This is a genomic window from Stenotrophomonas sp. NPDC077421, from assembly GCF_049545505.1.
Classification (GTDB): domain Bacteria; phylum Pseudomonadota; class Gammaproteobacteria; order Xanthomonadales; family Xanthomonadaceae; genus Stenotrophomonas; species Stenotrophomonas nematodicola.
Window position 1 is genome coordinate 56,186 of record NZ_JBMWDP010000015.1, and the last position, 49,595, is coordinate 105,780.

A 49,595-nucleotide genomic window follows, 5' to 3' on the forward strand; every position below is an offset into this window, starting at 1 on the left:
CCCGTGGGGACGCCAGCTTCAACAAACAGCCCTGACTCCGGTCGGGGCTTTTTGTTGGCGCTTCTTTCTCTGCGTGGTCAGCCCACCACCTTGGCCATGCCCACCGACTTCGGCGCGGTCTGGGCAAAACCGAACTGCGCGTACAGCCGATGCGCCTGGCCATCGGCGATCAGACTCACGTAAGCACCGACCGCGTTCGCGCGCAGCCAGACATCCAGCGCGCCCATCACCGCCTTGCCCAGTCCCTGCCCCTGGCGGTCGGGAACCACCGCAATGTCCACCACCTGCAGGAAGCAGCCGCGGTCGCCGACCAGCCTGCCCATCGCCACCAACCGTTCGCCGTCGCGGATGCTCACCCCGAACACCGTGTTGGGCAGGCCCAGCGTGGCTGCCTCCAGTGATTTGGGGCTCAGGCCGGCGAGCACGCGCAGCTGGCGGTACTCCTCGACAGTGGGCGGCACGGGGTAGAGCTGCAGGCTGGCAGGCAGGGACATGGGGCTTTCTCGGAGTGAACGGGCCTGTAGCATGACGCAGGCCATGCGCACCCGGTGAGACCCACGCGTCCTATCCTGTTCCCCTGCCCGCCGCCCCTGCCGCCATGTGCTACTCCGCCCAGATCCGTGCCGATTACACCAGGCTTGTCCGTGAGTACGGCGCGGTCATGTCGCTGGAGGCGTTCGCGCAGCTCTATGCGCACGATCCTGGCAAGCCACGGCCCAAAACGCCCAAGGCGATGGATGACGGGTTCGCCGGCGCACGCACGCCGCAGGGGCAGGACATCGTGGCAAAGATCCAGCAGTGGCATGCCGAGGAAATGCGCGCACTCGACGAGGAGATCCGGCTGCAGTCCGCACGCCTGGCATCGGCTGAAAGCCAGCTCGCCGCACGCCCTTCGCAGAAGGCACGCAACGAACTACGTATCGCCGGCAACCGGATCGAGCGCGCGCAGGCGCGCCTGGACGACCTGCACCGCACCGGGCTGCTGCCGCGCGACAGCCGCATCTTTCCGGGCGTATACGCGCCGGTGATCGTTTCCGAGGGCGGCCAGCGCGTGATCAAGCCGATGCGCTACCAATGCCGGCTGCCGGATGTGCCGGCCCGCAATGACGTGCTCTACCCGGGCACCTACAATGCGCGCCGCGACAGCCTCGGTGGGTACTGGAAGCCCGCGTTCGGTCATCGACACGGCGTCGTGGTGGTGCAGTCGTTCTATGAGCACGTTCCGCGCCATGCACTCGAACACCGCGCGTTGGCACCTGGCGAGCGCGCGCAGAACGTGGTCCTGGAATTCCACCCGCAGCCCGCACGCGATCTGCTGGTGGCCTGCCTGTGGTCGGAATGGGACGGGCCGGAAGGCCGGCTGCTGTCGTTCGCGGCGATCACCGACGAACCGCCGGTGGCGGTAGCCGCAGCCGGGCATGACCGCTGCATCGTGCCGATCCGCCCGGAACACCTGGACGCGTGGCTCAATCCTGACCCGGCCGATCTGGCCGCGCAGTACCGCATTCTCGACGACCGCGAACCGGTTGATCTTGTCTGTCAGGAAGCGGCCTGACACGCCCTCTGTCGCGGCATCAGCCGGCGACTGAATCGCCTTGGCGGGCACGCTCGAGTGCGGCCGTCAGTTCCGCGGTGAGGTACGGCTTGCTGAGCACGACACCGCTGCGGAACGTCGCCGGCAGATGATCCGGCGCCATGCCGGTCGCCAGAACAAACGGAATGCCACGTGCGGAAAGTCCTTCGGCCACCGCCTCACTGGTTTCGTTGTTGGCCAGACGGTAATCGAGCAGCGCGACCTGCGGTGCGGTCTCGCCCAGGAGGTGCAATGCCTCGGACACCGAGGCCGCCAACCCCACGACGACCGCCCCGGACTGCACCAGCTGCATCTGCAGCAGGGCCGCACTCATCTCGTCGTTCTCCACCACCAGCACCCGTAGATCCTGCAGCGCGCTCATCCCCGGCTCCCTGTATGGTTCAGCGCGGTGATTATAGCGTCCCAACCCGATGAAGGCCGCCGTCACACTGAAGCGTTCAGGTCTCCCCACCGCCGCAGGTTTTGTATACACTACGCGGCCAGCCAGCCGAAGTGGCGGAATCGGTAGACGCAGCGGACTCAAAATCCGCCGCCCTTAAAAGCGTGTGGGTTCGAGTCCCACCTTCGGCACCAATGGAACGATACGCTCCGCAATCATCGGAGATGAAACCCCGCTTTGGCGGGGTTTTTCGTTTACGCCAGTCGACCCATGCAGCGGTGGCTGGGTGCACCCGGCAGCCCTGGACCCTGCTCTGGCGCGCACTTCGGCCGGCCCTGCGCCGGCACGATCTCACGCCAGGCGATGGCCAGCGCGCAGTCGTTCGGCCAGCGCCAGCATGGCCGCCCACATCCATCCCTGTTGCAACCGCGTACGCCCGTCCGTTGGATGCAGGCGTATCCCAGAGCCACGCGCAAGGGTGCAGCCGGTGCCGCCGCCCATCGCGCCTGCGCTCACACCAGGCGCAGTACCGGCTGGGCGCCCTGCATTGCCTGTCGCTGCGTCTGCGCCACTGCCGCATCCACTCGGAATCCGGCCACGGTCTGCAGCAACTGGGATGCCTGCTCCTCCATGCTGCGCGCCGCCGCCGACGCTTCCTCGACCAGCGCCGCATTCTGCTGGGTGCCTTCGTCGATATGCTCTACGGCACGGTTGATCTGCTGGATGCCCTCGCTCTGCTGCTGGGCGGCGGCGCTGATGTCGCTCATCAACGCGCTGACGCGCTTCACGTTGACCACGATGTCCGTCATCGTCCGTCCGGCGCTTTCGACCTGCGCGGTTCCCGCGCCGACCTTCTCCACCGAGTCGCCGATCAGTTGCTTGATCTCCTTGGCGGCGTCGGCCGAGCGCTGCGACAGCGAGCGGATCTCCGAGGCGACAACCGCGAAGCCACGGCCATGCTCGCCGGCACGCGCCGCCTCCACCGCTGCGTTGAGCGCCAGGATATTGGTCTGGAATGCGATGCCGTCGATGACTCCGATGATGTCGACGATGCGCCGCGAGGAGTCGTTGATCAGCGCCATCGTCGCCACCACGTCGTGCACCACGTGTCCGCCCTGGTCGGCGACATCGACCGCGCCGCTGGCAAGCGCGCTGGCCTGGCGGGCGTTGTCGGCGGTGCGCTGCACGGTCGCGGTGAGCCCCTTCATCGACACCGCGGTTTCCTCCAGCGACGCCGCCTGCTGCTCGGTGCGCACCGACAGGTCGCTGTTGCCTTCGGCGATCTCGCTGGCACCGACCGCGATGGTGTCGGCCGCGAACTTGATCTGCCCGATGATCGAGGCCATCGCCTCGACCAGCGCGTTGATGCCCTCGCAGAGCTCGGCGATCGGGCCGCGCTTGTCGGCGGTCGGAATGTGGCCGGTGAGGTCCCCTCCCTGGGCCGCCGCCACCACTTCACGGGTCTGCGCCACCGCCAGCTCCAGGGCAAGACTGGCTTGCACCTGCGCGGTCACATCGGTGGCGTACTTGACCACTTTGAACGGCCGACCGTTCATGTCGAAGATCGGGTTGTACGACGCCTGGATCCACACCTCACGCCCATCGCGCCCCAGTCGCTTGTATTGGCCGGCGTCGAACTCGCCCCGACCCAGCTTTTCCCAGAAGCGCTGGTACTCGGCACTCTGGCGGTAGGCGGGCTCGGCGAACATCGAATGGTGCTGGCCGCGCACCTCCTCCAGGCGATAGCCCATCACCGCCAGGAAGTTGTCGTTGGCGGCAAGGATGCGTCCGTCCATGCCAAACTCGATCACCGCCTGGGATTTGCTGATCGCCGCCAGTTGGCCGGCGAAATCGGCCGCCTGGAACTTCTGCGCGGTGATGTCGGTGGCAAATTTCACCACTTTGTAGGGCCGGCCATCGCTGTCGAACACGGGGTTGTAGGACGCCTGGATCCATATCTCCCGGCCGCCCTTGCCGACCCGGCGATACTGGCCGGCGTCGAACTCGCCGCGCCCCAGCTTGGCCCAGAACGCGCGGTACTCCTCGCTCTGCGCCTGCACCGGGTCGACGAACATCGCGTGGTGCCGCCCCTGGATCTCCGCCAGGGTGTAGCCCAGCGTCTGCAGAAAGTTGTCGTTGGCTTCCAGGATGGTGCCGTCAAGGTCGAACTCGATCACGGCCTGCACGCGGTGCAGGGCCGCGACCTGCGCTTCCAGCGCCGCCTGGTGGCGTGCGGCCGCCCCGGCCCCCGCCTCGCCGTGGCTGCGGCGGGCGCGGAACAGGCCGCGCAGGGCGCGCCAGGGTGAATCGACGGCAGTGACCGACAGCGGTGCACGCACCGGCGTATGCAAGCCTGAAGTAAACATCGTATGACCTCGTGTCCGATAAGCGATGGCGACGCCGAACGGGATGTCCGGCGCGGGTGATCAGCTGGTTTGGGACGCACGAACATCGTCAGTTGAAATGACGCGACTTCCAGAGGCAGTGCACGACCGGAGCACGGTCGGGTGGATCTATCGATCAGACAGGCCGCCAGGTCCCCCTGCCACGCAGGGGGCAACTCCGACCGATATAGCGGCCCCTGGCAGGCAACCTTTAGGGCGGCCGATCAATCGATATGCAGGGCCGGCAGCGGCTTGGGCGGGAACACCGGCCGATCCAGCCAGAGCCATCGCCAGGGCGGTCACGTCCCTCGCGATCCGGGGGGCGCATCCGGCTGTTCCTGTCCATTCGCGTGGCCGGCGAGTATCCCGGACCGCCGTGGCAGCGGCCAGCCTGCGGCACCGCTCAGCCCTCCCCTGCCTCGCTGGTATCGCCGCTGTCGAGCGGATCGAACGGGCCCTCGCCCGGCGCCTCCACCTGCACGTTGTCGCGGCCGGCGGCCTTGGCCCGATAGCATTGCGCATCGGCGGCGGCCACAGCGTCATCCACGCTCATGGCGCCGCCCAGGGCGGCAATGCCGATGCTGGCCCCCACTGCCAGCCGCTGCTGGTCCCACGGAATGGACAGCGCGCGCAGCGCGTCGAGCAGATCGCTGGCGATACGCCGCGCACGCTTGAGCGAGCAGCCGGCCAGGATCACCGCGAACTCGTCGCCGCCGAGTCGGGCGACGATATCCGAATCGCGCACCCCATGCCGCAGCAGACTGGCCACCGCCCACAGCACGGCATCGCCGGCGAGGTGACCGTGCGTATCGTTGACGGGCTTGAAGTGGTCCAGATCGATGTACATCAGCGACGCCTGCTGCCCGGTGCGGGCCACGCGGGTGATCGCCTGCTGCAGGTGCGCTTCGAACCCGCGGCGGTTGCTCAGTTCGGTCAACGGATCGACCTCGGCCAGATGGCGCGCTTCGCGCTGGCGCGCGCGCTGCTGGGTGACATCGCGGATCACCCACACCGCACCACTGATGACGCCGTCCTCGCCACGCAGCCAGGCGCGCGTGAGGTCCACCGGCACCCGCTGGGCGCCCACCGCCAACAGCAGGTCCGAATGCAGATCCACCGCATTGCTGTCCGGATCCAGAAGCACGGACAGGTCCAGCGGCGAACGGGGCGCATACTCGGTGGTCAGTTCCATCAGCTCGGCCAGCCGGCTGCCGGTGAGGCCGTCGGCGCCTGCCCCGGCCAACGCCCGGCTCGCGGCTGCGTTGGCGTACTGGACCGTGCCGTGCAGATCCAGAGTCACTACCATGTCGGCCACCGCATCCAGCGTAATCCGCGTGCGCTGTTCGGACTCGCGCAGCTGCTGCCCGCTCTGGCGCTGCGCGGTGACGTCCTGGATCTGCGACACGAAATGCAGCGGCTCGCCGTTGCCGGCGCGCACCAGCGACACCGACAGCCGCCCCCAGACAATGTTGCCGGCCTTGCCCAGGTAGCGCTTGTCCATGTGGTAATGATCACGGCGGCCAGCGAGCAGGTCGCCGACCAGGGTCAGATCGGCGTGCAGGTCTTCGGGATGGGTCAAGGTCTGGAAGTCGATCTGCAGCAGTTCCGCACGGGTGTAGCCAAGGATGCCGCAGAGGGCATCGTTGACATCCAGCCAGCGCCCTTCGAGCGACACCAGCGCCATGCCAAGCGCGGCCGAGGAAAACGCGCCGGCGAACTTCTCCGCCGCCACATACGCCTGCTCGCGGATCGCCAGCAGCGGGGTGATGTCCACCGCCATGCCGACGTAGCCGATCCGCGAGCCGCTGGCGCAATCCAGCGGGCTGATCGACAGGCGCACCTGGCGGCGCTCGCCATCCTTGCGCACGAAGGTCCACTGGTGCGACCAGGTGCCCCGCGCGGCGCGAGCGGTCAGCGCCTGGAAGATGCTGGGCAGCGGCACACCGTCACCGACATCCTGCTGCAGGTACGCGCGCATTTCCTCGGCATCATGGAAAAGGCCGGGGTTGACCCGCCCGATCACTTCGTCCGCACTGTAGCCGAGCAGCTTCTGCGCGCCGGTGTTGAACAGGTTGACCACGCCGTCGATGTCGGTGGCGATCACCGCCACTTCGTCGGACGCATCCACCACCGCCTGTAGGCGCTGGCGCATGTTGGCCGCATCCTGGCGGGCTGTCTGCAGGTCGGTGACATCGGCATGCGCACCGGCCATCCACACCGGCCGGCCCTGCGCATCCCATTCGTAGATGCGTCCGCGATCCTGTACCCAGATCCAGTGTCCGTCTTTGTGGCGCATCCGGCACAGGCTGTCGAACCGCAGCGAGCGTCCTTCCAGGTGCTCTTTCAGCAGTGCGTTGGAGCTCTCAAGATCGTCTGGATGCACCAGCCGGAAGAATGTCTCCGGGGTGATCGGAGCCAGTTCCTCGCGCGTGTAGCCGACAATGCCGGCCCAGCGCTCGTTGACCCGCATCTGGCCGGTCTGGATGTTCCACTCCCAGGTGCCGACGGCGATGCCATCGATGATTTTCTCCATGCGGCGAAGCTGGTCGGACAGATCGTCCGTCGGGGCGGGAATGCTGCCCGGCTCGCGGCTCATGACGGCCTCCGGCTGCCCGTCGCCGATGCGGCAGGCGCGTGCGCGGCCCGGGCGCATGCCCGGCCGAACGCCCTGTTCCTGGTGTCCGCCATGTCCCCTCCCCGCGACCGCGCGCCACGCCGTGCGGCCATTCAACGGGAAGTGTGCTTAAACCGGAGTCAAACCAGAAGTACCCCGGCCCACCGCCCCCCTCGCGGCATGGCGGTGCAACGGCCCGCCGCCGCCCCGGCGGCGGCGCGCAGCCCACGAAAACAGGCCTGTTCGCCGCCGGTACCCATGTCCCGTTGCGGCGAACGGCGGCGGTCGCACCGCGACCGCCGCCGGCTCCCAGGCCCTCAGCCGCCGCGTTTTGCGCGGGCGAAGGCGTCGGCCAGGGCATTGTTGGCCGGCGGGGCGCCACTGCCCGGGCGCGGACCAGACGGGCCACCCCGGCCGCCGGGACGCGGGCCCCCGCCGTCGCGGCGGCCACCGCCGGCCGGACGCGCGTCGCGCTCGCCCGGGGCCTTGGCCGGTGCCGGGGTGTCGTCCAGGCGACGGGTCAGCGCGATCCGCTTGCGGGCCACGTCGACCTCCAGCACCTTCACCTTGACGATGTCGCCGGCCTTGACCACGTCGCGCGGGTCCTTGACGTAGGTGTCCGACAGCGCCGAGATGTGGATGAGGCCGTCCTGATGCACGCCGATGTCCACGAACGCGCCGAACGCGGCCACGTTGCTGACCACGCCTTCGAGGATCATGCCGACCTTGAGGTCCTTCAGCTCTTCCACCCCGTCGGCGAAGCGCGCCGCCTTGAACTCGGGGCGCGGGTCGCGGCCGGGCTTCTCCAGCTCCTTGAGGATGTCGCGCACCGTCGGCACACCGAAGGTGGCATCGGTGAACTGCTCGGCCTTCAGACTGCGCAGGAAGCTGCCGTCGCCGATCAGCGCCTTGATCGGGCGCGCGGTGGCCGCCACGATGCGCTCGACCACCGGATAGGCTTCCGGGTGCACCGACGAGGCATCCAGCGGCTGGTCGCCGTCGGCGATGCGCAGGAAGCCGGCGCACTGTTCAAAGGTCTTGTCGCCCAGGCGCGGCACCTTGAGCAGGTCCTTGCGGCGCTTGAACGGACCGTTGTCGTCACGGTGGCGCACGATGTTCTCGGCCACGGTGGAGGACAAGCCGGATACCCGCGAGAGCAGTGCGGCCGAGGCCGTATTGACCTCCACGCCAACCGCGTTGACGCAGTCTTCCACCCGCGCATCCAGCGCGCGCGCGAGGCGGTACTGGTCCACGTCGTGCTGGTACTGACCCACGCCGATCGCCTTGGGCTCGATCTTCACCAGCTCGGCCAGCGGGTCCTGCAGACGCCGCGCGATCGACACCGCACCGCGGATCGACACGTCCAGATCGGGGAACTCCCTGGCCGCCAGTTCCGAGGCCGAGTACACCGATGCGCCGGCCTCGCTGACCACGATCTTCTGCAGCCGGGTGTCGCCCAGCGCCTTGATGACCTCGCCGGCCAGCTTGTCGGTCTCGCGGCTGGCGGTGCCGTTGCCGATCGCGATCAGCTCCACGTTGTGCGTGATGCACAGCTGCCGGATCGTGTGCAGCGACTGGTCCCACTGGCGACGCGGCTCGTGCGGGTAGATGGTGTCGGTGGCGACCAGCTTGCCGGTGGCATCGACCACGGCGATCTTGCACCCGGTACGGATGCCCGGGTCCAGGCCAAGCACGGTCTTCGGGCCCGCCGGGGCGGCCAGCAGCAGATCCTTGAGGTTGTCGCCGAACACCGCGATGGCGTCGGCTTCGGCCTTTTCGCGCGCCTGGTTGAACAGGTCCAGCAGCAGGTGCATGTGCAGCTTGGCGCGCCAGGTCAGCCGGCAGGCGTCAAGCAGCCAGCGGTCACCCGGGCGCCCGGCATCGCGGATGCCGGCGTTGTGCGCCACACGCCCCTCGGCATACTGGTGGCCGGCCTCGGCATCGCTGCCCGGGTCCAGCTCCAGGAACAGAATTTCCTCGCGGCGCGCGCGGAACAGCGCCAGCAGGCGGTGCGACGGAATCTTCGCCAGCGGCTCGGCGTGCTCGAAATAATCCCGGTACTTGGCACCCTGCTCTTCCTTGCCCTCGGCAACACGGGCGCGGATGACGCCGTGCTCGCCGAGCCAGTTGCGCAGCTCGCCGACCAGCGCCGCGTCCTCGCCCCAGCGCTCCATCAGGATCGCCCGGGCGCCTTCGAGGGCGGCCTTGACGTCGGCCACGCCCTTGTCGCCATCGACGAAAGTGGCGCCGAACACCTGCGGGTCCAGGCCAGGATCGGCCAGCAGGCCATCGGCCAGGGGTTCCAGCCCGGCCTCGCGCGCGATCTGGGCGCGGGTGCGGCGTTTGGGCTTGTAGGGTAGATACAGGTCTTCCAGGCGCGACTTGGTGTCCGCGGCCAGGATGTCCAGACGCAATTCGTCGCTGAGCTTGCCCTGTTCGTCGATGCTGGACAGCACCGCGGCGCGGCGGTCTTCCAGTTCACGCAGGTAGGTCAGGCGCGTCTCCAGGTTGCGCAGCTGGGTGTCGTCCAGGCCGCCGGTGACTTCCTTGCGGTAGCGGGCGATGAACGGAACGCTGGCGCCTTCGTCCAACAGGGCGATGGCGGCACGCGCCTGGGCAGCCTGGGCGCCGATTTCGTCGGCGATGGTCTGGGCGATCTGCTGGGCGAGCTTGATGTCAGGCATTGCTTCCGGCCGGAGCCACGTTACGGAAAACCCGATTGTGGCAACGCAGGGCGGCGGGGGAAACCCGTTGACAGCCGCCCTCCAACCTGTCGCCGATGGTCGGCGCTCAGCGGTAGTGCCGCGCCGCGCGGACCTTCACCGATTCATCCAGCAGGGATTCCAGGGCCATGACGCGCACCCGGCCCACGCCCTGCAGCTCCATGAACCGCTCGGTGTAGATCTCCGGCCCCTGGGCCGTCTCGGCGCGGGATTTGCTGAAGCCGTGGGGCACCAGGCCCTTGTCGCCATCCTTGCTACCACCGACATAAAGAACAATTGCCATGTGATGTACTCCTCCAAAAAGCATCGTGCATGTCCAACAGCGTGCAGCTTACCGCGCCCAACCTGACTGATGCGTCATTGAGGTTAATAACGTTTGTTTGCATGCAGATGACGTCGCGTTACCGACGTTTTGCTTACACGAAATTAACGCATCGCTAACACGTGGCCATTACGGCCACCAGCCGCGCCCGGTCATCGCATACACATCGGCCGCGCGCTCGAAGGGATTGCGCGCACTGACGCCGCCGCACAGCAGGTACACCGGCAGGTACAACGGGCCCAGCACCATGTACTGATAGACATGTGCGCGCTCATGGTCGTGCAGACCGATGACCGGCTCGGTGCAGTGGCCCGCCTGATGCGCGTACGTGCGGCACGGCACGTCCAGTACCGGGCCGGTGTGCAGAATCACGTTGCCCAGGGTGATCGCGCCGCCCGGCCCCCACGGCCAGTCACGGAACACGACCGCGCGGTCGCGTGCATTCCACGACGGACGCGCGCCCGCCACCATCCCCAGCAGGCCACCGAGCAGACCGATCAGGGTGTTGGGCGCGGTCCAAAGCGCGCCCAGCCCCTGCAGGACGCGCAGCGCCAATGGCGGCAGGATCAATCGGCCTCGTTGGGAATCAGCAGCCAGAGGATGAGGTACACCAGGATGCCGGGAAAGGCAGCCGACGCCAGGGAGACCACCACGAACACGATCCGCAGCAGCGTCGGGTTCCAGCCGAAGCGGTGCGCGATGCCGCCCATCACGCCGGCGATCATGCGGTCGTTGAGCGAGCGCGAGAGCGTGCGGGGTGTGGCGTTCATGGCAGGGTCCTCCAACGGTATGAGGGAAATGCTAGCGCGGACCGGTGTGTATGCGGCGCATGCGGCGCCAGGCGCTCAGCGTCCGCGCAAGGCCTTCAGGCGCGCACCGAACCACGCCGCCGCGGTCTGTTCGGGCTGGCCCGGGCAGGCGATCCGGTAGGGCTTGCCGCTCATGCTGCTCTGGCTGGCGGCCCGTTCGATGAACTGTTCGGCGGTATCCACCTTGTCCTTCCTGAGCAGGTAGTCGTACTTGCGCTGCAGGTGCGCGCGCGCTTCTGCGGCGTCGTGCCAGCTGCCGTTGCGCTGGAAGCGGCAGGACGAGCCGTCCAGTGCGCCGATCAGCGCGGCGATCTCGCGGCGCGCGGTGTCGCTGGGCGCGGCCGAGGCGCCACCGGCGGCCGCCAGCAGCGCCACGAGCAGCATCGTCATCACGCGGAGGTGGGTCATGTTCGTTCCTTCAGCCACTGTGAGAGGGTCGCAGGCACTTCGCGCTGGGCGCGGCCGGAGACATAGATGCCGATGTGGCCGCCACGGAAGCTGCTTTCGGTGTAATCACTGCTGCCAATCCGGCCGCGCATCGCGCGCGAGGCATCCGGCGGGACAAGATGGTCCTGTTCGGCGTAGATGTTGAGCACCGGCAGCGTCACCTGGCGCAGGTCGACATGTTCCTCGCCGATCCGCACGCCGTCGTGCATCAGGCCGTTGCCCTGGTAGAACTGCTTGATGAAGTCGCGAAAGGCTTCGCCGGCGAGATCGGGCGAATCGAAGATCCACTTTTCCATGCGCAGGAAGTCCTCCAGCGCGGCCTTGTCGTCCAGGATGTCGAGCAGACCGACGTACTTCTGCACGTTGAGCCGGAACGGTTTGAGCATCAGGTAACTGGCATTCATCAGGTCGGCCGGGATGTTGCCCAGCGTGTCCACCAGCAGGTCGACGTCGACATGCCGTGCCCAGTGCGAAAGCATGTTGTCGGCGGTGTGGAAATCCACCGGCGTGACCATCGTGACCAGGTTGGCCAGCTTGTGCTGGCGCAGGGCCGCGTAGCACAGCGCGAACACCCCGCCCTGGCAGATGCCGAGCATGTCGATCGGGCCGCCGGACTGCGCGCGCAGGTGGTCCACCGCGCCGTCGATGAACCGCAGCAGGTAATCCTCCAGCGTCTGGTAGCGCTCGGAGCGGTCCGGGTAGCCCCAGTCCAGCACGTACACGTCGTGTCCGAGTGCCAGCAGCTTCTGCACCAACGAACGGTCGGCCTGCAGATCAACCATGTACGGCCGGTTGACCAGCGCATACACGATCAGCAGCGGGGTCGAGTGCACCGGCGCTTCGGTGCCGATGAACCGATACAGCGCTACCTTGCCGTCCCGCCAGACCTCTTCGCGCGCGGTGACGCCGTAGTCCACGTCCTCCACCGACGGCAGCAGCGTCAGCCCGTCCATCAGCTTGCGCTGCATGGCCAGGGTTTCCTGCAGCAGGTCCTCTGCGTTGAATCCCAACGGGCCCTTCATCGGCTGCGCGTCCGCCGCGCGGGTGCGGCCGGGGCCGGCTTGGCAGGTTTAGCCGGCTTGGCGGGTTTCGCCGGCTTGGGGGTTCTGGTCGCCTTGGGGGACTTGGTCGCCTTGGGGGCCTTGGGGGCCTCAGCAGGGGTGGCGCGTGCTGTTGACCTGGCCGGCGCGGCCTTCGCCGGCGCCGCCTGCATCATCCGCCGCACCAGCCGCTCCAGTTCCGCGATGCGACGGTGTGCGGCATCCATCTCCGTGCGCGTGGGCAGACCCAGACTTTCGGTCACGCGCTCGATTTCATGCTGCGTGGCCGCGCGCAGGCGCATCTGCGCATTGCCCAGCGCCGCATACACCTGCTGGAACGGCTCGGACAGGGCGACCTTCGCATAGGCCTCTTCGGCCGCCTCGATCCACAGGTCGAACATCGCACGGGCACTGGTGAGCTGATTGCCCGGCTGCTCGTGCTCGGCAAGGCGCTGCTCGAACAGGGCGAATGCATCGTCCAGCGCCTGTTTGATCTGGTCCACATAGGCGCTTGAGTGCGTCTGGAACTCCTGCTGCGCGCGCAGCAGGGCCTGCCAGCGTGCCTGGTGTTCGCGGCCAGGGCCGAACGCCGGGCTCTGCATCCACGGCCCGAGATCGCGCTGCAGCGATTCCAGCAGTTTGAGCAGGTCCGGACCGTCGGCACGGGTGTGGCCTCGCGCGGCCTGCAGCATCCACTGCAGCAGACCGTCGCCCTGCCCTTCCACCGCCGCACGCCAGGCCTGTGCCACGTCGGCGCTGCTGGCGTCGCGGCCGGCAAACTGCGCGGCCACCTGCTGCATGGTCCCGTACCAGCCGCCGGCCTGCTCGCGGAAGCGGCGCACGGCGTCGTCGGCCGGACCGCTGCCCGCGTCGGGCATCAACTGCGACCACGCCTCGATCGCCTGCTGCCAACCACCCGCGCGACCGGGATCGTGGCTGTCGCCAGGCACCCCGGCGGCATGGCGCAGGGCATCACCCCAGGCACCGAAATACTGGCGGGCGAGCGCTTCGATATCGTCCGCGCCACCACCACGGCCGGCGGTGCTCATCGGCGGGCTCCAGCCAGCAGGCGGTTCGACAGGGGCACGATCGGGCTCACGGCTTGGGAATGCGCAGGGTCTTGCTGATCATCAGCGACCCGGACAGGGCGAACAGCAGCACCATCGGGTGCAGCTGCCACGGCCCCAACTGCCACTGACCCAGCCACAGGTCCGGTCCGATCGCCCCCATGCTGGCTGCGATCGCCAGTACCACCACCAGCGCCAGGCTGGTGGGAATCGGCGTGCCTTCGAAATACGGCACCTTGTCGCCCTCGCCGGCCAGCGATTCGGCGGTCACGTTATAGCGCGCCAAGCGGCTCACCCCGCAGCAGACGAAGTAGCTCAGCACCAGCCAGTCCCAACCGCCCTGCATGCCGCAGGCGTAGGCCAGCGCGGCCGGGGCGACACCGAAGGAGATGATGTCCGACAGCGAATCCAGCTCGCGGCCCAGCGTAGAACTGGACTTGCGCCAGCGCGCGATGCGTCCGTCCAGCGCATCGAAAATGAAGGCCAGCGGGATCAGGGCCATTCCGAACAGCAGATAGCGGTGCTCGCCGTCCTGCAGAAAACGCATCGCGGCAAACACCGCGCCGGTGCCGCAGAACGCATTGGCCAAGGTGAACCAGTCGGCCAGCTGGAATTCGCGCAGCATCGAGAAGTGACGTTTCATGGGGTATCGGTTGACGGCAGTGGCAAGAGAGTACCGCGAGCAGCCCGAACGGGGACAGAGCATCCGGGCCGGACCGGGCCTTCCCGCCCTGTTCACCGGCCCACGACGTGCGGTGAATTTTTGGCCACCCATCTTGACAGCCAACGTGGGCGGGGGCTGACGGCGCTTATCCACAAACTTGCGCACCAGTCATCCACACCCCCTGTGGACAAGTCGTTGTCAGCACGCCGCCCCGCGCGCGCGCTTGAGTTGACATGCGCCCACCGCCGCCGAGGCGCTATGCTGCCGGGTGGACTCGCCGCCGCCATGTCCTGCCCGCCCGCCGCGACAGGAGTCACGCGCTTGCTTTCCCCCGAACACCTGGCCGCGCAGCTGCGGCACCCGCATGGCGAGCACGCCCTGGCGATCGCCGAGTCAATGAACCGCAGCAACGGCGCGCTCAACCGGGCCGCGATCGCGCTGCTGGCGGTCGGCCCTGCCGAGCGGGTGCTGGAGATAGGCCCCGGCAACGCCGCCTTCGCCGGCGGCCTGCTGCAAGCCGCGGGCAGCCGCTACCTGGGCATCGAGGTGTCCAGCGACATGGTGGAGGCCGCGCAGGCCAGGCTGCACGCCGCCGGGCTGGAGGACCGCGCCGAGATACGCCTGGGCGATGCCCATGCCCTGGCGCTGCCCGAGGCGTGCATGGACGCGGCATTGGCGGTCAATACGCTGTACTTCTGGGAGGACCTGCGTACGCCGTTGGAGGAACTGGCGCGGGTACTGCGCCCCGGCGCACGGCTGTGCCTGGCCTTCGGCGACGCGGCGTTCATGCGCACCCTGCCCTTCGCCGCCCACGGCTTTCACCTGCACGCGCTGGCCGAGGTGGAGCTGGCCCTGCGCAGCGCCGGCCTGCGGGTCTGCGGGTGGCGCAGCCATCGCGAGACCGGCACCGGCAACGATGGCCGCCAGATCGACAAGCACTTCCATCTGCTGCTAGCACGACGCTAGCGCCGGCCGCCGGCCGGCAGTGGTATCGCGTCCTGCCCTTACAGGCGGGTGTACGACCAGGACAGCATCGCGCCGTCCCGATAGGGCATCACGCCGTGGAAGGGGCGCGGGTCCTGGTCGAACACCAGCGGCAGGAACCGGCGATCACCTTCCCACAGCGGCAGATCTTCGATCTTGTCCACGTCCACCCACTCCAGCGTGCCTTCCGGATTGGCGGTCAGGGGAGTGCCGGTGTAGTCCTCGATCACGAACACGAAGCCGAACCAGTCCTCACCCTGCTTGCCGAAACCGGGCCAGCTGATGGTGCCGCGCATGCGCATGGTGCCGCACTCGATGCCGGCTTCCTCGCGGATTTCGCGGCGCATGCCGGCGGCGACATCCTCGTCGCGTTCGACCTTGCCACCCAGGCCGTTGTACTTGCCCAGATGCTGATCGCCGGGACGGGCGTTGCGGTGGATCATCAGCGCTTGCTTGCCGTCCGCTGACAGCACGTAGCCCAGGGTGGCCACGATCGGGGTATAGGGCATCTCACACACGCTCGGGTTGCAGACCCCGATTATGCGGGATCGACCGCAACCGCGTCGCTTATGGCACCGCGCTGGCGCGTCGGGCGTCGCGCGCCGGGGCCGCGGCATCGCCGTCACGGCGCAGCGTGGCCACGCCATGCCCGCGCTCGGCCAGGTATTCCAGCCACTTGCCCAGGAAGGTGTTCATCCGCATGCGGTGGCTGATCAGCTCGGCCGGCGGCGGGTACATGCCCATGACGTCCTGCCAGCGGCGGCCGACATAGCAATGGGTGGTCTCGGCCTGGCGGGCGTCACGGTACAGGCGCACATAGGCCGACGGGTCCGGCTGGCCGGTGACGGGGTCGGCGAAGTCGTAGGTGAGCCGCAGTTCGACGGTGTAGCGGTGGCATTCGATGACATCCAGGCGCACGTCCAGCCCGTCGCCGATCGAGGACACATAGCTGCCGGGTGCCAGCTCCGCCGGTGCGAACAGGCGCACCAGATGCTGGTAGTTCTCCGCGTACAGGCCCATCAGCCAGCTCAGGCGGCTGAGCCGGGGGATGCGTTCCAGTCGGGGTGATGCCTGGGCCATGTCTCGATCCTACACGTTGATCCTCCAACGTGGGGGCGGCAGCGGCCCGGCCAAAGGGCCGGCCGGGCACCAGGCGTCAGTACATCTCCCGCTGCAGCCCCAGCGTGGCCAGCACCTTGCTTGAGATTTCCTCGATGGAGGTGTGGGTGGTGCTCAGGGTCGGGATGCGCTCCATGCGGAACATGGTCTCCGCAGCCGCCACTTCGCGGCGGCAGGTCTCCAAGTTGGCGTAGCGCGAATTCGGGCGGCGCTCCTGGCGGATCTGCTGCAGACGGTCCGGGTCGATCGTCAGGCCGAACAGCTTCTTGCGGTAGGGGCGCAGCCGCGGCGGCAGCCGGTCCTGTTCCAGGTCCTCGTCGGTCAGCGGGTAGTTCGCCGCGCGCACCCCGTAGTGCAGCGCCAGGTAGATGCAGGTGGGGGTCTTGCCGGCCCGCGACACGGCCACCAGGATCACGTCGGCATCGTCGTAATTGATGGCAATGCCATCGTCGTGGGTCAGCGCGAAGTTCATCGCGTTGATGCGCCGGTGATAGGTCTCGAAGTCCACCATGCCGTGGGCCTGGCCGACCCGGGAATGGCGGCTGACGGCCAGCTCGCGCTCCAGCGGCTCGATGAAGGGGGCGAACACGTCCAGCATCAACCCGCCGCTTTCCGCCAGGATCACGCTCAGCCCGCTGTCCACGCAGGAGCTGACCACGATCGGCCGGACCTGGTAGCGCTCGCCCGCCGCGCGGATCCGTTCACAGGCCTCCCGGGCCTTTTCGGGGTCATCGACAAAGGACATGCGGTCGGTAATGAAGCTGAACCCGGAGAACTGGGTCAGCAGGCTATGTCCAATGGTTTCAGCGGTGATACCGGTTCCATCGGACACGTAGAACACCGGACGGATCGTCGACATGCGCCTTTTACCCCCTCTGAAGCCTAAAAAGACCGTCGATACAAGCTTGTGCCGACGGCGGTCTGCCCGGCATCATATCGGCTTCTTCCTACGGACGTGGCCATTCCAGCCCGCCTCGGGCGATGGCCAAACGGAGCATCGCGCTTGAACGAGAATATCCTGTGGTTGCACGAACTGCGCCTGGCCGACCTGGCCCGCGTAGGCGGCAAGAATTCGTCGCTGGGCGAAATGATCGGCAATCTTGCCGGTCTGGGGGTTTCTGTCCCCGGCGGTTATGCAACCACCGCTGAAGCCTTCAAGGACTTCATCGCGCACAACGATCTGTCCAAGCGCATTTTCGACAGGCTGGCCACGCTGGACGTGGAAGATGTCGCCGCGCTCACCGCCGCCGGCAAGGAAATCCGCAGCTGGGTGATCGACGCGCCGCTGCAGCCGCAGCTGGACCAGGACATCCGCAGCGCCTACAGGCAGCTGTGCGATGAGAACGGCGGCGGCGACGTGGCCGTGGCCGTGCGCTCCTCGGCCACCGCCGAAGATCTGCCCGATGCCTCCTTCGCCGGCCAGCAGGAGACCTTCCTCAACGTGACCGGTGCCGACGACGTCGTGCACAAGGTCAAGGAAGTGTTCGCCTCGCTGTACAACGACCGCGCCATCGCCTATCGCGTCCACCACGGCTTCAAGCACGAAGACGTGTTCCTGTCCTCCGGCGTGCAGCTGATGGTGCGCTCGGGCGTCGGCTCGTCCGGCGTGCTGTTCACCCTGGATACCGAATCCGGTTTCCGCGACGTGGTGTTTGTCACCTCCAGCTTCGGTCTGGGCGAAATGGTCGTGCAGGGCGCGGTCAATCCCGACGAGTTCTACGTCTACAAGCCCACGCTCAACGCCGGCAAGCCGGCGATCCTGCGCCGTTCGCTCGGCAGCAAGGCGATCCGCATGGTGTATTCGGACGTCCCCGGTGAGCGCGTGCGCATCGAAGACACCCCGGTCGAGATCCGCAACACCTTCTCGATCAGCGACGAGGATGTGCAGGAACTGTCCAGGCAGGCACTGATCATCGAAAAGCACTACGGCCGCCCGATGGATATCGAGTGGGCCAAGGACGGCGTCAGCGGCAAGCTGTTCATCGTGCAGGCGCGTCCGGAAACGGTGAAGTCGCGTGGCCATGCCACCCAGATCGAACGGTTCACGCTGAACCAGAAGGACGGCAAGGTGCTGGCCGAAGGCCGCGCCGTGGGCGCCAAGATCGGTGCCGGCACCGCGCGCGTGGTCAAGTCGCTGGACGACATGGCGCGCGTGCAGCCCGGCGACGTGCTGATCGCCGACATGACCGACCCCGATTGGGAGCCGGTGATGAAGCGCGCCTCGGCCATCGTCACCAACCGTGGCGGCCGCACCTGCCACGCCGCGATCATCGCGCGTGAACTGGGCGTGCCGGCTGTGGTCGGCTCGGGCAACGCCACCCAGGTCATCGCCGATGGCCAGGAAGTCACCGTCAGCTGCGCTGAAGGCGATACCGGCTTCATCTACGAAGGCAAGCTCGACTTCGAGCGCACCACCACGGACCTGGGCAACATGCCGCCGGCGCCGCTGAAGATCATGATGAACGTGGCCAACCCGGAGCGTGCGTTCGACTTCGGCCAGCTGCCCAACGCCGGCATCGGCCTGGCCCGCCTGGAGATGATCATTGCCAGCCACATCGGCATCCATCCCAACGCGCTGCTGGAGTACGACCGCCAGGACGCGGCCACGAAGAAGAAGATCGACGAGAAGATCGCCGGTTATGCCGATCCGGTCAGCTTCTACGTCAACCGTCTGGCCGAAGGCATCGCCACCCTGACGGCATCGGTGGCACCGAATCCGGTGATCGTGCGTCTGTCGGACTTCAAGTCCAACGAGTACGCCAACCTGATCGGCGGCAGCAACTACGAGCCGCACGAAGAGAACCCGATGATCGGCTTCCGCGGCGCCAGCCGTTATGTCGACCCGAGCTTCTCGGCCGCCTTCGCCCTGGAATGCAAGGCCGTGCTGCGCGTGCGCAACGAGATGGGCCTGGACAACCTGTGGGTGATGATTCCGTTCGTGCGTACGCTGGAAGAAGGCCGCAAGGTCGTCCAGGTGCTGGAACAGAACGGCCTCAAGCAGGGCGAGAACGGCCTGAAGATCATCATGATGTGCGAAGTGCCGTCCAACGCACTGCTCGCCGATGAATTCCTGGACATCTTCGACGGCTTCTCGATCGGCTCCAACGACCTGACCCAGCTCACCCTGGGCCTGGATCGCGATTCCTCGATCGTCGCGCACCTGTTCGACGAGCGGAACCCGGCGGTGAAGAAGCTGCTGTCGATGGCGATCAAATCGGCACGCGCCAAGGGCAAGTACGTCGGCATCTGCGGCCAGGGCCCGTCGGATCATCCGGACCTGGCCGAATGGCTGATGCAGGAAGGCATCGAGTCGGTGTCGCTGAATCCGGACACCGTCGTCGACACCTGGCTGCGCCTGGCCAAGCTGAAGGCCAACGGCTGATCCAGCCGTTCCGGTAGACGACAGAACCCCGCGCAAGCGGGGTTCTGCTTTTATGGGCCGGGGGCACGCGATGCCGGACGTGAACGCAGCGCCGCTGACCCACGGTCGGCTCTACCGGTGAGGGGCCACGATCAGCCGACCGTTGGTCGGCTGCCACGCGCACGCGCAGCGAACCACCGGTGGTTACGAATTGTCGGCCTGACCGGCGAGCAACGCGTACGCGGCGCGGACCGTGTCGTACCCGTAGGTGCGCTCCAGCCGGCGCACGATGAAATGGCCGCGCGCCATGTCCTGGTAATAGTCGGTGAACATGGTGTTGAGCGTCGCCCCGGCCACGGCCCCGACGATCGGGACGGCCTGTGCGGCGAACTTCTCGGTCACCACCACACCGAAGCGCGCGGCAACCTTCTCCACGATCTTGGCCAGCCACTTGCCGGCTTCCTTCGGGGTCAGCCCGATCATCACCGGGGTGCCGCCCACGGCGCGGCCGGCCAGCTCGGCCGACAGGTGGCGCATCACTTCCGCGGTAAACCCGCGGGTGATGTAGTAACCGGTCTCGCTGGCGTCGTCCTTGCCGGAGTTTCCCCCGAGCGCAAACACCTCCAGGCAGGCATGGCGCGTGGCCATGTCACGCAGGTCGAACCCTTCGCTGCGGGCCACATCGGCCACCGAGCGCATCATGATCGTGGTCGACACCGGCAACTCAATGAACAGTGTGGTGAAGCCGAAGGCCCCGCCGACCGCACCGGAGGTCGCCGCCGCCAGCTTGTGCCAGCGCGTCGATGCGGCCTTGCCAGGCGTGTTGTCCATCGTCCACAGGGCGGCCTGCGCGGACTTGAACAGTGCCGCTTCGACCGCACCGTGGATGCGCCGGGACACCGACTGCGGCAGTTTCTTCACCGCGAACTCCAGCGGCGAGCCGATCAGGTTGGCCATCTTGGCGGTCAGCGTAGGCGACTCCAGCAGCGCGACGGCGCGCTGCAGGTCGGCCCAGTCCTGCGACGTGGGCAGGATCTGCGTTTCCAGCGGGGGTGGCGTGCTGCGGACGAGGTCGTTCATGCCGCGGATCATAGCGCCGCAGGCTTGAACGGCGCGTTCATCACGCCTGCCCGGGCAACCCCGCCAGCGCGCCCATGAACTGGCGGTAGTGGCGCAGTTCGGCGATCGAGTCGTGCACGTCGCTCAGCGCGGTGTGGCTGGACGTCTTGCCGACCCCCGCAGCAATTGCCGGGGCCCAGCGCCGGGCCAGTTCCTTCACCGTGGACACGTCCAGATTGCGGTAGTGGAAGTACTTTTCCAGGCGGGGCATCTCGCGGTGCAGGAAGCGACGGTCCTGGCAGATGGAATTGCCGCACATCGGCGAGGCGCCGGCCTTGATCCATTGCGCCAGGAAGTTCACCGTCTGCGCTTCCGCCTGGCCCAGCGTGACGGTGCTCTCGACCACCCGCTGCCACAGGCCGGAGCGACGGTGCTGGTTGCGGTTCCACTCGTCCATCGCTTCCAGCCGCTCCACCGGATGGTGGATGGCGAACTCGGGCCCTTCGGCCAGCACGTTCAACTGCGCGTCGGTCACGACCGTGGCGATCTCGATGATCGCATCGTTGTCGGTGTCCAGACCGGTCATTTCCAGGTCGATCCAGATCAGTCGTTCGCCTTCTGCGCCGTTGTCCGCCATGTCTACGCCTTGTGCTGGGGTCGTCGCGACAGCGCCGACCGGGGATGGAAAGGGCGCCATGATACCGCCATCGCGTCGACGCTCCGTCGCCGGCGCAGCCAGGAGGTCACTCCAGCAGCAGTGGCGGCTTGCCGCGCTTGGCGCGGAAGTAGTTGGTCAGGCGCGTGCTCGCCTCCTTGGCCAGCACGCCGCCGTGAACCTCCACGCGGTGGTTGTGCCGCGCGTCGCCGATGAGGTCGAACACGCTGCCGCAGGCACCGGTCTTCGGATCACTGGCGCCGTACACCAGCCGCGCCACGCGCGCATGCACAATCGCCATCGCGCACATCGCGCAGGGCTCCAGCGTGACGTACAACGTGCTGCCAAGCAGGCGATGGTTGCCGATCGCCCGGCCCGCGTGGCGCATCGCCACGATCTCGGCATGCGCACTGGGATCGTGGTCGGCGATGTTGAGATTCCAGCCCTCACCCAGCACCTCGCCTTGGGCACCCACCAGCACCGCGCCGACGGGAATCTCGTCGAACTCGCGCTCGGCGCGGCCCGCCAGGACCAGGGCGTGCTGCATCCAGTGTTCGTCGCGGTCGTGGACCGGAACGCCCAGCGGCGGTGGCGGCGGCAGGCGCTCAACCACGGCGTTCGGCCTTGCGCAGGAAGGCCTCGAAGGCAGCCAGCGTAGCCTCGCTGACGTGATGCTCGATGCCCTCGGCATCGCGCCGCGCCGAATCGGCATCCACCCCCAGCGCCAGCAGGAAGCGCTCCACCGTCTGGTGGCGCGCCCGCATTTCAACTGCGAGCTGCTCGCCGGCCGGGGTCAGGAACACCCCCCGGTACGGCCGCTGTATCGCCCAGCCCTCCTTGACCAGCCGCTTGAGCGCCTTGGCCACCGTGGGCTGGGCGACGCCCAGGCGCGTGGCGATGTCCACCTGCCGCGCTTCGCGACCATCGGCGATGAGATCGGCAATCAGCTCCACGTAGTCTTCCACCAGCTCCGACCGGCGCGCCTCGCGCACCTGCACGAACCCTTCCACGTGCATGTGGGCATCGATCAGCGGGGATGGCGGTTTGCGGGTGGTCGGGGTCATGCAGGCTCCTGCGGGCGGCCGCGGGCAGAAGACGCTGGCGGCTGGAGGCGCAGTTTACCGCAGCCGTTCCGCATCCCCCTCACGGCTGGCTGCGGTGGCGGTCCAGCGCGCCATAATGGACACCGCTCATCCACGCCCTCCGCCCATGTCCGACCTGCCTGCCCTGCCCACCCTGCCACTGGGCCATTACCGTCACTTCAAGGGCGGCAACTACGAGGTGCTCGGCATCGTCCGGCACAGCGAAACCCTCGAGCCGATGGTGCTGTACCGCCCCCTCGATGCCGACATCGGCGTCTGGGTCCGACCGTATGCGATGTTCATCGCCCAGGTCGACGTGGACGGACAGCCGCGCGCGCGATTCGCACGCGTCACGGACTGATTCCCGCGCGTTGCCCGCCGCGGCGCGCCTCAGGCGGCCACTGCAGGCAGCAGCGCACGCAGCCGCGCCAGCACCGTCTGCACGGCCGGGTCGGCGGAAGGCTCAAGCGCCTGCAACCGTGTGGCCAACGTACCCAGGACGTCGGCGACCGACGGCGCAGCCACGTTCGATGCGCCTTCGTCGAGATCCAGATGCGCGCCGATGGCCGCACCCATCACCTCGAAACAGGCGACCCCCGCCGCATCCAGGCGCGAGGGCAACGGATCCAGTGCGCACAGCGTGCCGAAGAAACTGCCGTCACGCCGTCGCACCGGTACCGAGATGTAACTCTCAAAGCCGTACATCGCCGGCGTGTGGTGCCGAGAGAATACAGGGTGCTCGCTGGCCTGGTTGAACTGCACCGTCATCTGGTGCTGCCGGATTTCATGGCAGATCGTGGTTTCGAGCACGAGATCCTGCCCCGGTGCGAGGCCGAAGCCCAGCAGGTCGTGCACCGCGCAGGTGGTCCAGCGGTCGCTGGTCACCCGCGCCACGGCAACGAAGCGCATCGCGGTGAGGTCGCTGGCCAGCGCCAGGATGCCCGGTACCGCCGGCATCGCCTGCAACTGCGCCACGTCGAGCATGCGCGGGTCGCTGGGCGGAGTGTCGTCGTTTCCTGCGCTCGGCCCCCAGTTGGACTCATCGACGAGGTTGTCCAGCACGGCGAGACGGCGATCAAGCACCTGCGCCGTCACCCGCTCGACCAGACCACGCACCGCCGCCGACAGACCGCGCGCATCGGTGATGGCGCCGACGAAGTGCAGCCCCTCGCCCACCAGACGAATCTGCTCGACGGCAAAGGTCTCGCGCAGGCCGCGGCCCGCCTCACGGTGGAAGGCAAGCATCCAATCGTCGGGCGGTACGCCGTCGAGGATCGCGGTGATGATGACCCGCGACCCGCCTGGCGCGTCCTGCTGGCCGGGCAGATCGAAACCGATCACTGTTGGAAAACGCGTGCCGGTAGTCATAGCCCCCCTGTCGGCGCGTCTGCGCGCCTGTCCACCATTGTCGCACGAATGCCGGAGATGCCCGTACCGTGCGGGCCCGGCGTCGGGTGTCGCCGCGTGAGGCGCAGGAAGCATCCATGCGCCGGTCGTTTCCGTGCCACACGCGATCGGTGACATCGGTGGGTCGGGGACGGAACGTCATGCGCTGCCCCGGCGCAGCCACGAACGGTTTCCCCGCGTGATACCTGCCGCACGGCCTGCGACCCCGGAACGGCAGTCCTTCCATCGGCATCGCCATCGCCGCGCCCTGTCCTGCAGGCGGAAAGCTGCGTCCCGTATCGGCGGAGGACCGCCGGCCGTTGCCGCCCCGTTGACCCACGAACGCGGCGATCGCGGCCTGCGCGGCACTTTTCCCGGCTGCCGGTCGATATGGCCCGGTGCTGAACCGGGCGCCGCCGTCGTTCCTGAGCGGGCTGGATGTTGCGGCGCAGCAGTACAATTACTGACCGTACCGCATTGCCTCCCGCTGCCCAATGAGCTCTCCCGCCCTTTCCCTCGCTGCGCGCCTGACCCCGCGCGAGCGCACCTTCATCCTGCTTGCGCTGTCGCTGGGCGGCTTTGCGATCGGTACCAGCGAGTTTGCGAGCATGGGCCTGATGCTGGAGATCAGCCGCGGCCTGTCGATCAGCGAAACGCAGGTCGGCCACCTGATCAGTGCGTACGCCATCGGCGTGGTGGTGGGCGCGCCGGTGCTGGCCTTCGCCGGTGCCGGATTTGCGCGACGCTCCCTGCTGCTGGCGCTGATGGGCTTCTATGCGGTGGGCAACCTGGCCAGCGCGCTGGCGCCCAACTACGGCACGATGCTGCTGGCGCGCTTTGTCGCCGGCCTGCCGCACGGCGCCTACTTCGGTGTGGCGATGCTGGTGGCAGCCGCGATCAGCCCGCCGTCCCAGCGTGGATCGGCGATGTCCAAGGTGCTGCTCGGCCTTTCCGTCGCGATCCTGGTGGGCAACCCGCTTACCACTTGGCTGGGCCAGATGCTCAGCTGGCGCACCGCGTTCGCGCTGGTCAGCGTGCTGGCCATCGCCACGGTGGCGATGATCGCCCGCTTCCTGCTGCCCGACCCTGACGAGCAGCGCACCTCGCCGATGCGCGAGCTGCGCGCCTTCAACCGCCCGCAGGTGTGGCTGGCGCTGGCGATCGGCTCCATCGGCTTTGCCGGCATGTTCTGCGTCTTCACCTACCTGGCGCCGACGCTGGTGCAGGTCACCGGCCTGGCCGAATCCTGGATGCCGGTCGCGGTGGGCATCTTCGGCATCGGCGCGATCATCGGCAACGTCGCCGGTGGCTGGCTCGTGGACCGGTTCCACTTCCGTGCAGCCGCCGTGGTGCTGGTGTGGTCGGTGATCGTGCTGCTGCTCTACCCGCTGGCGGCGCGCTCGGTGTGGAGCATCTTCCCGATGATCGTCGCGGTGGGCACGATGGGCGCGCTGGCAGCGGTGCTGCAGACCCGTCTGATGGACGTGGCCGGAGAAGCACAGACGCTGGCGGCCGCCTCCAACCATGCCGCCTTCAACACCGCCAACGCGCTGGGGCCGTGGTTTGGTGGCATGGCCATCGGTGCCGGCCTCAGTCCGGCCACCACCGGCTATGTCGGCGCTGCCACGGCGTTGGGCGGTCTGCTGCTGTGGGGCGTGGCAATGCTGGTCGAGCGCCAGTCACGCGCGCTCGCCGTGCCCTGCGAGCGCTGAGCGGCACGGCGATCAGGCGACCGGCCTGCTCCGCGCCTGATCGATCTGCGCCAGCAGTTGCCTGCGGTCCGTCACGCCCGGCATGACCCGCACCAGGTTCCGCAGCATGCGCAGGTCCTGCTGCCAGCCGAGCTGAGTGCTGAGCTGGTGCAGGGCCTTGGCTTCACCGCCTCCGCCGCGCACATGCGGCACCTTCAACAGGTGCGCATCCAGGTGGGGCATGGCTTCCACCTGCATGCGCAGGCGCCGCACTTTGCGCCGCCAGCGGTGCAGCCGTTCCGGCTCCGGATGTCGATGGGCCCGACGTTCCGCCTTGCGCACGCGGTTGGCACTGCGCGCAAGGCCGGCCCGTACCTGCGACAGGGTGATCGCGGCCCAGGGCTGGGCATCCAGCAGCGCGCCGACCCGCCGGACCCGATCACGCCGGCGACCGAATGCCGGATCGCCGGCCAGCGCGCGCCGCAACCAGGCATCGCGACGCGCCTGCAGGCGCCCGATCACATACGGCCACGGCGCAGTGGGTGCGCGGGCGGCGAGCAGCGCCGCCGTCTCCACGGCCACGTGCGCGTCACGCAGTCCGGAAAGGCCATCCCCCAGCCGGCGCAGCATGGCATCGGCGTCACCCAGCGCAAGGTCGGTACGTTCCAGCAGCGACAGCAACGCCCGCAGGCGCCGGATCGCCTTGCGTGCGGCGTGCACGGATTCATGCGCGTCCCCGCCCAGCGACAACGCCTGCTCGATATCGCGGCACGCCTGGCGGGCAAGCGCATGGGCAGCGCTTCCGGGAACAACCGACTGCATGGCACCCCACCGGAATCGTCACGGAACCGGCAGTGTAGCGGTCGATCCGCCCGCCGGATTCACGCCCGCCAGGCGGGGTGTGCCCCCGTGTCGGTACCGGGACCGCCCGGTACCGATCAGGCCGTCGCCGGGGGCGACCGGTACTTGACCTTCATCGTCACCGTCCCGGACTTGCCCATCGTCAATTTGATGGGTACCTCCGGATGCGCCGACTTGATGTGCAGCCCTGCTTCTTCGCTGAGCGTGATCTCCATTTCGTCCACGTTGTTCTCGGCGCCCGCCTTGATCAGGTCCGCTGCGGATTGCGCCTGTACCTCCACGCTGGGCTTGAAGAACTTCCGTGCCAGCGCGGCCGCTGCCACCAGCGGCCCCAGCGGTGTCAATACGCTCAGCGCCATGCCGGCGGCGGCAATACCCGCAGCCGTGGTCAGGTCATACGATGGAGCGGATGCGTTGTCGGCCATGTTTCCCCCTTGTAAGGGGGCACTATATGAGCGCCTTGCGCGCCCAACAAGGCACCTGTTAGCGCTACGTCGGCCGGTACCAGGACCACACGTGCGGCGGCACACGCCCCTCCAGATCAATCCCCAGCGCCACGTGGGCATCCAGGGCGTCGCGCAGCAGCACCTGCGCGCGTACGGACAAGGCATCGCGCGCGACCGGTTCCTCCGGCAGCACCGCAGCCGACCAGTCGAACAACCCGTCGGCGCGCGCCAGCATCGCGGCGGCGAGCCAGGCGCGCAGCGGGTGGATCCGGTGACCGCCCTCGGCCAGCGCCTGCACGGCGGGCCGCAGGAGATCGTTGGCACCCCGTACCCACTCGGTCCTGCCACCGGCCTTGTCCTGCACGGTGAGCGGTGCCGGCGCGCGATGCGCCTTCAGCGGGCGGCGCAGCGCCAGCTCGACATCGCGCGCGTCGCGCTGGGTCTCGGTTTCAATCAACACGCCGGCGTCGAGATCGAAGAACTCGAACCAGCGATGGTGGAGCGCGCCGATGCGCGCCAGCGGATCGCGCGAGAACCCGATCTTGCCGTAGTCCTCCCACGCGCACGGAAACACATAGGCGAAACAGCGCCCATCGAGCGCGATCGGGGCGTTCTGGTCCTGCATCGGTTTCATCATCGGTGGTTTGCTCCCGTTCTGGACCACCGCCAGATTGACGGGACATCGGCTCATGAGCTGCGAACGCAGCGCGAGCGCAACGTGACGACCGGCAGCTTGATCCCCTGTCGACGCTCCGACGCGCATGCTGCGACCCAGGCCACCGAGGAGACCCCCAATGCGGAATCGGACCGTCGCGCAGCGGGGGCCGCATGATTGAGTGGACACCCCTGCCCCGCGCGTTCTACCAGCGTCACCCCACCGAGGTGGCACCGGACCTGCTCAACACGATACTGCTGCGCGACGACGGACGTGCCGGGCGCATCGTGGAAGTGGAGGCCTACGCCGGCGACCAGGATCCGGCCGCGCATTCGTTCCGCGGCATGACCCCGCGTACGCGCACGATGTTCGGGGAGGCCGGGCATCTGTATGTCTACTTCACCTACGGCATGCACTGGGGCGCCAATGCGGTCTGCGGCGACATCGGCCAGGGTTGGGGCGTACTGCTGCGGGCGCTGGCGCCGCTGGCCGGGATCGATCGGATGCGCCAGGCCCGGGTCGCCGCCCGGCGCGATCGTGACCTGGCCAGTGGGCCGGGTCGCCTGTCGCAGGCGCTGGGCATCACCGGCGCACTGGACGGCACTGATCTGACCGACAGCGCCGGGCCCATCCGGATCGTCAGCGATGGCATGCCGCCGCCCTCGCAGCCTGGTGTCGGCCCGCGCATCGGCATCCGCCGCGCCACGACGTTCCCCTGGCGCTGGCATGTTCCCGGCAATGACCATGTGTCCGGCCGCCGGCGTCCGGTTTGACGACCGGTGCGACAGATTCACGCGCGTATTGCCGGGTCGCGCTACAGGACCGGGTAAACTGACGTCTTCTTTCACGGTGGATCACGATGGGCCCGTTCGACCGCACTGCCCGTCTTCGTTGGCAAGCCGCGTCGCTGCTCGCTGCAGCGCCCGTGGCCGCCTTCGCGACAGGCGGCTCGCCGGCCTCGCCGGCCGCGACAGCGTCCTTGGCCTCGCGCACGGCCTTGGTGCAGGCGCTGCACGCGCGGTTGCTGGCGGGACACAGCGCGACCAGCACGCTGGAGACCTGGTGCGCCGAACAGGGCCTCGCCGACACGGCGAAGGTACGGGCGGTGCGCGTTGAGGGTGTCGTGCGCGATGCACCGCCCGAAGTGCGCGAAGCGCTGCAGGTCGAAGCCGATGTGCCGCTGCGCTACCGCCGTGTGCGCCTGGTCTGCGGCACCCGCGTGCTGTCCGAAGCGGACAACTGGTATGTCCCCGACCTGCTCACGTCCGCCATGAATGCCACGCTGGATGGCAGCGACGAACCATTTGGACGCGTGGTGAAGCCGCTTGGCTTCCAGCGCCAGACGCTGGGTGATGCCACCTGCTGGCCCGACTGCGGCGAAGGCCCGCAGGCCACTGTGCTGGAGGTGCGCGCCGTGCTGCGCGACCACCGGCAGCGTCCTTTCAGTTACGTGATTGAACGCTACCTGCAGGGCGTGTTGCCCTGATGCCTTGTCCTCGATGGTAATCGCGATTGATTGCGACGCAGGACGAGCTTGATTGCGGCCGCCTTCGTGCAGAAACATGACACATTGAAGCCGCCCGACATGATGCCGGGCGGCATGATCACTACAGGAAGACGTATCCGAGCGTCCCATCATTGGTAACGGCGGGAACCCCCTCGCAGTTTGCTTGCAGCGAGTCGAAATGTCGCCATTGCGTTCCGTTCCACTTGAACACGCATCGGTAGAGTGGCGTCGTCCCCGGAAGCTGCACAGTTGATATGAAACCAACCGGGCCGTTGTCCGGGGTCCGGTACCCGCCTTCGCAGTTCGGATCGAGGTAGGAGAACATGTCCCAGTTGGTGATCCCCCAGCACCAGTAGATCGGTGCGCTGTTCTCAAACGGTGCTGCAGAGATAAAGCCCAACGAGCCTCCCATTTTCCATCCTATCTCCTCCCAATTCTGCGGCCAGAACCACAACGTGGCAAAGGTCTGGGAAGACGGGCGATGCAGCCGGAGAATCTCACGCAGCATCACGCCTGGCGGCAGGGACAACGTCGCTTCCATATGGACAGTCGTGGCTGGCGGACTTTCGGACTGCGCATCCTGTGCATGGACTTCGGACATGCCTGCCGAAGCCAGGAGGATCAATACACCATGTATATTAACTCGCACGTAAAGCTCCCTATTTTCTATCGCGAACCTCGTGTCCGCGAATCGATACTAGCGATGAAAACCAACAGAAAGTGCGACTTAATCCCAACTACGGCGCACTCCATCAGAAGAACATCCTGACCGAGCAACAAACGACACGCGCCGGCGCAGGGTCGCTTGCCTTTTCCTGCAAGCGGACTCAGTCCGCGCCAGCCTCCTACAGCCCTGCAGCCGGCATATCCTTCCCGCAGCCGGCATACCCTTGGGAAGGATGTGTTACATCCGTCGTCAGCGACCGCGTAACGCCACCGGACGCGTCAGAGCAGCGATCGTCCGCGCATGCGCATGAAGCGCTGCAGCCATCGCAGTTTTGATCGGAACGACGCCGGGTGGATAATCACCGTTGGAGGCGACGGACGCGCAACTGATGCTGCTTGCATGGTTCGACGGAAACGCGGCGGCCGCAGCCACCTAGTCAAGGCCGCACGATCGGCGCGGGCACCAGCACCGCCCCCGCCTCCCTCACTTCCCGCTCCAGCGCGTGCAGGAATCCACTGAACCCCTGCGGCGCTTTCGACACCCGGCGTGCGCTGGTGGCCACCACGGGCCGTGCCAGCCAGGCGATGGTCGCGCCGGTGTTGCCGAGCATGTGGATGAGCGCAACGTCCTCGCCGGTGCGCAGCGGCGCGAACCCGCCGGCTGCCGTGTAGGCGGTGGCGCGCATGCCCAGGTTGGCGCCGTGGATATGCGCGTGTCCGTCCCTGGCCAGCTCGCGGCAGGCGAAGGCCCTGCGCACGGCATCGGGATAGTCCAGCCAGTCCACCACGTCCACCACGCCGCAGAACACATCCGCGCCGCAGCGGGTCTGCTGCCAGAGCCAATCTGCAGGCACGACCGAATCGGCGTCGGTACTGGCGATCCAGCGCGCACCGTGGGAGAGCGCCACGGTCGCTGCCGCCGCCCGTGCCGCGCCGACGCAGCGCGCGTCCACCACCACCGTTGCACCCCCCTGGTCGGCGCAGATCGAGGCGGTGTCGTCGCTGCAGTCATCCAGTGCCACCACCGTGAGCACCGCCTCGCCGCGCAGGCCAGGGTGGGCGGCCGCAAGCCGGACCGAGGCCAGGCAACGTGCAATGACCGGCGCCTCGTTGTGTGCCGGTACGATCACGGCGATCACCGCAGCCCCTCCCACGCAGCAACGCTGGTGGCGCGTGCACTCCACCCCTGCAGCAGCAGATCGGCGTCCTGATAGGTAAACACTTCCACCAGGTGTTCCGAGAGCGCGCCGTGCACGTCTTCGGTGGTGCTGCGTGCCGCGTCGAACGGTGGCCGCCAGTGGCAGGCCAGCAACAGTCCATCGTCGGTGAGGCTGTGGCGCAGCTGCCGCGCCATCTGCTGCAGCGCCGATGACGGCAGGTAGTAGCCGACTTCGCTGACCACGATCAGGTCGAAGCGGCCGGAAGGCCAGTCCTGCGGATGGGTGGCCCGCTCCAGGCGCACCTGCGGCCATGCCCGCGTCGATACCGCCGCGTCGGCCAGCGCATCGGCACTGATGTCTGTCCCCAGCAGCGCGTCGCACCGCGCCGCCAGCGCTGCCGTAAGCACGCCGTTGGAGCAGCCCAGCTCCCACGCACAGGCGTATCGCCTTCGCGGCAGGCAGGCCAGCGTAAGCGCGCGCTTGCGGGCCTCGTACCACCGGCTGCGGTAGTGGAACGGGTCCGGCTGCTGGTACAACGCATCGAAATAGGCCGCCGTGCTCATCCGATCAACACCTCGAAAGGACGGCGGAAGCGCGCCGTGACGTGTTCGGGAAGAATGGGTGCACAGGCCAGTCCGTCTACGGCGCCGGTCTGGGTGGCGAACGCGTCCAACGCGCGCTGCTTGCGGCGCAGCAAGGTGGCGCTGAGCGGAATGCGGGCGGCTGCCGACCACGGCGCCGTCATCGCGTGCGGGTCGAGCCAGTGCCACGCCCAGACCGGGTACTGCAGCACGTTGACGGCACGGGATGCTGCTGCCGCCAGCGCGGCCCGTCCGGTCGCGTCATGGTCCGGATGTGCATCGTGGATCCACGGCGCCACCAGCAGATCGCCAGCCACAAGTTGCGCGGCCAGCGCCGCGGCCAGGTCCGCCTCATGTGTGGCAACAGCCCCGTCGGGTAGCGCCAGCGTGGTGACATGCGTGGCATCCGTGCCCAGCAGCCGCATGGCATCGGCCAGCTCACGCCGGCGTGCATCGCGGAGTCGCGCGGCGGGCCACAAGGGCTGGTCGGTATAGCAGGCCTCGCCATCGGTGACCGACACCACGTGCACATCGATGTCCTGGTCCAGCGCCGCCTGCATCAGGCCGCCGCAACCAAGCACTTCATCGTCCGGATGGGGCGACACCACCACCAGCCGGCGTATGTCGGCCAGGACCGCGCCGGCCTCCCTGTCGGGCAGCGCGCGCAGCCAGCCGCTGCGGTCCCAGTCGACCTCGCGGTTGCCCGGCCCGCTGATGGGCACGGTCACAGTGTCCACGGTCCCTCCTGGGCGTGGACGGCTCGCCCCAGTTCGGCCCAGTCACGATCGCCGTGGCTTTGTCGAATGAAGACCGTCAGGTCGCTCCAGCGCGCGGCGTGCCCGGCCTCCAGGCACATCGGTGCCGGTCCGAGCGCGCGGCCCACCGCATCCAGCACCTGTACGCAGGTACGCTCCACCACGCTGCGCACACGGATCACATCGGCCTGGTGCGGCTGGGAAGGCATGGCATCGATCCATGTCGCCAGCTCACGCAGCAGCGCCGCTGACGCCTGCAGGCCCATGTCGACCCGACCGAGCAGCGCGGCGATCTGCGCATCGCCGGTCACACGCGGCGAGCGCTGCAGCGGTGCAGCCAGCGCCACCGCCGCGCCGTACCAGCACGCCGCGATGCCCGCGCCACCGTGCCAGAAGCCCGGCCGGGACAGGTACGTGCCCGGTTTGCCGACCGGCTCGGCGGGGACGGCGGCGAACTGCACGGTACCGCTGGGAATGCCGCCCATGCCGGTTGCGTGCCAGGTCAGCGGTTGCGGGTGCATGCCTTTCGCATCGGCGCGCACGCGGACCAGCTGCGTGCCTTCTTGGCAGCGCGCCGTCACCAGCGCCTCATCCACCAGGCCGGCACCGGAGCACCACGGCTTGCTGCCACTGACGGTGCCCGTGGCTGGATCGAACGACAACGTCGCCTGCGGCCCTTCGGCAGCCCACACCGCCGCCAGCGTGCCTTCCGTCAACGGCGGCGCGTGCAGGTCGGCCAGAATCGCCTGCGCGTCGTAGTGGGCCTCCATCACCTTGGCCACGCACAGATCGCGCGCAGCAATGGCCCCCAGGGCGCGCCAGCGCTCCAGCGTGTGGCCGCGCCCGGGCAGCGGCAGCGACGGTTGCCGCGCGAGCACGTCGCGGGCATCAGCCTCCAGCGCGGGGGCTGCGTGTCCAGCGCGCCGATCCATGTCAAGAGGGGCAGTCGCGATGGCGGGGGCCTGCATGGTCGAACACCGTTGAGGATGGAGCGTCCATACATACCGGCGCGTGCGTGGCAGATCAGTGACCGGTATGTGCGCGTCGCGTGTTTGGCCCCTGGGGTGCCGTACGGTTCATGAACGCGGGCACACGGCCGGTCATTCCCGCAGTCCATCTATCGAAACAAGCGTGCACAGAAGGCCTGCTCTATCATGGAGCCCGATAGAGGCCCGCTCTGGGCCAGTACCCCACGCACGCAGGCAGTATCAAGGATGGCAATCGATTGGCGCCCCTCTGGTTGGGGCAGGCTTCTGACTCGATCCCCGCATTGGTGGCTTCGCCTGGACGGCGACCACGTCGAGCTCAGCATCGATGGGCAGCGTCACCGGGAGTTCCTCACGGATGCGCATCGGGTGCAGGTGATGCCAGGTGTGCTCTGGTCGCGCGTGGCCGTGGAGCGCGATGCGGGCCCCTGGCTGTCCGTCGATGGCCTGCCGAACGCCCACGGTGTCCAGCTCGCCTCGGCCATCGACGTAGTGCTTCACGAACGCCGCAGGCGTGAGCGCAAAGCGCTGTTCGACACGGTACTGGGCCAGATCCTCACCTGGTTGGGCGCTGCCCGCGCCCTGATCGACGCGGGCGACCGCGGCCGTCGGTGGATTACCCACGAAGAGCAGGCCGCCCTCCTTGACGCCCGGCCCGTCCTGCCCGTGGCCGCGCCGGATCTGGAACCGCTGTTCCTCGACGCGGAGATACACGGCGACCTGCAGTCCCCACCCCATCAGCGCGCCCTGTCTGCCCTGCACGACTGGACACTGGACTGGCCGGCGGTGATCGCCCACGCCAACGAGGGCATGACCACCCGCGAACTGGTCCTGGCCAAAGACCTCCTGGACAAGGTCGAAAGCCAGCCGCTCACCGAAGAGCAGGCTCGTGCGGTGATCTGCTTCGACAACCGGGTACAGGTCGTCGCATCGGCCGGCTCGGGAAAGACATCCACGATGGTCGCCAAGGCTGCCTATGCGATTGACCGCGGTTTCGTCGCGCCCGAACGGATCGTCATGCTGGCGTTCAACAAGGATGCCGCCAACGAACTGCAGGAACGTGCTCAGCGCTCCTTCGCCCGTCTGGGCATGGCCGACACCGTGGTCGAAGCCCGCACGTTCCATGCACTGGGCCTGGCCATCATTGCCAAGGCCACCGGTCGCAAGCCGGACATTCCCGCCTGGGCCGTCGACGCCGCGCAGGGCTTCCACAAGCTCACCGAACTGGTGGACGACCTCAAGGACCGCTCCACCCGTTTCCGCACCCAGTGGGACATGTTCCGGCTGGTGTTCGGCCGCGACCTTCCGCCGTTGGGCGAGGACATGCTGGCCGATGGCTACGACCGCGAAGGCAAGCCCTACATCCGCACGCTGCAGGGCGAGCGGGTCAAGAGCATGGAAGAGTGCGTCATTGCCGACTGGCTGTTCTACAACGGCGTGAGCTACGAGTACGAACGTCCGTACGAGTTCGATACCGCCACCGACGCCCACCGCCAGTACCGGCCGGACTTCTACTATCCCGACGCCGCCCTGTATCACGAGCATTTCGCGCTGGATGCCAATGGCCAACCGCCCCGGCACTTCGCCGGTTACATGGACGGCATGGTCTGGAAACGCGAGGAACATGCCCGGCGCGGTACCGCACTGGCCGAAACCACGTCCTTCGGGCTTCGCAGTGGCCATGCCCTGGACTACCTTACCGACCGGCTCAGCGCCTCCCGCGTGGCGCTTGACCCCAATCCGGATCGCGAGCTGCCCGACGACGGCGCCAAGCCGATGCCCGATTCGGATCTGATCGGCCTGATGCGCACGTTCATCGCCCATGCCAAGAGCAACTGCCTGTCGCTCGATGACATGGCCGCCCGCCTGCAGCAGATGCCCGAGGACCACTTCAAGGAACGCCACCGTCGCTTTCTTGAGATCGCCGGCCCGGTAATGCAGGCGTGGGACAACGCCCTGACCGACGAGAAGAGCATCGACTTCGAGGACATGCTGAACATGGCGGCCAGCCTGCTGGAGCAGGACCGGTATGCATCGCCCTACGACCTGGTGATGGCCGACGAGTTCCAGGACGCGTCCCGCGCACGTGCCCGCCTCTGCCGCGCGCTGGTGAAGCAGCCCGGCAGGTTCCTGTTTGCGGTCGGCGACGACTGGCAGTCGATCAACCGCTTCGCCGGCGCCGACGTCTCGGTCATGACCGGCTTCCGCGACTGGATGGGGCAAGGCCAGGTGCTCAAACTCGAGCAGACCTTCCGCTGCCCGCAAGCCCTGTGCGACATCTCAAGCCGCTTCATCGGCAGGAATCCTGCCCAGATCGACAAGGTCGTCCGCTCGGTTACCCCGGCGCACGGGCCGGTACTGCTGGCCTTCCAGCTCGCCAAGCGCGACGAGGTGCCTGACGGGGTGCGGCAGTACCTGGCGGCTCTGCACCAGCAGTTGCTCGCCGGCGAGATTCCCCGCGGTCGAAACGGCCGCGTCTCGGTGTTCGTGCTCGGCCGCTACCGGTCCGACCGCAGCGTCGTGCCTGCCGATTGGAAGAGCGCCTTCGGCAGCACGATGGACATCGAGTTTCTCACCGCCCATCGCTCCAAGGGCAGGGAAGCCGACTACGTGATCCTGCCGGGCATGGTCAACCGTGGCTTCCCCAGCCTGCGTTCGGACGATCCGGTGCTGTCGCTGGCGATGCCCACCGGCGACACCTACCCGCTTAGCGAAGAGCGTCGACTGTTCTATGTCGCCCTCACCCGCGCCCGGCGCACCGTTGCGCTGTTCACGCTGCTGGGAAAGAACTCACCCTTCCTGGACGAACTGGTCAAGGACGGCGCCGTCAAAATCACCGGCGTCACCGGCATTCCCGTCACGGAAGAGCGCTGCCCGGTATGCAAGGTCGGCGTATTCGTGGACCGGACCGGGCCGCACGGGCCGTTCAAGTCCTGCTCCAGTTATCCGGCGTGTCACAACAAGCCGACGTCAATGCGGCGGCGGTGATGAGCAAGGGATAAGCGCTACAAAGATCTTGGTCCCTCGCGGAAGAGACGCCCGCATCTTTCCCTCCATCACGCCCTTCTTAAGGTCAAACCAAGGATCCATGTAGCCGCCCGGCACCTTGAGCAGGTAGTGGTAGTCACGGTATCGAACCGGGCTGTGGATGCACACAATGCTCCCTTCGGGAGGCGGGCTTGGTGGATGCCAATCGGCGATCACCTTGACGCCCTGCTTGAACAGCGCATTGGCAATCTCGTCGATCTCAAAACCCCGGGGCCGAGCGCCCACCGGCTTACCCTTTTCCTTCTCGAGCCAGCGCTTGGCGCGCGCGTATGGAACGGCCATCAACGACGCCACACACGCTGCGGCGCAACCCCATGTGTGTTCCTGAGAAACTTCGCCATACTTCTGCATTGACGCTCCAAACGCACTCTTATGTGGCAGCCGTCGGAAAGGTCCACAGCACCGTCATCACACCGGGCTAGATCGGATCGAGAGAGCTCTGCGGGAACACTGACACGACACGCCAGCCTGTTGCGTAGAGTTGGGAGACGGTGACAGAGCCGGCTGCCTTGCAGCGGAATACCGTGGCGTCATCGAATGGTTTCATCACGCCCGCCGGCGTGGTCTGGGCTTCAGCCAAGCAGACTTCGCCCTGACCGGCCCACGCAGTACTGGAAGCTGCGAGCAGAGCACCGGCCAACCAGATACCGTTGAGATTCATGTGACGTTCCCTGTAAGCCACCATCCTGGCGGCCATCCAAATCTAGCGCATCCGTATCGGGGCCGCCAGCGTGTCGCCCGAAGGATTTGCACACCAACGTCTTGATCCCACGAACGCTATCCGTGATACCCAGAGATGGGATGGAAACGCCTACAGCAGGAGCTCGGATTCAAGGTCATCCAGAAGGCCGTGAACCTCTTTAATGGTCGGGCGCCCTTTCAATCGACTCTCGACGTCTCTCATGGCTTTATCATCATAGTCCAAATCACTTGCAATCCTCTTGATTCTTTCATCGAAATCAACGAGATGCGCGATCTCGACTACCCGCCCCGCGCCTTTCGCCTCCTCTTGGCTGCGAAGCGCCAAACATGCGTAGAGCGCTTCGACATAGTCGATGAACTTGGCGGGAAACAACGGCACGTGATCTGGCTTGTGACCATCAAGCAGATGGCCGAATGGAGCGTCGTACGCGACCTCTTTGGAGTCGACAATTTTTGTGTGTGCAAAGCTATCTGCAAACGCGTGAATCACCACGCCGATCTTCCAGTCCTCGATGCCATTCTTGAGCATCTGAGCAACATATCTCGCCAAACCAGCCCTTCGCTTTGCCACGTCCGATCCGTGCAGCGAATGAAGCACTCTCATGATCTGCCGCGGGCGGTCGCCGTTGAACCACTCAATTGCGTTGTGCGTTGCCTTCAGGTCGTCGAACTCATCAGGCAGCTGTGATCCCCATGCGAGTTCAAGCGCAGAGTTGACGCGCCAACCTGCCAAGCGGGCCACAACAAATGTCGTATATCTATGTCCGTCTTCGTTGTACTGAATCTGCATTACGGCCATGCGCTTTCTCCCTGTCGTGAGATACACACTGCCAAGTGGGCTGCCGGTTTCAGCAGCCCGCCCCGTCGTACTAATTGAGCGCGAACGTGACCGGCACGCTCACCCGTCCTGCCATGCCAACCCCGTTCTCCTGCGCCGGGTTGAACCGCCATTTCCGCGCGGCTTCCATTGCCGCCCTGTCCAGGTCACGGTTGCCCGACGTTTTTGCGATGGCCACGCTGGTGACCGCGCCGTCGGCGGAGACATCCACGGTCAGCGTCACTTGGCCTTCTATCCCGGCACGGAACGCGGCAGGCGGATACCGCGGGGGATTCATGCTCTTGGACGTCGCGTCCACCGTTGCTTCACTGCGGGACCGGGTCGGCTGGGATGCCTCCTCGGCGGAAGGAGAGGCCGATGCCGCCGGCGCGGAGGCCGTCGCAGGCGCCTGGGCCGGCTCGCCCCGGTCTCGCCGCATCTGCGCGCGGGCCTCGGCGACCACGTCCGACGGACACCCCTTCTGCGCCGCTTCTTTTGCCGCCTTGCCAAGGAACTCGCACGCGCTCTGGTCGCCCTTGCCGCCCATGCAGTAGTCGTTGGCCAGCAACGACGATTTGGCAAGCGACAGGCATTCCTCGTGAAGCGCCTCTGCCGGCGTCCTCGTGGTCACGGCACACCCTTCCATGACCTTGTTGGCCACCCAGCCGGCGATATCGCGGCAGGCAGCAAAGTTGCCCGACTTGCAGTTGGAACGCGCCTCTTCCTCGCCCTTCGCAATCACTTCGCACGTGCCACCGGCCGCGGCCGGCGCCTCCTGCGGCGGCTCGCCGGCCACCTCGGCAACATCTGCGGCCGCACTGGCGGCGATGCCGCTGGCAGGTGCCTCTTGCTCGAGCGGCGCACCGGATTCGATCATGTCCGCCAGAAGAATGTGATTGAGCCTGCCACCCACAGTGGCGATACCGAAGCCGCACACCGGCACGCCGCGCGTACCGAACATGGGCGACTCCCTGCCACCGGTCACCAGCTGACCCTCGGCGATGCGCCGGTTGATGACGGCGCTGCTGTTCGGCGACCACACCTCGTAGGCCGATGCGCCGACGTTGACCGTGCCCACCGAAAGGCTGTCGCCATTTACCCGGACGGTACGGCCAAACTGCGTTGCGACGCCGTCGAAGAACACCGCCTCGCCGGCCTTCAGCGGCCCGGGTTCGCTGGCGAGATCACGTCGGCCCGCCGATGCGTCCAGCGCACCGGAGGTGGTCGCGCTGACGAAGTGGATCTTCATCTCCAGGCAGGTCTTGCTGGCACCGTCGTTGGCGTTGGGATACGCCTCCAAGTACGCATCCAGATGCTGCTCGATCGCGGCGAGGTCCGGATTCTCTTCAAGCCCCTTCTTCTGCGCGCACCCGACAGCCAGCATTGCAACAGCGAAAACAACCACATTCCGCATGGACCGCATGAAACCCCCTGTTGTACTGATGACCAACGCTCATGTGCGCGCCAATCATCCACATCGCATTGCAGCGCAATGCTTCCTTTGAACCCTCCAACGCACGCATGTCCTCTGGGCTCGAGACGGCCCCACGGGTCCATGAATGCCCCTCCCGCACTACGTCGTCCTTACGGGCAGAGGATTCTACTTCGGAATGTTCACGTTGCTGACGGCCCCCTGTGCAACCGCCGACGTACGCCATCCCCGGCTGGCGGCGCTGGACATACGTCACCCGTCATGGCCACGCCACCCACGCCCCCGGCTGCACTGGCTGGACAGTCAGGGTACTCGTTCTGGCCTGCACGCCCAGCGTGCGCAGCGGCGCCTCCACTTCCTGGTACTCCGCAATGCCCGAGATGCCGTAGTGGATGGGCACGATGGACCGCGCGCCAAGGACGGTGGCGGCAGCAATGGCCTGTTCGGGGGTAAGCACGCCCGGCTGTCCGCTGACCGGTTTGCGCCAGCCGAACCGGGCACCGTTGATCGGCAGAAAGGCCATGTCGAAAGGACCCAACTGTCGCGCGATCTTCCACCAGTGCCCGTGCCACATCGTGTCACCGCCGTGGAAGATCCGTCGCCCGCCCGCCGACACCACCCACGACACCTGCGGGTCGCCGTAGCCGTCCGACGCGGGTACCGCCGTGGCGGTGAAGTCGCCCAGCAACTGCGGCTCCCACAGCGTTGCAGGACGCGCCCGGGCTTTCGGGGGGATCGGGAGCGGATGGGTTCCGGCGGGATGGATCACGCTGCCCCCCGCGTGCAGCGCCTGCGCCACGGCACCCGCATCAAAATGGTCCGAGTGCACATGGGTGAGCAGGACGCTGGTCTCCCCCACCGCATCCGCGACCGGGATCAACACGTCCGGCAGCGCCGCGCCCCACTCGGCGGCATTGGTCAACGGATCGATGAACAGGGTCGAGCCGGGGAGCTGGAGACGGATGCCTGCCCAGGCCAGCCGCTGGATGCGCAGGCCGCCCTGTGTCGGCACCTGCGCGGCAGCCAGCGATGCGGGCAGCAGCAGCGCCGTCGCTCCGGCCGCACAGCCGGACAGGAAGTCCCGTCGCCCCACCCGGACACCGCCCGATGCAGGCGCGCTCATGCGACCTCCGTCGGACGCGCCAGATAGGTATCCAGCTCGAAAATGCCCTGGGCGTCGATCGCCTCCAGATTGCGCTGGTGCCAGATCCGCTCGAAGTCGGTGGGTTCAACGCCCGGCGCGAGGCACGCGTCCATCGGGATGGCCGCAATCCTCTCTCCCAGCGGGCCTGCGTCTGCCTGCGCGCGCAGGGTTACCACGGTGCGCCGTAGGTGCTCCAGATAGTGCAGCGCGTTATCGAGCACCGTGGCATCGAACGCGCCGATGTGTCCGCCGACCACGGTGCCGCGCCCAAACTGCCTGGCCCGCCCAATCGCCGTCCGGATCTGTGCCGGGTCCGCCTTGGAGAGATAGACGATATTGCCCACGATGTTGTCGCCGACGCAGACCAGATCGGCGGTGGGGACATCCACGCTGAGGTGGTCCAGGGTCTTGCCCGGGTTATGCAGCAGGCGAAGCTCATGGCGACCCCAGCGGATGCGCATCGCGCTGTCGAACACCACCTGCGGCTCACGGTAGAACGCATCCACGCGGCGGTTCTGCGACAGGAAGGTGTGGCGATAGTTGCGATGCGCCACCGTCATCGCCTCGGGAAACACGGTGAGCCCGGCGATGTGATCGCTCATGAAATGGGTGAAGACCATCATGCGTACGGTCTTCCCCATCTGCCGGCACAGCAGATCGCGCAACCGCCGGGCATCCGTCGCACTGCCCAGGGCGTCGACCAGCAACACGTCGCTCCCGTTGAAGAACACGGTCGCGACGGACGCATGTTCGTCGCCTACGCATAGCGAGACGTCCGGACCCAATGGTGTCAGATGCACGGCGGCTTCCCTTGAGGTGGAGGCCGCCATGATTGCCAGCAGCCCCGAGGCTGACAAACGACATGATTTGACCTTCAGGTTAGAAAACCTAACCTGATAGGATCGATCATCGGTGGTGGTTGGAGCCCTGGATGAAACCGCGTCACGCCCCTCCTCTCAACGCCCTGCGCGCATTTGAAACCGCTGCACGTTGCCTGAGCTTCCAGAAGGCCGCAGCCCGGCTTTTTGTCACGCCGGCGGCCGTGAGCCATCAGGTCAAACGGCTCGAGGACCATCTGGGCATCGCGTTGTTCGAGCGCGGCCATCGGACCGTCACGCTGACCAGCGAAGGCGCCGCCCTCGCCACCTCGCTGAGCGATATCTTCGAGATGCTGGACCTTGCTCTGGACCGCGCTTCGCCTGCAGCCACCGCCGACCTGCGCGTCAGCACGATGGAGTCCTTTGCCGCCAAATGGCTGGCTCCGCGGCTGCCCCGCTTTCACGCCCGTCACCCTGATATCCAGGTGCGGATCGTCACCTCCGACCAGTTGGCGGACCTCGGTCGCGACGGTATCGATATCGCCCTCCGCTATGGTCCCGGAGCCGGTTACGGCAACCCGGCCGACCTGCTGATGGAGGCACCGGTGTTCCCCGTCTGCGCGCCAGGGACCCTGCGTGCCGACGGCCTGCCTCTGACCTCGCCCGCCGATCTCGCCCACGTCACCCTGATCCATGACCAGAGCGCGGAGGGCCGGCCGGGTGTGCCCGACTGGGCCGCGTGGCTGGCGTTCGCCGGCGTGCCGGCGGTGCGTGCGGATACCGGCCCGGTGTACCCCAGCATCTACCTGGCCCAGGAAGCGGCCCTCCACGGGCACGGCGTGGCATTGGGCGTGGGACCGCTGGTGGAGGAAGACCTCCGCGCAGGACGGTTGATCCGCCCCTTCGAAGCGCAGCTGCCCAACGCGTATGCCTTCTGGACGGTCTGTCCGGCTGCGGGGCGGAAGGTGGAAGCGACGGATGCGTTTCGACGGTGGTTGGAGGTGGAGAGCAGGGCGTCGCGCTCTCTTGATGATCGACCAACCTAGTATTTGCACGAGGCCATCAGTTGTTGCAGAAGCAGGCTACATGCCTGCCTATGAGGCCACAGTGTTGTTCTGCCCCGGTTGAATCGCCAAGCGTTGCAACTCGTTGCATGTCGCTCCTGTCCGTCAGCCCTATCTTTTCCCGTCAACTCCCGACGGTTCCCGGCCCAGAATGTCGTTGGATAGCCTCCGTGAGCTCACGGGCGCGCCCTGGTTGACTTCTGGCGGGAAGGGCTGGCTGTGCGGGATTCCGGAGGTATCGCAGGAACGCGACTCAGCCCCCTTCAGACGTGAGTTACAGATGATCGTGAGAAAGTACGATGACATTGACTGGCACACCGGCGGAGACTTTCCAGCCGACCTCGATGCTTCCCATGCCCGCACCCATATCGCCCTCTTCCTGGAGTGGGCCATCCGTCGCGGGCATGAAAGCGACACGCTTCGCTCCTTGCATCCTGATGCGCTGCATTCAATTCGCCAAGGAAAGCTGAGCGGAAAGGACCTGCTTGCCCAATGCTGCGATGACAAGCTTACGAGCGACGACTTGTCAGAAACGGGAAATGGCTTCGCGCAGGCGTACTACGAAGCATCCTGCCTGGAGGATTACCTGGATCTTTCTGACGATGATCTGCCGACCCTTTACCACGAACCCTACGACCAGAAAAAAACACGAGACATATGCGAGAAGCTCGATGCGCGATTTCACCAATGGTCGAAACAACTCGACCATGAATGACGTTTCGCTGGACGTGGTGGCGCTCACCCTCGTCCCGCCCTTATGTCAACGTCGAATTCCGCCACTGTTCCGCGCGAGAGTCGCGTCACGCGACCAGCCAGACTACGGCTGACATCTTCGAAGTAGTTGCATGGTCGACACAGGCGGTCTTTGCCAGGATTTCCGGTTTCATCCTGGCGTCGGGGCTGCACACGCCCGCCACGCCCGTCTCCCCCATCCGAGCACTACATGCCTATTTCCATCAAACACTTGCTGCGCTCAGCGCTGCTTCTTCTGCAGGCCACCGTTGCCCTTGGGTGCGCCAAGCCGCCCCACCCCGCGCAGCTTGTACCTGGAACGTCCGTCAGTCTGGCTCCCCCGTCGGGATTCTCGCCCGCCTCCACCTTCACTGGCTTCATGAGTGAGGATGGCCGGGCAAGCATTCTGGTCGCCGAGTTGCCCGCCCACGCCAGCGAGGCAGTGGCAACGCTGTTCGTCGATGAACAAACCGCCCGTCGTCAGTTCGCCACGCGCGGCGTCCTGGTCAAGCATCTGGAGTCGCTTGACGTCGAGGGGCGCGCGGTTCCCGTCGCGATCGGCACCCAGAACGCTCATGGGCAGACGTTCAACAAGTGGATTGCGCTGTTCCCCGGTTCTCCTACGGTAATGATCACGGTCCAGGCACCCACGGATCACGCAATGAAGCACAAGTCCGCAATGATGACCCTGACCTCCGTCAAGGTGAGCCCGCCGGCGTCCCTGGAGGAGCAACTTGCAGCCCTCCCCTTCACCGTGACGCCGGAACCGCCGTTCCGGATTGTCGATACGCTGGCAGGCGCCTCGGCCGTCCTGACCGCGGGCGAACTGGATACCGACCCGGAGGGTCGCCAACCTCTGCTGATCGTCGCGTCCCAACTGTCACTCCCCTTCGATTCGGATGACCTTGCAGACGTCTCCGATCAACTGATTGCCGGCACACGCGAGATCCAGCACGGTACGGTTGTGTCGAGGCACGATGTCATGTTCGCAGGCATCGCCGGACATCGCGTCAGCGGCCACATGCCTGATGGCGGCACGTTCCACCACTATCTGGCGCTCTGGCCGGGCCAGCGCTTCGTTCGCCTGGCCGCCATTCTGCCTGCGGGGAGCAGCCATGATGTGCAGGACGCTGTCACCGCTGTGGCCGCTTCGATCCGATTCCGGGAGTGAGTTCCGCCCGAACTGTCCGTGATATCGGGGTAGAACCCGTCATCGCAAACTCGGTTCTCCTCACTCATGGAGTCACCTCAGGCATAGGCCACATCCTGACCATCTCAGAGAAAAGCACTCCACCGCGCGCACGGACTTCATCTTCGCCCCAAGACTCGATCTTGTGGAAATACTGGGTAAGGTTGAGCTTCGAATACGTCAGCAGCTCCGGCTTCTTTTCGCCCCAGGCCTTGTGCTGGAGACCACTATTGAACTCGCCAGTGATGAGGGTCAGGTTGCCCAAGGTATGAATGAGCAGGTTGCGCCGCGCAGTGAACTTCATCCTCTCCACATCATCAGTCAATGAAGCAGGAAGCGGCCAGTGCTTCTCCCACGACTGAGGCATGACATGCTCAACCGTGAGATTTGTGGGCATGGTAAGCGCCTCGCTTTTGCCCGACCGGAAGCGGTCGTCCAATGCTTCTAAAACCGTCCTGGACTTGGTGACAGTGCGACTGGTGTAGAGCGGCTTCTCAAACACCGCCACACGTAGCTCATCGTCTGTGGGGAACTTGCTACTGTCACCGACACCACGGATCAGCTGCTCGCCTACGGACCTTGCTGTGAGCTCACCTGACTTTTCTACGGCTTTGATGAGGTCAACAAAGAACCGGTTGTAGTTTTTCGGCGTGAGATTGACGATCCAGCGACGCATCAGGAACGATTCGAGGACTACCAGGATCATGTGGAACTCAGCTCGGTTGTCCGGCATCAACCGTGCATAGCTGTAGAGCAGGAAGGGGTAGACAGTTGCGGTGTTGATGGCGCTCAAGCGACGCAGGAACAGGGCAAGCTCTGGATGATGATCTGGGCTGTAGAACTCCTGGAAGATTTCGCCAAACTTCGCCAGCTGGATGATGTGCTCAGACGGAGTCTTCGGCGTATCAATACCGACCACCGACACATTGGCCGAGTTCTCAAAGAATCGCTTGTATTCGTTGAACAAGTGCGTTGCTCGCACCTCTTCTCTGAGCATCATGCTCAGGTAGTGGTTGATGAAGAGATCGATTCGTGGCCGTTTCAACCGCCCCTGTGTCACCTCTTCGCGCCAATAATCTGAATCAATCCGACGCCAGTGCTTCTCGTGGAGCTTTTCAACGTCCCCCTCCTTGGCCCCAGGCTGCTGGATCGCCTTACGGAAAAGGAGGTTCTTGATCAGGTCGGCAGGAAGGAGCGGTTCCCCTCGATGGTTGAGCGTCTCAAAAATCAGCTGGCTCTCGTCCCCAGCGGTGAGATCGATGACAACTAGGAGCAACCCTTCGGTTACGACCTTCCAGATGCACTCGATGCGGTCTTCCGGCTTAGTCTTCGCAAATTCATCGGCGCGGTCCACATCCACATCATCGCCATTGACCCAAGCAGCTATGTTGGCCGCGAAGTAGAGATAGGCCTCTACCAGTCGGTTCTCAGCCAGGGCCCTATCAGCCTTGACCAGAGCTCTGACCTCATCGTCACACGAGCAGGCATGGATAGCCATGAACGCAGCTCGATCCGCATTTGTGGGGAGAAGCTTGTATTTCTCTACCTCTTCATCGATATCGAGCGCACCGTTCTCAACCAACGCGCCAAGTCTATGAGTCTGCTTCTCACTCCCCACCTTCCGGGAGAGGTTGCGTGCAGCCATCAAGAAGAGCTGCAACGTGGTGAAACGCTGCTGACCATCAATCACTAAGCGGGTTTGCACAGCGCCGGACTGGCTGGTTGCCAGCTCAAACACTGCTGCGCCCAAGAAGTGTGGATGGGCACTGCCCTGGTAGAGATGTCTGTCCAACAGCGCTTCGATGTCCTCCCAAAGCGGCATCCAGTTGTCATCTTGCTTCCAGACGTAAGGACGCTGAAAGAGCGGCACCTGATACTGAACCGAAGGTTCCAGGAGCTTTCTAAGATTTCTTGTTGTCGCTTCCATTATTTATGCTCAACTAGTTGGCGCGTTGCACTCTGTGCAGGCTGATCAGTGAAGAACGTAGAAATAGAACGCAGTGCCGCACACTGCTGTCGCAGCTCTTTCCTAGGTGGAGAAGGCTCTCCGACTACTCCTGTAACGCCCTAGCAATCTTGTCGAGCGCAGCGTAGATTTGGCGAACCGTTTGAATTTCAAATTCCTCACGATCCTCTTCGTCATGAGTGCCTTTATTGAAACGAGACCAGACAGACTGGCTGTTCGGGACGTTCAGAATTTCTTGGAATCCCGCACTGAGCTCTGTCATCGCCTGCCCCGTCAGCTGTCCTCGCTGTATTCCCTCGCTCAAAGCCTTGTTTAGAGCTTGGGTAAGCGCACCGAGCTCTGGCTTGAAAATTGGCGGCGCGATGGGAAGCTTCAATTGGGCGAGTTCCCTGGATTTACCGCTTATCTTCTTCCAAGTCTTGGCGGTCACGTTTTCGAGGGCTTGGCGACAGAAGGCTAGGCACTGTCTTTGATCACCTTCGTCGAGGAACTGCCGTGCACGCAGCAGGTAGTTCCTACTCGTGCCCCCTTGGACACGCGGTTGATGGTCGCCATCATGATGACTCAGCACATACAAATTAGACACATCGTTTCCAAGCTGATTCTGGATATCCTTGATGAACTCATTGCCGTGACAGGTGATGATGATCTGTTTGATGTTGAGCCGCTCGTCGCCAAACAGCGTCTTTCGTATGCCGGCTCGATGGTCGGAATCAATCGCGTTGACAGCATCGTCAAAGACGATCAGCGGCAGTTCCAGCTTGATGTTCTTAGCAAGAAGAATGGCTAGACCAAGGCACCTAAGGTGCCCCTCGCTGAGCACATGAAGCGCATCATGCATCCGGGCTGGATCTGCACCGAACGCAACCATAATTTTCTCTCCACCTTTGATGGGGAGCGATAGTGAGGTGAGCTTGTCCCTTTCGTGATCATCCTCATTGAACGCGTTGTAGAGGTCTAGTGTTAGATCATTGAGGTCCGCCAAGAACTTCCTGGGCAGACCATCAAGATAGGCTCTGATGGCAGCTCTGAATGCCGCATAGCCCGTCCGAATACGCGTTTCGAACGCGTAAGACTCAGCCTCGAGACGAGCGCTTTCAATGAGATCTGCGTTCGCCAGATCGAAGCCTTCGACCAGCGTCTTATCAGCCACCAAGCCAGCTTCGTGCTGAACTATCTTGGCATCAATGACCGCAAGACGTTGAGCGATGTCACTCAGCTTGTCCCTCTCCGAGATCACCTGTTGGCGAGACTCAGCACGCGTTCTCAGTTCCAGATCAGCCGCTTCCAAAGCAGCAAGCGCCTTAGAAACGTCACGCACATGGTGCGCCCTCAATCCGTCTATGTTCCAGTCAGCGCCTTGCCCACTTGCGGCCCAACGGACTACGGCGTTGTTTGCTAGAGCTTCGTATCCTGCTTGATCTTTAATTGGGGCGAGATACGCTCGGATCTGGCGCAATAGCTCGTTGCAGCCTTCTGTGAGCGCGCTTGCCTGATCTTCTAGCACTGCCAATTCTTGAAGATTCCGCAGCTCATGGTCTGCACGTTCAAACGGATTGGCGACTGCATGAGCCAGGGGCGTCAAGCAGGCTGGACACGCTTCACCAGCCTCAGCTCGGAGCTCCTGGATGGATTGAAAGAGCTTCTTGAACGAGACTTGCCCAGCCAAGTCGGCTAGTTGCCTTCTCACGTTATGCAGCTGTCGCTGGTTCCTCCTTAGTGCAAGAAAGGACGGTCGAACACCACTTGCTTTGAGACCAGACTGAGCGGGAATGATCTCATCTGCTGCGGTGATGAGCCCTTGGAGTCGGCTCTGGGGATCATCTGGGTCGATGAGTTCACGGACGTGTTCAATGTTGCATTCAAGCTCCGCAGCGAGTGCGCTTAGCTCGTCAACGAACGCTTTTGACGTTACATCTGCGTCTCGGAGACGCGCTTGAGCAGCGGCAAGGGCAGATCTCTTGCCCTCAAGGAGCAGCTTCTTTGGCGTTTCAAGCAACAATCCGATATCGATTTCAGAGGGAAATTGCTTGACGAACTCACTAAAATCCTCAAGGCCAAAGAGTGATGCAATGAGCTCGCTGGCCTGGGCCGGTGTGCGGGCAGCGATCCTAGCAAAGCTCTCGATCCGGTTCTTCTCGATGATTGCAAAGCGCAGCAGACCCGGAACAGGTGCAACCGGAACGCCCTCATCGTCGCCTTGGGAGAAGAGAACGGGTGCCGAGAATCGCCCTTCATGGATGTTGGTGAAATAGCTCCCCAAAGCTCCTGTTCGCTTGAGCGCAGCCTCTTCGACGCCACCAGTCAGCGCATACTCGATAGCCTCACAGAGGCTTGTTTTGCCACTTCCGTTAGGACCGTAGAAGAGAGTCACTCGCTTGCTTAGGTCGAAGATCTCCTCTCTTCTGAATCCACGAAACGGCCCAATTTTGAGTGCCTTCAAGTCAGACCAAGTGAGGGCATCCTGATCAGCGCGAGCTCCGAGCTCAGGCAGCTGTTCAACTCGGTGCAAGCTTCCCCGGAGCAATGCTGCAACGTTTTGTGACCTCCGGCCACCGGCACTTGGGGCGTCAGCGATGCGTTGGAGATGCACTTGGATGACATGCGCTACACGACGCACCTCGACGTCAGCATTCGACGCACCGAGATGCTCTAAAAAATTGAAATATTCTTCGTCCAATGAACTCACACTTCCCCCTGATGCATGGTTTCGCGGCTACTGTTCAATTGACCTGATGTGCATTCTCGTTGTCAATGCACACACATGCCCGAACATCCAACGACCTGGATCCAGGCCGTTGGTAATGTGACAAGGGCGTTCGGCAAGCTGTGCACTGCTCATTCTTGAATCTTTGCGAGAAGCTCTTTCATCATCGACTCAGTCGCTTCGACATGATTGAACGCCATGAGCGGCGCGAGATCGAGCGAAAGCGCCTGGTTCTTGTCCGCAATTTGGAAAATTATCCGCGTCACAGCATCGAAGTCAGCGTCGAGCTGCTCCCAACTAATCTTGGCTTCGTCAAAGAGCTCTCGATGCTGCTCGCGTTGGGTCGAATTATGAGAGAAGAGTTTGTTGCGAAAGACACGATATTTGTCGCAGATCTCCGCAGCTTCTGCTTCTAGCTCTGCCGGCACTTCTGTGCCATCCGCTCGGATCAAGCGAGCGAGCTCGGGGATCGAGGCACTCCCCTTGCTGTCTTCTAACACCGCCACTAGCCCGACGAACGTAGCGAGCTGGCACGACCAAAGGATGGGCATAGTGACGTCCTCCAAATCGCTGAGCCGGTCGGTCAGTCGCCTCGGACTGTCTTCGCCCAATGCAAGATTGAGTGCTTTGCTAATCGCATAGGACTGCCGTGTATCCACCAGCCTGGAAGTGATCAGGCGATAGACCACCACAGTCTTCGATTCTTCCATCTCCATACGTCCGCCCCTCTTCCTTAGGTCGCTGCACCTGACTCATCTTCGCAGGCTATGCCGTGCTTGGTAAGCATGGCACTGACGCGTTGAGCGACCAACATCTGGTGAGCTCCCGCTTTGTCCTCCATGACGTCTGCCTGGCCTGCGAATGCCGCCCAGAAGTCGCCCGAGCCGACGTCCCCCCGGCTTGAGTAGTGGGCGGGTTTAGAGTCCGGTGCTGATGGTATCTCTCTTTCCAGCCAACTGTGCGGCGTACTGGGCGGGCG

The 49,595-nt window shown here is 65.6% G+C and carries 48 protein-coding genes and 2 tRNA genes (1 of these 50 cut by a window edge); 13 read left to right on the top strand and 37 right to left on the bottom strand.

Annotated features, from left to right (window positions below):
- Positions 1–15, top strand: a tRNA-Glu gene (locus ACPEH1_RS10215); it begins 61 nt to the left of the window's first position.
- A gap of 62 nt (positions 16–77) precedes the next feature.
- On the opposite strand, the gene ACPEH1_RS10220 is transcribed toward ACPEH1_RS10215, so the two are convergent.
- Complete coding sequence (locus ACPEH1_RS10220; protein WP_017357140.1) at positions 78–494, bottom strand: GNAT family N-acetyltransferase; 417 nt, start codon at positions 492–494, stop codon at positions 78–80.
- A 104-nt stretch (positions 495–598) separates the two neighbouring features.
- Between ACPEH1_RS10220 and ACPEH1_RS10225 the strand changes: the two genes are divergently transcribed.
- Complete coding sequence (locus tag ACPEH1_RS10225; RefSeq protein ID WP_017357139.1) at positions 599–1,555, top strand: SOS response-associated peptidase family protein; 957 nt, start codon at positions 599–601, stop codon at positions 1,553–1,555.
- 19 nt (positions 1,556–1,574) lie between these two features.
- Here ACPEH1_RS10225 and ACPEH1_RS10230 read toward each other — a convergent pair whose 3' ends face one another.
- Positions 1,575–1,955 carry a response regulator gene (locus ACPEH1_RS10230; RefSeq protein ID WP_017357138.1) on the bottom strand — a complete coding sequence of 127 codons (381 nt, stop codon included), beginning with the start codon at positions 1,953–1,955 and terminating at the stop codon, positions 1,575–1,577.
- 125 nt (positions 1,956–2,080) lie between these two features.
- Between ACPEH1_RS10230 and ACPEH1_RS10235 the strand changes: the two genes are divergently transcribed.
- Positions 2,081–2,167 (top strand) — tRNA-Leu (locus tag ACPEH1_RS10235).
- A gap of 318 nt (positions 2,168–2,485) precedes the next feature.
- On the opposite strand, the gene ACPEH1_RS10240 is transcribed toward ACPEH1_RS10235, so the two are convergent.
- The 10 genes from ACPEH1_RS10240 to ACPEH1_RS10285 form a co-directional block, all read right to left on the bottom strand.
- The gene (locus ACPEH1_RS10240; RefSeq protein WP_423715731.1) at positions 2,486–4,339 is read right to left on the bottom strand and encodes a methyl-accepting chemotaxis protein; all 1,854 of its coding nucleotides are present in this window, start codon (positions 4,337–4,339) and stop codon (positions 2,486–2,488) included.
- Positions 4,340–4,760: 421 nt separating this feature from the next.
- Positions 4,761–6,953: a PAS domain S-box protein gene (locus ACPEH1_RS10245; RefSeq protein WP_262072209.1), complete on the bottom strand. Its 2,193-nt coding sequence runs from the start codon at positions 6,951–6,953 to the stop codon at positions 4,761–4,763.
- A 335-nt stretch (positions 6,954–7,288) separates the two neighbouring features.
- Positions 7,289–9,655, bottom strand: coding sequence for a Tex family protein (locus ACPEH1_RS10250; RefSeq protein ID WP_136005362.1), 2,367 nt, complete (start codon positions 9,653–9,655; stop codon positions 7,289–7,291).
- Positions 9,656–9,761: 106 nt separating this feature from the next.
- On the bottom strand, positions 9,762–9,977 hold the full coding sequence (locus tag ACPEH1_RS10255) for a hypothetical protein (protein ID WP_423715732.1): 216 nt from the start codon (positions 9,975–9,977) through the stop codon (positions 9,762–9,764).
- 168 nt (positions 9,978–10,145) lie between these two features.
- Positions 10,146–10,586 carry a hypothetical protein gene (locus ACPEH1_RS10260; RefSeq protein WP_017356978.1) on the bottom strand — a complete coding sequence of 147 codons (441 nt, stop codon included), beginning with the start codon at positions 10,584–10,586 and terminating at the stop codon, positions 10,146–10,148.
- A complete protein-coding gene (locus tag ACPEH1_RS10265; protein ID WP_017356977.1) occupies positions 10,583–10,786 on the bottom strand; it encodes a PspC domain-containing protein in 204 nt (67 codons plus the stop codon). The genes ACPEH1_RS10260 and ACPEH1_RS10265 overlap by 4 nt, the downstream gene beginning before the upstream one ends.
- A 75-nt stretch (positions 10,787–10,861) precedes the next feature.
- Positions 10,862–11,233, bottom strand: a complete 372-nt coding sequence (locus ACPEH1_RS10270) for a DUF5329 domain-containing protein (RefSeq protein ID WP_262072406.1) — start codon at positions 11,231–11,233, stop codon at positions 10,862–10,864.
- A complete protein-coding gene (gene phaC / locus ACPEH1_RS10275) occupies positions 11,230–12,294 on the bottom strand; it encodes a class III poly(R)-hydroxyalkanoic acid synthase subunit PhaC (protein ID WP_017356975.1) in 1,065 nt (354 codons plus the stop codon). Before phaC ends, ACPEH1_RS10270 begins: the two co-directional genes overlap by 4 nt.
- Positions 12,291–13,361: a class III poly(R)-hydroxyalkanoic acid synthase subunit PhaE gene (gene phaE / locus ACPEH1_RS10280; protein WP_312708585.1), complete on the bottom strand. Its 1,071-nt coding sequence runs from the start codon at positions 13,359–13,361 to the stop codon at positions 12,291–12,293. The genes phaC and phaE overlap by 4 nt, the downstream gene beginning before the upstream one ends.
- A 46-nt stretch (positions 13,362–13,407) precedes the next feature.
- The gene (locus ACPEH1_RS10285; RefSeq protein ID WP_136005366.1) at positions 13,408–14,022 is read right to left on the bottom strand and encodes a CDP-alcohol phosphatidyltransferase family protein; all 615 of its coding nucleotides are present in this window, start codon (positions 14,020–14,022) and stop codon (positions 13,408–13,410) included.
- Positions 14,023–14,328: 306 nt separating this feature from the next.
- Between ACPEH1_RS10285 and ACPEH1_RS10290 the strand changes: the two genes are divergently transcribed.
- Complete coding sequence (locus tag ACPEH1_RS10290) at positions 14,329–15,009, top strand: class I SAM-dependent methyltransferase (RefSeq protein ID WP_312708588.1); 681 nt, start codon at positions 14,329–14,331, stop codon at positions 15,007–15,009.
- Between the two features lie 38 nt (positions 15,010–15,047).
- Here ACPEH1_RS10290 and ACPEH1_RS10295 read toward each other — a convergent pair whose 3' ends face one another.
- From ACPEH1_RS10295 to ppsR, 3 genes are all read right to left on the bottom strand, one after another.
- On the bottom strand, positions 15,048–15,536 hold the full coding sequence (locus ACPEH1_RS10295) for an NUDIX hydrolase (protein ID WP_017356902.1): 489 nt from the start codon (positions 15,534–15,536) through the stop codon (positions 15,048–15,050).
- A 58-nt stretch (positions 15,537–15,594) separates the two neighbouring features.
- Positions 15,595–16,107: a DUF1249 domain-containing protein gene (locus ACPEH1_RS10300; RefSeq protein WP_136005372.1), complete on the bottom strand. Its 513-nt coding sequence runs from the start codon at positions 16,105–16,107 to the stop codon at positions 15,595–15,597.
- A 76-nt stretch (positions 16,108–16,183) separates the two neighbouring features.
- Entirely contained in the window at positions 16,184–17,005 is an 822-nt protein-coding gene (gene ppsR / locus ACPEH1_RS10305; RefSeq protein WP_017356904.1) for a posphoenolpyruvate synthetase regulatory kinase/phosphorylase PpsR, read from the bottom strand.
- 144 nt (positions 17,006–17,149) lie between these two features.
- Between ppsR and ppsA the strand changes: the two genes are divergently transcribed.
- Positions 17,150–19,528 carry a phosphoenolpyruvate synthase gene (gene ppsA / locus ACPEH1_RS10310; RefSeq protein WP_017356905.1) on the top strand — a complete coding sequence of 793 codons (2,379 nt, stop codon included), beginning with the start codon at positions 17,150–17,152 and terminating at the stop codon, positions 19,526–19,528.
- A 183-nt stretch (positions 19,529–19,711) separates the two neighbouring features.
- On the opposite strand, the gene ACPEH1_RS10315 is transcribed toward ppsA, so the two are convergent.
- The 4 genes from ACPEH1_RS10315 to mntR all read right to left on the bottom strand — a co-directional run bounded on the left by ACPEH1_RS10315 (position 19,712) and on the right by mntR (position 22,285).
- A complete protein-coding gene (locus ACPEH1_RS10315) occupies positions 19,712–20,587 on the bottom strand; it encodes an EcsC family protein (RefSeq protein WP_051008645.1) in 876 nt (291 codons plus the stop codon).
- A gap of 40 nt (positions 20,588–20,627) precedes the next feature.
- The gene (orn, locus tag ACPEH1_RS10320; protein ID WP_017356907.1) at positions 20,628–21,203 is read right to left on the bottom strand and encodes an oligoribonuclease; all 576 of its coding nucleotides are present in this window, start codon (positions 21,201–21,203) and stop codon (positions 20,628–20,630) included.
- Between the two features lie 106 nt (positions 21,204–21,309).
- Positions 21,310–21,834 (bottom strand): tRNA adenosine(34) deaminase TadA, encoded by a 525-nt coding sequence (gene tadA / locus ACPEH1_RS10325; protein WP_017356908.1) that lies wholly within the window; start codon positions 21,832–21,834, stop codon positions 21,310–21,312.
- The gene (gene mntR / locus ACPEH1_RS10330) at positions 21,827–22,285 is read right to left on the bottom strand and encodes a manganese-binding transcriptional regulator MntR (RefSeq protein WP_017356909.1); all 459 of its coding nucleotides are present in this window, start codon (positions 22,283–22,285) and stop codon (positions 21,827–21,829) included. The genes tadA and mntR overlap by 8 nt, the downstream gene beginning before the upstream one ends.
- Before the next feature lie 145 nt (positions 22,286–22,430).
- On the opposite strand from mntR, the gene ACPEH1_RS10335 reads away from it, so the two are divergent.
- Positions 22,431–22,664: a DUF1653 domain-containing protein gene (locus ACPEH1_RS10335; protein WP_017356910.1), complete on the top strand. Its 234-nt coding sequence runs from the start codon at positions 22,431–22,433 to the stop codon at positions 22,662–22,664.
- Between the two features lie 29 nt (positions 22,665–22,693).
- Here the strand turns inward: ACPEH1_RS10335 and ACPEH1_RS10340 are convergent, their stop codons facing one another.
- Entirely contained in the window at positions 22,694–23,671 is a 978-nt protein-coding gene (locus ACPEH1_RS10340) for a GAF domain-containing protein (RefSeq protein WP_243746254.1), read from the bottom strand.
- Positions 23,672–24,183: 512 nt separating this feature from the next.
- On the opposite strand from ACPEH1_RS10340, the gene ACPEH1_RS10345 reads away from it, so the two are divergent.
- Positions 24,184–25,401: an MFS transporter gene (locus ACPEH1_RS10345; RefSeq protein ID WP_026070905.1), complete on the top strand. Its 1,218-nt coding sequence runs from the start codon at positions 24,184–24,186 to the stop codon at positions 25,399–25,401.
- Between the two features lie 12 nt (positions 25,402–25,413).
- On the opposite strand, the gene ACPEH1_RS10350 is transcribed toward ACPEH1_RS10345, so the two are convergent.
- The 3 genes from ACPEH1_RS10350 to ACPEH1_RS10360 form a co-directional block, all read right to left on the bottom strand.
- Complete coding sequence (locus ACPEH1_RS10350; protein WP_423715733.1) at positions 25,414–26,202, bottom strand: CHAD domain-containing protein; 789 nt, start codon at positions 26,200–26,202, stop codon at positions 25,414–25,416.
- Positions 26,203–26,318: 116 nt separating this feature from the next.
- Complete coding sequence (locus tag ACPEH1_RS10355) at positions 26,319–26,666, bottom strand: hypothetical protein (protein ID WP_287255081.1); 348 nt, start codon at positions 26,664–26,666, stop codon at positions 26,319–26,321.
- 64 nt (positions 26,667–26,730) lie between these two features.
- Complete coding sequence (locus ACPEH1_RS10360) at positions 26,731–27,324, bottom strand: GIY-YIG nuclease family protein (RefSeq protein WP_017356915.1); 594 nt, start codon at positions 27,322–27,324, stop codon at positions 26,731–26,733.
- A gap of 191 nt (positions 27,325–27,515) precedes the next feature.
- Between ACPEH1_RS10360 and ACPEH1_RS10365 the strand changes: the two genes are divergently transcribed.
- Both ACPEH1_RS10365 and ACPEH1_RS10370 read left to right on the top strand, forming a co-directional pair.
- Positions 27,516–28,115 (top strand): DNA-3-methyladenine glycosylase, encoded by a 600-nt coding sequence (locus tag ACPEH1_RS10365; RefSeq protein ID WP_136005386.1) that lies wholly within the window; start codon positions 27,516–27,518, stop codon positions 28,113–28,115.
- Positions 28,116–28,201: 86 nt separating this feature from the next.
- Entirely contained in the window at positions 28,202–28,828 is a 627-nt protein-coding gene (locus ACPEH1_RS10370; protein ID WP_017357647.1) for a hypothetical protein, read from the top strand.
- A 121-nt stretch (positions 28,829–28,949) separates the two neighbouring features.
- Here the strand turns inward: ACPEH1_RS10370 and ACPEH1_RS10375 are convergent, their stop codons facing one another.
- The 5 genes from ACPEH1_RS10375 to ACPEH1_RS10395 all read right to left on the bottom strand — a co-directional run bounded on the left by ACPEH1_RS10375 (position 28,950) and on the right by ACPEH1_RS10395 (position 32,943).
- Positions 28,950–29,450 (bottom strand): hypothetical protein, encoded by a 501-nt coding sequence (locus tag ACPEH1_RS10375; RefSeq protein ID WP_423715734.1) that lies wholly within the window; start codon positions 29,448–29,450, stop codon positions 28,950–28,952.
- Between the two features lie 502 nt (positions 29,451–29,952).
- On the bottom strand, positions 29,953–30,654 hold the full coding sequence (locus ACPEH1_RS10380) for a glycosyltransferase (RefSeq protein WP_423715735.1): 702 nt from the start codon (positions 30,652–30,654) through the stop codon (positions 29,953–29,955).
- Complete coding sequence (locus ACPEH1_RS10385; RefSeq protein WP_423715736.1) at positions 30,651–31,238, bottom strand: class I SAM-dependent DNA methyltransferase; 588 nt, start codon at positions 31,236–31,238, stop codon at positions 30,651–30,653. Before ACPEH1_RS10385 ends, ACPEH1_RS10380 begins: the two co-directional genes overlap by 4 nt.
- Positions 31,235–31,993, bottom strand: a complete 759-nt coding sequence (locus ACPEH1_RS10390; RefSeq protein ID WP_423715737.1) for a PIG-L deacetylase family protein — start codon at positions 31,991–31,993, stop codon at positions 31,235–31,237. The genes ACPEH1_RS10385 and ACPEH1_RS10390 overlap by 4 nt, the downstream gene beginning before the upstream one ends.
- A complete protein-coding gene (locus ACPEH1_RS10395; RefSeq protein ID WP_136005496.1) occupies positions 31,981–32,943 on the bottom strand; it encodes an acyl-CoA dehydrogenase in 963 nt (320 codons plus the stop codon). The genes ACPEH1_RS10390 and ACPEH1_RS10395 overlap by 13 nt, the downstream gene beginning before the upstream one ends.
- A 288-nt stretch (positions 32,944–33,231) precedes the next feature.
- Between ACPEH1_RS10395 and ACPEH1_RS10400 the strand changes: the two genes are divergently transcribed.
- On the top strand, positions 33,232–35,985 hold the full coding sequence (locus tag ACPEH1_RS10400; RefSeq protein ID WP_423715744.1) for a UvrD-helicase domain-containing protein: 2,754 nt from the start codon (positions 33,232–33,234) through the stop codon (positions 35,983–35,985).
- Here the strand turns inward: ACPEH1_RS10400 and ACPEH1_RS10405 are convergent.
- The 6 genes from ACPEH1_RS10405 to ACPEH1_RS10430 form a co-directional block, all read right to left on the bottom strand.
- A complete protein-coding gene (locus tag ACPEH1_RS10405) occupies positions 35,968–36,396 on the bottom strand; it encodes a hypothetical protein (protein ID WP_166473116.1) in 429 nt (142 codons plus the stop codon). The two genes, ACPEH1_RS10400 and ACPEH1_RS10405, sit on opposite strands and share 18 nt — an antisense overlap.
- A gap of 67 nt (positions 36,397–36,463) precedes the next feature.
- Positions 36,464–36,706 carry a hypothetical protein gene (locus tag ACPEH1_RS10410; protein ID WP_423715738.1) on the bottom strand — a complete coding sequence of 81 codons (243 nt, stop codon included), beginning with the start codon at positions 36,704–36,706 and terminating at the stop codon, positions 36,464–36,466.
- 150 nt (positions 36,707–36,856) lie between these two features.
- Positions 36,857–37,546 carry a hypothetical protein gene (locus ACPEH1_RS10415; protein ID WP_166473118.1) on the bottom strand — a complete coding sequence of 230 codons (690 nt, stop codon included), beginning with the start codon at positions 37,544–37,546 and terminating at the stop codon, positions 36,857–36,859.
- 70 nt (positions 37,547–37,616) lie between these two features.
- The gene (locus tag ACPEH1_RS10420; RefSeq protein WP_423715739.1) at positions 37,617–38,978 is read right to left on the bottom strand and encodes an energy transducer TonB; all 1,362 of its coding nucleotides are present in this window, start codon (positions 38,976–38,978) and stop codon (positions 37,617–37,619) included.
- A gap of 277 nt (positions 38,979–39,255) precedes the next feature.
- Positions 39,256–40,119, bottom strand: coding sequence for an MBL fold metallo-hydrolase (locus ACPEH1_RS10425; RefSeq protein ID WP_287255074.1), 864 nt, complete (start codon positions 40,117–40,119; stop codon positions 39,256–39,258).
- Positions 40,116–40,970, bottom strand: a complete 855-nt coding sequence (locus tag ACPEH1_RS10430) for an MBL fold metallo-hydrolase (RefSeq protein ID WP_423715740.1) — start codon at positions 40,968–40,970, stop codon at positions 40,116–40,118. Before ACPEH1_RS10430 ends, ACPEH1_RS10425 begins: the two co-directional genes overlap by 4 nt.
- Positions 40,971–41,071: 101 nt before the next feature.
- On the opposite strand from ACPEH1_RS10430, the gene gcvA reads away from it, so the two are divergent.
- The 3 genes from gcvA to ACPEH1_RS10445 all read left to right on the top strand — a co-directional run bounded on the left by gcvA (position 41,072) and on the right by ACPEH1_RS10445 (position 43,925).
- A complete protein-coding gene (gene gcvA, locus ACPEH1_RS10435) occupies positions 41,072–42,004 on the top strand; it encodes a transcriptional regulator GcvA (protein WP_136005399.1) in 933 nt (310 codons plus the stop codon).
- 169 nt (positions 42,005–42,173) lie between these two features.
- Entirely contained in the window at positions 42,174–42,737 is a 564-nt protein-coding gene (locus tag ACPEH1_RS10440; RefSeq protein ID WP_423715741.1) for a hypothetical protein, read from the top strand.
- A 228-nt stretch (positions 42,738–42,965) separates the two neighbouring features.
- Positions 42,966–43,925 (top strand): hypothetical protein, encoded by a 960-nt coding sequence (locus tag ACPEH1_RS10445; RefSeq protein WP_136005404.1) that lies wholly within the window; start codon positions 42,966–42,968, stop codon positions 43,923–43,925.
- Between the two features lie 64 nt (positions 43,926–43,989).
- On the opposite strand, the gene ACPEH1_RS10450 is transcribed toward ACPEH1_RS10445, so the two are convergent.
- The 3 genes from ACPEH1_RS10450 to ACPEH1_RS10460 all read right to left on the bottom strand — a co-directional run bounded on the left by ACPEH1_RS10450 (position 43,990) and on the right by ACPEH1_RS10460 (position 49,326).
- The gene (locus tag ACPEH1_RS10450; RefSeq protein ID WP_423715742.1) at positions 43,990–45,870 is read right to left on the bottom strand and encodes a DUF262 domain-containing protein; all 1,881 of its coding nucleotides are present in this window, start codon (positions 45,868–45,870) and stop codon (positions 43,990–43,992) included.
- Positions 45,871–45,994: 124 nt separating this feature from the next.
- On the bottom strand, positions 45,995–48,598 hold the full coding sequence (locus ACPEH1_RS10455; protein WP_313243171.1) for an AAA family ATPase: 2,604 nt from the start codon (positions 48,596–48,598) through the stop codon (positions 45,995–45,997).
- Between the two features lie 149 nt (positions 48,599–48,747).
- Positions 48,748–49,326: a hypothetical protein gene (locus ACPEH1_RS10460; protein WP_423715743.1), complete on the bottom strand. Its 579-nt coding sequence runs from the start codon at positions 49,324–49,326 to the stop codon at positions 48,748–48,750.
- Positions 49,327–49,595: the final 269 nt, after the last annotated feature.

Bases quoted from the DNA above. Each gene is read 5' to 3' on its own strand.
- ACPEH1_RS10220 (WP_017357140.1), bottom strand. From the start codon at position 494: ATGTCCCTGCCTGCCAGCCTGCAGCTCTACCCCGTGCCGCCCACTGTC.
- ACPEH1_RS10225 (WP_017357139.1), top strand. From the start codon at position 599: ATGTGCTACTCCGCCCAGATCCGTGCCGATTACACCAGGCTTGTCCGT.
- ACPEH1_RS10230 (WP_017357138.1), bottom strand. From the start codon at position 1,955: ATGAGCGCGCTGCAGGATCTACGGGTGCTGGTGGTGGAGAACGACGAG.
- ACPEH1_RS10240 (WP_423715731.1), bottom strand. From the start codon at position 4,339: ATGTTTACTTCAGGCTTGCATACGCCGGTGCGTGCACCGCTGTCGGTC.
- ACPEH1_RS10245 (WP_262072209.1), bottom strand. From the start codon at position 6,953: ATGAGCCGCGAGCCGGGCAGCATTCCCGCCCCGACGGACGATCTGTCC.
- ACPEH1_RS10250 (WP_136005362.1), bottom strand. From the start codon at position 9,655: ATGCCTGACATCAAGCTCGCCCAGCAGATCGCCCAGACCATCGCCGAC.
- ACPEH1_RS10255 (WP_423715732.1), bottom strand. From the start codon at position 9,977: ATGGCAATTGTTCTTTATGTCGGTGGTAGCAAGGATGGCGACAAGGGC.
- ACPEH1_RS10265 (WP_017356977.1), bottom strand. From the start codon at position 10,786: ATGAACGCCACACCCCGCACGCTCTCGCGCTCGCTCAACGACCGCATG.
- ACPEH1_RS10270 (WP_262072406.1), bottom strand. From the start codon at position 11,233: ATGACCCACCTCCGCGTGATGACGATGCTGCTCGTGGCGCTGCTGGCG.
- phaC (WP_017356975.1), bottom strand. From the start codon at position 12,294: ATGAAGGGCCCGTTGGGATTCAACGCAGAGGACCTGCTGCAGGAAACC.
- phaE (WP_312708585.1), bottom strand. From the start codon at position 13,361: ATGAGCACCGCCGGCCGTGGTGGTGGCGCGGACGATATCGAAGCGCTC.
- ACPEH1_RS10285 (WP_136005366.1), bottom strand. From the start codon at position 14,022: ATGAAACGTCACTTCTCGATGCTGCGCGAATTCCAGCTGGCCGACTGG.
- ACPEH1_RS10290 (WP_312708588.1), top strand. From the start codon at position 14,329: ATGTCCTGCCCGCCCGCCGCGACAGGAGTCACGCGCTTGCTTTCCCCC.
- ACPEH1_RS10295 (WP_017356902.1), bottom strand. From the start codon at position 15,536: ATGCCCTATACCCCGATCGTGGCCACCCTGGGCTACGTGCTGTCAGCG.
- ACPEH1_RS10300 (WP_136005372.1), bottom strand. From the start codon at position 16,107: ATGGCCCAGGCATCACCCCGACTGGAACGCATCCCCCGGCTCAGCCGC.
- ppsR (WP_017356904.1), bottom strand. From the start codon at position 17,005: ATGTCGACGATCCGTCCGGTGTTCTACGTGTCCGATGGAACCGGTATC.
- ACPEH1_RS10315 (WP_051008645.1), bottom strand. From the start codon at position 20,587: ATGAACGACCTCGTCCGCAGCACGCCACCCCCGCTGGAAACGCAGATC.
- orn (WP_017356907.1), bottom strand. From the start codon at position 21,203: ATGGCGGACAACGGCGCAGAAGGCGAACGACTGATCTGGATCGACCTG.
- mntR (WP_017356909.1), bottom strand. From the start codon at position 22,285: ATGACCCCGACCACCCGCAAACCGCCATCCCCGCTGATCGATGCCCAC.
- ACPEH1_RS10335 (WP_017356910.1), top strand. From the start codon at position 22,431: ATGTCCGACCTGCCTGCCCTGCCCACCCTGCCACTGGGCCATTACCGT.
- ACPEH1_RS10340 (WP_243746254.1), bottom strand. From the start codon at position 23,671: ATGACTACCGGCACGCGTTTTCCAACAGTGATCGGTTTCGATCTGCCC.
- ACPEH1_RS10345 (WP_026070905.1), top strand. From the start codon at position 24,184: ATGAGCTCTCCCGCCCTTTCCCTCGCTGCGCGCCTGACCCCGCGCGAG.
- ACPEH1_RS10350 (WP_423715733.1), bottom strand. From the start codon at position 26,202: ATGCAGTCGGTTGTTCCCGGAAGCGCTGCCCATGCGCTTGCCCGCCAG.
- ACPEH1_RS10355 (WP_287255081.1), bottom strand. From the start codon at position 26,666: ATGGCCGACAACGCATCCGCTCCATCGTATGACCTGACCACGGCTGCG.
- ACPEH1_RS10360 (WP_017356915.1), bottom strand. From the start codon at position 27,324: ATGATGAAACCGATGCAGGACCAGAACGCCCCGATCGCGCTCGATGGG.
- ACPEH1_RS10365 (WP_136005386.1), top strand. From the start codon at position 27,516: ATGATTGAGTGGACACCCCTGCCCCGCGCGTTCTACCAGCGTCACCCC.
- ACPEH1_RS10370 (WP_017357647.1), top strand. From the start codon at position 28,202: ATGGGCCCGTTCGACCGCACTGCCCGTCTTCGTTGGCAAGCCGCGTCG.
- ACPEH1_RS10375 (WP_423715734.1), bottom strand. From the start codon at position 29,450: ATGTCCGAAGTCCATGCACAGGATGCGCAGTCCGAAAGTCCGCCAGCC.
- ACPEH1_RS10385 (WP_423715736.1), bottom strand. From the start codon at position 31,238: ATGAGCACGGCGGCCTATTTCGATGCGTTGTACCAGCAGCCGGACCCG.
- ACPEH1_RS10395 (WP_136005496.1), bottom strand. From the start codon at position 32,943: ATGGATCGGCGCGCTGGACACGCAGCCCCCGCGCTGGAGGCTGATGCC.
- ACPEH1_RS10405 (WP_166473116.1), bottom strand. From the start codon at position 36,396: ATGCAGAAGTATGGCGAAGTTTCTCAGGAACACACATGGGGTTGCGCC.
- ACPEH1_RS10410 (WP_423715738.1), bottom strand. From the start codon at position 36,706: ATGAATCTCAACGGTATCTGGTTGGCCGGTGCTCTGCTCGCAGCTTCC.
- ACPEH1_RS10415 (WP_166473118.1), bottom strand. From the start codon at position 37,546: ATGGCCGTAATGCAGATTCAGTACAACGAAGACGGACATAGATATACG.
- ACPEH1_RS10420 (WP_423715739.1), bottom strand. From the start codon at position 38,978: ATGCGGAATGTGGTTGTTTTCGCTGTTGCAATGCTGGCTGTCGGGTGC.
- ACPEH1_RS10425 (WP_287255074.1), bottom strand. From the start codon at position 40,119: ATGAGCGCGCCTGCATCGGGCGGTGTCCGGGTGGGGCGACGGGACTTC.
- ACPEH1_RS10430 (WP_423715740.1), bottom strand. From the start codon at position 40,970: ATGGCGGCCTCCACCTCAAGGGAAGCCGCCGTGCATCTGACACCATTG.
- gcvA (WP_136005399.1), top strand. From the start codon at position 41,072: ATGAAACCGCGTCACGCCCCTCCTCTCAACGCCCTGCGCGCATTTGAA.
- ACPEH1_RS10440 (WP_423715741.1), top strand. From the start codon at position 42,174: ATGTCGTTGGATAGCCTCCGTGAGCTCACGGGCGCGCCCTGGTTGACT.
- ACPEH1_RS10445 (WP_136005404.1), top strand. From the start codon at position 42,966: ATGCCTATTTCCATCAAACACTTGCTGCGCTCAGCGCTGCTTCTTCTG.
- ACPEH1_RS10450 (WP_423715742.1), bottom strand. From the start codon at position 45,870: ATGGAAGCGACAACAAGAAATCTTAGAAAGCTCCTGGAACCTTCGGTT.
- ACPEH1_RS10460 (WP_423715743.1), bottom strand. From the start codon at position 49,326: ATGGAAGAATCGAAGACTGTGGTGGTCTATCGCCTGATCACTTCCAGG.